Origin of the sequence: Sphingomonas sp., assembly GCF_035998645.1 — a bacterium.
Classification (GTDB): domain Bacteria; phylum Pseudomonadota; class Alphaproteobacteria; order Sphingomonadales; family Sphingomonadaceae; genus Sphingomonas.
The window spans coordinates 680418-736607 of record NZ_DASYHL010000005.1 but is presented as its reverse complement, the minus strand read 5'-3'; the positions used below and the strand labels follow the sequence as shown (position 1 = coordinate 736607).

General features: G+C 65.5%; 53 protein-coding genes, 3 tRNA genes and 2 pseudogenes (2 of these 58 running past the window's edge). 28 read left to right on the top strand and 30 right to left on the bottom strand.

The annotated features are described in order from the left end of the window. Together mutL and VGN66_RS17215 are read left to right on the top strand one after the other, a co-directional pair. A protein-coding gene (gene mutL, locus VGN66_RS17220; protein WP_327520005.1) for a DNA mismatch repair endonuclease MutL crosses the window boundary here: on the top strand, window positions 1-1784 show its 3' portion. The gene continues 19 nt to the left of window position 1, outside the view; only the last 1784 of its 1803 coding nucleotides appear in the window; its start codon lies beyond the left edge, outside the window; the stop codon is at window positions 1782-1784. Window positions 1785-1854: 70 nt separating this feature from the next. After that, window positions 1855-2187 carry a hypothetical protein gene (locus VGN66_RS17215; RefSeq protein WP_327520004.1) on the top strand — a complete coding sequence of 111 codons (333 nt, stop codon included), beginning with the start codon at window positions 1855-1857 and terminating at the stop codon, window positions 2185-2187. Window positions 2188-2607: 420 nt separating this feature from the next. On the opposite strand, the gene rplI is transcribed toward VGN66_RS17215, so the two are convergent. From rplI to VGN66_RS17195, 4 genes are all read right to left on the bottom strand, one after another. Then, window positions 2608-3198, bottom strand: coding sequence for a 50S ribosomal protein L9 (gene rplI, locus VGN66_RS17210; protein ID WP_327520003.1), 591 nt, complete (start codon window positions 3196-3198; stop codon window positions 2608-2610). A gap of 11 nt (window positions 3199-3209) precedes the next feature. After that, window positions 3210-3434, bottom strand: coding sequence for a 30S ribosomal protein S18 (gene rpsR, locus VGN66_RS17205; RefSeq protein ID WP_066575653.1), 225 nt, complete (start codon window positions 3432-3434; stop codon window positions 3210-3212). A gap of 3 nt (window positions 3435-3437) precedes the next feature. Further along, window positions 3438-3815 (bottom strand): 30S ribosomal protein S6, encoded by a 378-nt coding sequence (rpsF, locus tag VGN66_RS17200; protein WP_224921113.1) that lies wholly within the window; start codon window positions 3813-3815, stop codon window positions 3438-3440. 181 nt (window positions 3816-3996) lie between these two features. After that, window positions 3997-4380, bottom strand: coding sequence for an RcnB family protein (locus VGN66_RS17195; RefSeq protein ID WP_327520002.1), 384 nt, complete (start codon window positions 4378-4380; stop codon window positions 3997-3999). A gap of 187 nt (window positions 4381-4567) precedes the next feature. Between VGN66_RS17195 and fabD the strand changes: the two genes are divergently transcribed. The 5 genes from fabD to mltG all read left to right on the top strand — a co-directional run bounded on the left by fabD (window position 4568) and on the right by mltG (window position 9025). Beyond that, the gene (gene fabD / locus VGN66_RS17190) at window positions 4568-5503 is read left to right on the top strand and encodes an ACP S-malonyltransferase (RefSeq protein WP_327520001.1); all 936 of its coding nucleotides are present in this window, start codon (window positions 4568-4570) and stop codon (window positions 5501-5503) included. Window positions 5504-5514: 11 nt separating this feature from the next. Next, complete coding sequence (fabG, locus tag VGN66_RS17185) at window positions 5515-6252, top strand: 3-oxoacyl-[acyl-carrier-protein] reductase (RefSeq protein WP_327520000.1); 738 nt, start codon at window positions 5515-5517, stop codon at window positions 6250-6252. A 104-nt stretch (window positions 6253-6356) separates the two neighbouring features. Then, entirely contained in the window at window positions 6357-6593 is a 237-nt protein-coding gene (locus VGN66_RS17180) for an acyl carrier protein (RefSeq protein WP_066575645.1), read from the top strand. A 144-nt stretch (window positions 6594-6737) separates the two neighbouring features. Then, window positions 6738-7997: a beta-ketoacyl-ACP synthase II gene (gene fabF, locus VGN66_RS17175; protein ID WP_327519999.1), complete on the top strand. Its 1260-nt coding sequence runs from the start codon at window positions 6738-6740 to the stop codon at window positions 7995-7997. Window positions 7998-8056: 59 nt separating this feature from the next. Next, window positions 8057-9025: an endolytic transglycosylase MltG gene (gene mltG, locus VGN66_RS17170; RefSeq protein ID WP_327519998.1), complete on the top strand. Its 969-nt coding sequence runs from the start codon at window positions 8057-8059 to the stop codon at window positions 9023-9025. A 125-nt stretch (window positions 9026-9150) separates the two neighbouring features. Here the strand turns inward: mltG and VGN66_RS17165 are convergent, their stop codons facing one another. From VGN66_RS17165 to VGN66_RS17120, 10 genes are all read right to left on the bottom strand, one after another. Next, window positions 9151-10431, bottom strand: a complete 1281-nt coding sequence (locus tag VGN66_RS17165) for an MFS transporter (protein ID WP_327519997.1) — start codon at window positions 10429-10431, stop codon at window positions 9151-9153. A gap of 176 nt (window positions 10432-10607) precedes the next feature. Continuing rightward, window positions 10608-11216: a bifunctional 4-hydroxy-2-oxoglutarate aldolase/2-dehydro-3-deoxy-phosphogluconate aldolase gene (eda, locus tag VGN66_RS17160; RefSeq protein WP_327519996.1), complete on the bottom strand. Its 609-nt coding sequence runs from the start codon at window positions 11214-11216 to the stop codon at window positions 10608-10610. Next, complete coding sequence (gene glk, locus VGN66_RS17155) at window positions 11213-12184, bottom strand: glucokinase (RefSeq protein WP_327519995.1); 972 nt, start codon at window positions 12182-12184, stop codon at window positions 11213-11215. Before glk ends, eda begins: the two co-directional genes overlap by 4 nt. Window positions 12185-12206: 22 nt before the next feature. Then, window positions 12207-14030, bottom strand: coding sequence for a phosphogluconate dehydratase (edd, locus tag VGN66_RS17150; RefSeq protein ID WP_327519994.1), 1824 nt, complete (start codon window positions 14028-14030; stop codon window positions 12207-12209). Between the two features lie 5 nt (window positions 14031-14035). Next, window positions 14036-14743 carry a 6-phosphogluconolactonase gene (gene pgl / locus VGN66_RS17145; RefSeq protein ID WP_327519993.1) on the bottom strand — a complete coding sequence of 236 codons (708 nt, stop codon included), beginning with the start codon at window positions 14741-14743 and terminating at the stop codon, window positions 14036-14038. A 183-nt stretch (window positions 14744-14926) separates the two neighbouring features. Further along, a complete protein-coding gene (zwf, locus tag VGN66_RS17140; protein WP_327519992.1) occupies window positions 14927-16384 on the bottom strand; it encodes a glucose-6-phosphate dehydrogenase in 1458 nt (485 codons plus the stop codon). Window positions 16385-16499: 115 nt separating this feature from the next. After that, complete coding sequence (gene argC, locus VGN66_RS17135; protein WP_327519991.1) at window positions 16500-17432, bottom strand: N-acetyl-gamma-glutamyl-phosphate reductase; 933 nt, start codon at window positions 17430-17432, stop codon at window positions 16500-16502. Beyond that, on the bottom strand, window positions 17429-17809 hold the full coding sequence (locus tag VGN66_RS17130; protein ID WP_327519990.1) for an SH3 domain-containing protein: 381 nt from the start codon (window positions 17807-17809) through the stop codon (window positions 17429-17431). Before VGN66_RS17130 ends, argC begins: the two co-directional genes overlap by 4 nt. Then, a complete protein-coding gene (locus VGN66_RS17125; protein WP_414713227.1) occupies window positions 17739-18092 on the bottom strand; it encodes a MarR family transcriptional regulator in 354 nt (117 codons plus the stop codon). The genes VGN66_RS17130 and VGN66_RS17125 overlap by 71 nt, the downstream gene beginning before the upstream one ends. A gap of 20 nt (window positions 18093-18112) precedes the next feature. Next, complete coding sequence (locus VGN66_RS17120) at window positions 18113-18331, bottom strand: hypothetical protein (protein ID WP_327519988.1); 219 nt, start codon at window positions 18329-18331, stop codon at window positions 18113-18115. On the opposite strand from VGN66_RS17120, the gene secG reads away from it, so the two are divergent. Continuing rightward, entirely contained in the window at window positions 18305-18643 is a 339-nt protein-coding gene (gene secG, locus VGN66_RS17115) for a preprotein translocase subunit SecG (RefSeq protein WP_327520295.1), read from the top strand. The two genes, VGN66_RS17120 and secG, sit on opposite strands and share 27 nt — an antisense overlap. Before the next feature lie 84 nt (window positions 18644-18727). Further along, window positions 18728-20365 (top strand): CTP synthase, encoded by a 1638-nt coding sequence (locus tag VGN66_RS17110; protein ID WP_327519987.1) that lies wholly within the window; start codon window positions 18728-18730, stop codon window positions 20363-20365. Between the two features lie 103 nt (window positions 20366-20468). Here VGN66_RS17110 and VGN66_RS17105 read toward each other — a convergent pair whose 3' ends face one another. After that, a complete protein-coding gene (locus tag VGN66_RS17105; protein WP_224920859.1) occupies window positions 20469-20936 on the bottom strand; it encodes an Hsp20 family protein in 468 nt (155 codons plus the stop codon). 248 nt (window positions 20937-21184) lie between these two features. Here VGN66_RS17105 and VGN66_RS17100 point away from each other — a divergent pair, with 248 nt between their 5' ends. From VGN66_RS17100 to VGN66_RS17080, 5 genes are all read left to right on the top strand, one after another. After that, window positions 21185-23674: a TonB-dependent receptor gene (locus tag VGN66_RS17100; protein ID WP_327519986.1), complete on the top strand. Its 2490-nt coding sequence runs from the start codon at window positions 21185-21187 to the stop codon at window positions 23672-23674. Between the two features lie 516 nt (window positions 23675-24190). Beyond that, on the top strand, window positions 24191-25441 hold the full coding sequence (locus tag VGN66_RS17095) for a lipoprotein-releasing ABC transporter permease subunit (protein ID WP_327519985.1): 1251 nt from the start codon (window positions 24191-24193) through the stop codon (window positions 25439-25441). After that, on the top strand, window positions 25434-26108 hold the full coding sequence (locus VGN66_RS17090) for an ABC transporter ATP-binding protein (RefSeq protein WP_327519984.1): 675 nt from the start codon (window positions 25434-25436) through the stop codon (window positions 26106-26108). Before VGN66_RS17095 ends, VGN66_RS17090 begins: the two co-directional genes overlap by 8 nt. Continuing rightward, window positions 26105-26707, top strand: coding sequence for a signal peptidase I (gene lepB / locus VGN66_RS17085; protein ID WP_327519983.1), 603 nt, complete (start codon window positions 26105-26107; stop codon window positions 26705-26707). The genes VGN66_RS17090 and lepB overlap by 4 nt, the downstream gene beginning before the upstream one ends. A gap of 9 nt (window positions 26708-26716) precedes the next feature. Beyond that, window positions 26717-27196: a glutathione peroxidase gene (locus VGN66_RS17080; RefSeq protein WP_327519982.1), complete on the top strand. Its 480-nt coding sequence runs from the start codon at window positions 26717-26719 to the stop codon at window positions 27194-27196. A 47-nt stretch (window positions 27197-27243) separates the two neighbouring features. Here the strand turns inward: VGN66_RS17080 and VGN66_RS17075 are convergent, their stop codons facing one another. The 4 genes and pseudogenes from VGN66_RS17075 to VGN66_RS17060 all read right to left on the bottom strand — a co-directional run bounded on the left by VGN66_RS17075 (window position 27244) and on the right by VGN66_RS17060 (window position 29464). Further along, window positions 27244-27795: a hypothetical protein gene (locus VGN66_RS17075; protein ID WP_327519981.1), complete on the bottom strand. Its 552-nt coding sequence runs from the start codon at window positions 27793-27795 to the stop codon at window positions 27244-27246. Window positions 27796-27804: 9 nt separating this feature from the next. After that, window positions 27805-27876, bottom strand: a pseudogene (locus VGN66_RS17070) (hypothetical protein); the annotation flags it as partial. Between the two features lie 12 nt (window positions 27877-27888). After that, on the bottom strand, window positions 27889-28080 hold the full coding sequence (locus tag VGN66_RS17065) for a hypothetical protein (RefSeq protein ID WP_327519980.1): 192 nt from the start codon (window positions 28078-28080) through the stop codon (window positions 27889-27891). 49 nt (window positions 28081-28129) lie between these two features. After that, window positions 28130-29464, bottom strand: coding sequence for a dicarboxylate/amino acid:cation symporter (locus tag VGN66_RS17060; protein WP_327520294.1), 1335 nt, complete (start codon window positions 29462-29464; stop codon window positions 28130-28132). A 275-nt stretch (window positions 29465-29739) separates the two neighbouring features. Between VGN66_RS17060 and VGN66_RS17055 the strand changes: the two genes are divergently transcribed. Together VGN66_RS17055 and VGN66_RS17050 are read left to right on the top strand one after the other, a co-directional pair. Then, complete coding sequence (locus VGN66_RS17055; RefSeq protein ID WP_327519979.1) at window positions 29740-30477, top strand: sensor histidine kinase; 738 nt, start codon at window positions 29740-29742, stop codon at window positions 30475-30477. Continuing rightward, window positions 30474-31811, top strand: a complete 1338-nt coding sequence (locus tag VGN66_RS17050; RefSeq protein ID WP_327519978.1) for a sigma-54 dependent transcriptional regulator — start codon at window positions 30474-30476, stop codon at window positions 31809-31811. The genes VGN66_RS17055 and VGN66_RS17050 overlap by 4 nt, the downstream gene beginning before the upstream one ends. Before the next feature lie 50 nt (window positions 31812-31861). On the opposite strand, the gene VGN66_RS17045 is transcribed toward VGN66_RS17050, so the two are convergent. From VGN66_RS17045 to rpsA, 3 genes are all read right to left on the bottom strand, one after another. Then, window positions 31862-31949, bottom strand: a tRNA-Leu gene (locus VGN66_RS17045). A gap of 64 nt (window positions 31950-32013) precedes the next feature. Next, entirely contained in the window at window positions 32014-32292 is a 279-nt protein-coding gene (locus tag VGN66_RS17040) for an integration host factor subunit beta (RefSeq protein ID WP_327519977.1), read from the bottom strand. Between the two features lie 184 nt (window positions 32293-32476). Continuing rightward, window positions 32477-34189 carry a 30S ribosomal protein S1 gene (rpsA, locus tag VGN66_RS17035; RefSeq protein ID WP_327519976.1) on the bottom strand — a complete coding sequence of 571 codons (1713 nt, stop codon included), beginning with the start codon at window positions 34187-34189 and terminating at the stop codon, window positions 32477-32479. Window positions 34190-34529: 340 nt separating this feature from the next. Here rpsA and VGN66_RS17030 point away from each other — a divergent pair, with 340 nt between their 5' ends. After that, window positions 34530-34952 (top strand): STAS/SEC14 domain-containing protein, encoded by a 423-nt coding sequence (locus tag VGN66_RS17030; RefSeq protein WP_327519975.1) that lies wholly within the window; start codon window positions 34530-34532, stop codon window positions 34950-34952. A gap of 183 nt (window positions 34953-35135) precedes the next feature. Here the strand turns inward: VGN66_RS17030 and ald are convergent, their stop codons facing one another. Beyond that, on the bottom strand, window positions 35136-36242 hold the full coding sequence (ald, locus tag VGN66_RS17025) for an alanine dehydrogenase (RefSeq protein WP_327519974.1): 1107 nt from the start codon (window positions 36240-36242) through the stop codon (window positions 35136-35138). 139 nt (window positions 36243-36381) lie between these two features. Here ald and VGN66_RS17020 point away from each other — a divergent pair, with 139 nt between their 5' ends. Beyond that, the gene (locus VGN66_RS17020; protein ID WP_327519973.1) at window positions 36382-36852 is read left to right on the top strand and encodes an Lrp/AsnC family transcriptional regulator; all 471 of its coding nucleotides are present in this window, start codon (window positions 36382-36384) and stop codon (window positions 36850-36852) included. Between the two features lie 30 nt (window positions 36853-36882). Here VGN66_RS17020 and VGN66_RS17015 read toward each other — a convergent pair whose 3' ends face one another. Continuing rightward, complete coding sequence (locus VGN66_RS17015) at window positions 36883-37101, bottom strand: hypothetical protein (protein WP_327519972.1); 219 nt, start codon at window positions 37099-37101, stop codon at window positions 36883-36885. 218 nt (window positions 37102-37319) lie between these two features. Between VGN66_RS17015 and VGN66_RS17010 the strand changes: the two genes are divergently transcribed. The 4 genes from VGN66_RS17010 (at window position 37320) to VGN66_RS16995 (ending at window position 40368) form a co-directional block, all read left to right on the top strand. After that, window positions 37320-39200, top strand: a complete 1881-nt coding sequence (locus tag VGN66_RS17010; RefSeq protein WP_327520293.1) for a potassium transporter Kup — start codon at window positions 37320-37322, stop codon at window positions 39198-39200. After that, window positions 39197-39724: a 2'-5' RNA ligase family protein gene (locus VGN66_RS17005; RefSeq protein WP_327519971.1), complete on the top strand. Its 528-nt coding sequence runs from the start codon at window positions 39197-39199 to the stop codon at window positions 39722-39724. Before VGN66_RS17010 ends, VGN66_RS17005 begins: the two co-directional genes overlap by 4 nt. Window positions 39725-39792: 68 nt before the next feature. Then, window positions 39793-39869 (top strand) — tRNA-Met (locus VGN66_RS17000). 265 nt (window positions 39870-40134) lie between these two features. Beyond that, window positions 40135-40368 carry a hypothetical protein gene (locus VGN66_RS16995; RefSeq protein ID WP_327519970.1) on the top strand — a complete coding sequence of 78 codons (234 nt, stop codon included), beginning with the start codon at window positions 40135-40137 and terminating at the stop codon, window positions 40366-40368. 33 nt (window positions 40369-40401) lie between these two features. Here VGN66_RS16995 and VGN66_RS18740 read toward each other — a convergent pair. From VGN66_RS18740 to VGN66_RS16975, 4 genes and pseudogenes are all read right to left on the bottom strand, one after another. Further along, window positions 40402-41457, bottom strand: a pseudogene (locus tag VGN66_RS18740) (recombinase family protein); the annotation flags it as partial. Window positions 41458-41550: 93 nt separating this feature from the next. After that, the gene (locus tag VGN66_RS16985) at window positions 41551-42246 is read right to left on the bottom strand and encodes a DNA methyltransferase (protein WP_327519968.1); all 696 of its coding nucleotides are present in this window, start codon (window positions 42244-42246) and stop codon (window positions 41551-41553) included. Then, complete coding sequence (locus VGN66_RS16980; RefSeq protein WP_327519967.1) at window positions 42243-43853, bottom strand: TonB-dependent receptor domain-containing protein; 1611 nt, start codon at window positions 43851-43853, stop codon at window positions 42243-42245. The genes VGN66_RS16985 and VGN66_RS16980 overlap by 4 nt, the downstream gene beginning before the upstream one ends. Beyond that, the gene (locus tag VGN66_RS16975) at window positions 43850-44491 is read right to left on the bottom strand and encodes a TonB-dependent receptor plug domain-containing protein (RefSeq protein ID WP_327519966.1); all 642 of its coding nucleotides are present in this window, start codon (window positions 44489-44491) and stop codon (window positions 43850-43852) included. Before VGN66_RS16975 ends, VGN66_RS16980 begins: the two co-directional genes overlap by 4 nt. A gap of 407 nt (window positions 44492-44898) precedes the next feature. Here VGN66_RS16975 and VGN66_RS16970 point away from each other — a divergent pair, with 407 nt between their 5' ends. Further along, entirely contained in the window at window positions 44899-47640 is a 2742-nt protein-coding gene (locus VGN66_RS16970; RefSeq protein ID WP_327519965.1) for a PAS domain-containing methyl-accepting chemotaxis protein, read from the top strand. Window positions 47641-47666: 26 nt separating this feature from the next. Continuing rightward, window positions 47667-49115 (top strand): chemotaxis protein CheW, encoded by a 1449-nt coding sequence (locus tag VGN66_RS16965; RefSeq protein ID WP_327519964.1) that lies wholly within the window; start codon window positions 47667-47669, stop codon window positions 49113-49115. A 6-nt stretch (window positions 49116-49121) separates the two neighbouring features. Here the strand turns inward: VGN66_RS16965 and VGN66_RS16960 are convergent, their stop codons facing one another. Then, window positions 49122-49595 (bottom strand): Lrp/AsnC family transcriptional regulator, encoded by a 474-nt coding sequence (locus VGN66_RS16960; RefSeq protein WP_224920283.1) that lies wholly within the window; start codon window positions 49593-49595, stop codon window positions 49122-49124. Between the two features lie 94 nt (window positions 49596-49689). Between VGN66_RS16960 and putA the strand changes: the two genes are divergently transcribed. Further along, on the top strand, window positions 49690-53289 hold the full coding sequence (putA, locus tag VGN66_RS16955) for a trifunctional transcriptional regulator/proline dehydrogenase/L-glutamate gamma-semialdehyde dehydrogenase (RefSeq protein ID WP_327519963.1): 3600 nt from the start codon (window positions 49690-49692) through the stop codon (window positions 53287-53289). A gap of 104 nt (window positions 53290-53393) precedes the next feature. After that, window positions 53394-54611, top strand: a complete 1218-nt coding sequence (locus VGN66_RS16950) for an NAD(P)/FAD-dependent oxidoreductase (RefSeq protein WP_327519962.1) — start codon at window positions 53394-53396, stop codon at window positions 54609-54611. Window positions 54612-54619: 8 nt separating this feature from the next. Here the strand turns inward: VGN66_RS16950 and VGN66_RS16945 are convergent. Further along, window positions 54620-54693 (bottom strand) — tRNA-Cys (locus tag VGN66_RS16945). 164 nt (window positions 54694-54857) lie between these two features. On the opposite strand from VGN66_RS16945, the gene VGN66_RS16940 reads away from it, so the two are divergent. After that, entirely contained in the window at window positions 54858-55520 is a 663-nt protein-coding gene (locus VGN66_RS16940) for a protein-L-isoaspartate O-methyltransferase (RefSeq protein ID WP_327519961.1), read from the top strand. 14 nt (window positions 55521-55534) lie between these two features. Beyond that, window positions 55535-56190, top strand: partial view of a TolC family outer membrane protein gene (locus VGN66_RS16935; protein WP_327520292.1) — the 5' portion only. Its footprint extends 847 nt past the window's final position; the window shows 656 of its 1503 coding nt (coding positions 1-656); its start codon is at window positions 55535-55537; its stop codon lies off the right edge, out of view.

Sequence of the window (56190 nt, the reverse complement as noted above, 5' to 3'; positions counted from 1 at the left end):
CGGAGCATCTTGTCAACCGGATTGCAGCGGGTGAGGTGGTGGAACGCCCTGCCAGCGCGCTCAAGGAACTCGTGGAAAACGCTGTCGATTCGGGTGCGACCCGGATCACCGTCCGGCTGGGCGGCGGCGGGATCGAACTGATCGAGGTTACGGACGACGGATGCGGGATGACTCCCGCCGAAATGGCGCTCGCGCTGGAGCGGCACGCGACGTCGAAACTGCCCGATGACGCGATCGATGCCGTCACCACCTTGGGGTTTCGCGGCGAGGCGTTGCCGTCGATTGCCAGCGTGTCGCGTTTCACCGTCGAGAGCCGCCCGCGCGGCGCGGATGGCTGGTCTCGGACGGTGGACAATGGCGCATTGGCGGCGGAAGGGCCGGCTGCACTGCCGCCGGGCACGCGGGTGCGGGTCGAAGGGCTGTTCGAGAAGGTACCGGCGCGGCGCAAATTCCTGCGCTCGACCCGGTCGGAATATGCCGCATGCCTCGACGTGGTGAAGCGGCTGGCGATGGCGCGGCCCGAAATCGGCTTTTCGGTCGAACATGACGGGCGGCGGGTGCTGAGCGTGCAGGAGGGGATGGACCGGATCGCGCGCGTCGCCGCGCTGACCAACCGCGACCTTGCCGCCAACAGCGTCGGCATCGATTTCGAGCGCGAGGGGATCGTGCTCGGCGGCGTCGCAGGGCTGCCCACGTTCAACCGTGGCGTGGCGGATCATCAATATCTGTTCGTCAACGGCCGCCCGGTGAAGGACCGGTTGCTGACCGGCGCGGTGCGCGGCGCCTATGCCGAGATGCTGGCGCGCGACCGGCACCCGGTGGTGGCGCTGTTCCTCGATGTGCCGCCCGATCAGGTCGATGTGAACGTCCACCCTGCGAAGACCGAGGTGCGGTTCCGCGATCCGCAACTGGCGCGCGGGCTGATCGTCAGCGGGCTGCGGCGGGCGCTGGACGGGGCCGGGCATCGCAGTGTGCGGCGGCCCGATGCGGCGGTGATGGGGTTGTGGACTTCTGACGTAGACCGTCACCCCCGCGAAAGCGGGGGCCCATCTCCCGCACCCGCATCACTGCTTGACGCGCAAAGGAGCTGGGCCCCCGCTTTCGCGGGGGTGACGGGTAGTGTTCACGACCGCCGCCCCTCGTTCATCGCGCCACCCCTGGCGCGCGCCGAACCCGCCGCCGAGCCGGTTCCGGCGGCGATCAGCTACCCGCTCGGCGTCGCGCGGGGGCAGGTGGCGCGCACCTATATCGTCGCGGAGGCGGAGGACGGGCTGGTGCTGGTCGACCAGCATGCCGCGCACGAACGGCTCGTCCTCGAACGCATGCGCCGCGCGGTGAGCAGTGGCGGCGTCGCGAGCCAGGCATTGCTGCTGCCGGAGGTGGTCGAACTGGATGAACCGGCATGCGACCGGCTGGAGGCGCGGGCGGGCGAGCTGGCCGAGTTCGGGCTAGAGCTCGAACGCTTTGGCCCGCGCGCAATGCTGGTCCGCGCGACCCCGGCACTGCTGGGCAAGGGCGATGTGATCGGACTGGTCACGGACATTGCCGACGAGCTGGCCGCGTTCGATTCTGCGCTGAGCCTCAAGGAAAAGCTCGACCATGTCGCCGCGACGATGGCGTGCCACGGATCGGTGCGCGCGGGCCGCGTCCTCTCGGTCGCCGAGATGAACGCGCTGCTCCGCGAGATGGAGGTGACGCCGCATTCGGGCCAATGCAACCACGGCCGCCCGACCTGGGTGAAGCTGGCGCATGGCGACATCGAAAAGCTGTTCGGGCGGAAGTAGGCATTACTCCGCGAGGCATGACGTCGTAACGTCTAGAGCGTCTTACCTACTTCGCATTCGAGCATGAACGATGGCAGACCTGTATCATTTGTTTGAGCGAGTGCGTCGCTTTTGGCCGGAGAAGATTAGTCTCGACGTTGCCGTGACGGTTAACGGGGCGAGGCCGGGCATGGCATTTACTCTGATGAGCGACCTCCTCGCGGCTGTCGAGTCTCGGCTTGGCGATGAGAAAGATCGCATCGAACTAGAAATCTGGGCATTTCATATGTCGCTTTGGAAGTGCGCTAAGCTGAATATGCGGCGTGGGAGCTTCTCGGTTTCGCCTTCAGAAGTTTCGTATTTGATGTTTGCACAGCGAGTTGAACTGGAGTTGAAGAGCCGGAGTGAGCAGCCACCGTTGTGAAACTGGCTGATGGGTATGTTGAGATGCTGTTTGGCCGGAAGTGAGAGTGGGCGTCTGATCGCAACCGATGCAACCTTCCCCGCCACTACGCATTGTCAACCCTGAACGACGCTTCAGGTGAAGATACGATGGGTAAGTTGATGTCGGTGGCCTTGGCCGCCATCCCGCTGGTTGCGGTGCTGGGCGCGATGGTCGTCGCGCCGTAATCCAAAGGTTTCGCTCCCAAGCGAAAAAAAGAGGCCGCCCGGACTTCCCGTCCGGGCGGCCTTCTCTTTTGCTTTGTCCCCCTCCCGCTTGCGGGAGGGGCCAGGGGAGGGCCTGTCCTTCGGGAGTGCGGCCTGATTTGACAGGCCCTCCCCCGACCCCTCCCGCAAGCGGGAGGGGAGAGGCTGGAACCCCTCCCGTGTGGGAGAGGCTGGATCAGCCCTCGGCCTGCTCCTCGGTCGCCTCGACGGCGATTTCGCCCGGTTCGGCGTTCGGGTCATAGGCTTCAACGAATCCGGCTTCGTCCTTTTCGAACATCGCCTCCATCACGTTGACGCCCTGTGCCTGCATCTCGGCCTCTTCAGGCGAGCGGGCGACGTTGACCTTGACGGTCACGCCAACCTCAGCGTGCAGCGAGACCTTCACTTCGTACAGGCCGATCGCCTTGATCGGCTTGTCGAGCACGACCTGCGCCTTGGTGACCTTGTGGCCATCGGCGTTGAGCGAATCGATGATGTCGCGAACCGCGACCGAGCCGTACAGCTGGCCGGTGTTCGACGCCTGACGGATCAGGGTGACCGAAACGCCCTCAAGCGTCTTCGATTCCTTCTCGGCCTCGGTGCGCTTGGCGGCGTTCTCGGCGACGATGCGCTCGCGGTTCGCCTCGAACACCTTGCGGTTGGCTTCGTTGGCGCGCAGCGCCTTCTTGTTCGGGAGCAGGAAGTTGCGGGCGAACCCGTCCTTCACCGTCACCACGTCGCCGATATGGCCGAGCTTCTCGACCCGCTCGAGCAGAATGATTTGCATGGGTCCGCTCCTTACTTAACGATGAAGGGCAGCAGGCCCAGATGGCGTGCACGCTTGATGGCGATTGCCAGCTCGCGCTGCTTCTTCGCGCTCACCGAAGTGATGCGCGAGGGGACGATCTTGCCACGCTCGGAAACGAAGCCCTGCAGCAGCCGGACGTCCTTATAGTCGATCCGGGGCGCGTCCTTCGCGGAGAAGGGGCAGCTCTTGCGGCGGCGGAAAAAGGGTCGTGCCATGTCTTATTCTCCCCGGCCTTCGTCGCCATCACGGTCGCGACGACCGCGGCGCTCGCGGTCACCCTTGCGCATCATCACGGTCGGACCTTCTTCATGGCCATCCACGCGGACGGTCATGTAGCGGATCACGTCTTCGTTGATCTGCGTCTGGCGCTCGAGCTCGGCGACGACACCTGCGGGGGCGTCGATTTCGAGCATCACGTAGTGCGCCTTGCGGTTCTTCGCGATCTTGTAGGCGAGCGAACGAAGACCCCAGGTTTCGGTCTTGACGACCTTGCCCTGATTATCCTCGACGATCTTGGTGGCGTTTTCCGCCAGTGCGTCCACTTGCGCCTGTGCCAGATCCTGGCGCGCAAGGAACACATGCTCGTACAGAGCCATGCGTTTCTTCTCACTGTTGGCCGATCGCTGACGCCGCCCCATGCGGTCGCCCCTCCGGCTGTCGTTCCAAAATACGAAAAGCGGCTAGCCGAAGCCGCCGCTCAACGATGCGCCCTTACGCGCGCTCTCCATGAAATGCAAGCGGCGGGGTGATCGCTCACCCCGCCGCCCGGAGGATCCGTTAGCGGATCATGTTGCCGAAGATGGCGCCGATGATGCCGCTGGCGATGCTGACCAGCACAATATCATTGCCCGACTGGACGTAGCGGTAGCCGCGCGGCGGGGCGTTCAGGTTGCCGCGATACTGGCGGTTATACTGGCGATAGTCGATCTGGCGGTAATTCTGGGCCTGGCGGTGGTCGAACCGCTGACCGCGCTGCCACTTGCGATAGCGCTGCGGGGTTGCCTTCTTCACCGCCTTGTGACGGACCACGACATTGCCGTTCGGCTTGTGCTTCACGACCGTGCGGGTCTGCTGCGCGGGGGCGGCAGCGGCGGGCGCGGCGGCGAGGATCGGGCCGACCGCAACCGATGCGGCGACGATGGCGAGAACAAACTTCTTCATCTTGTGTCTCCTGCGTTCGAGCCCGGTATCGGGCGACAAGTGCAATTTGGGGGCCGCGTGTCGCAGGGGTTTCGCGGCGGATGGGGTAAATGGTCGCCTTGTGTCGCAACCCGTTCAGCTTCGTTCATCTTGCGGGATCGGCCCCATCGGCATAGGGCGCGTGGCCTGATTTCTAGGAGCCAGAACAATGCGAGCCTTCATCTTTCCCGGGCAGGGGAGCCAATCCGTCGGCATGGGCCTGGCGCTGGCGCAGGCGAGCGCGGTGGCGCGCGAGGTGTTTCAGGAAGTGGACGAAGCGCTCGGCCAGAAGCTGTTCGCGCTGATGACGCAGGGGCCGGAGACCGACCTGCTGCTGACCGAAAATGCCCAGCCGGCGATCATGGCGCATGCCATTGCGGTGCTGCGCGTGCTGGAAAAGGAAGGCGGCATCCGCCTCGCCGACAAGGCGGATTTCGTCGCGGGGCATTCGCTCGGCGAGTATACCGCCCTGTGCGCTGCGGGCGCGCTGGACCTGTCGACGACCGCGAAGCTGTTGAAGCTGCGCGGGCAGGCGATGCAGGCGGCGGTGCCGGTGGGGCAGGGGGCGATGGCGGCGCTGCTCGGTGCCGATCTGGTCAAGGCGCAGGCGATTGCCGATGCTGCGGCGGAGGGCGAGGTCTGCACTGTCGCCAACGACAATGACCCGTCGCAGGTGGTGATCTCCGGCGCCAAGGGCGCGATCGACCGCGCCGTGGCGATTGCCAAGGATCATGGTGCCAAGCGCGCGGTGCTGCTGCCCGTTTCCGCGCCATTCCATTGCCCGATGATGCAGCCCGCCGCCGACGCGATGGCCAAGGCGCTTGCCGATGTCGCGATCCGCGCGCCGCTGGTGCCGGTCTACGCCAATGTCACCGCCGCGCCGGTGAGCGATCCCGATGCGATCCGCGCGCTGCTGGTGGAGCAGGTGACGGGCATGGTGCGGTGGCGCGAGTCGGTGTCGGCGATGTTCGACGCCGGGGTGCACGACTATGTCGAGCTCGGCGGCAAGGTGCTGGGCGCGATGGTCAAACGGATCGCACCCGACGCAACCGTCACCAGCGTTGTGACGATGGATGATATCGAAGCGCTCGAGAAAGCGCTCTGAGGAGAATGAACATGTTCGACCTTACAGGCATGACCGCGCTGGTGACTGGCGCATCGGGTGGGATCGGGTCTGCGATCGCCAAGGCGCTGGCGGCGCAGGGTGCGCGGCTGGCGGTTTCGGGGTCCAATGCCGAGAAGCTGGAAGCGTTTCGCGCCGAGCTGGGCGGCGACCATGTCGCGCTGGCGTGCAACCTCTCCGATGCGGCCGCGGTCGATGCGCTGGTGCCACAGGCGGTGGAAGCGCTCGGCAAGCTCGACATCCTCGTCAACAATGCCGGCGTGACACGCGACAACCTCGCCATGCGGATGAAGGACGAGGAATGGGATCAGGTGATCCGCGTCAATCTGGAGGCGGCGTTCCGCCTGATGCGCGCTGCGGCCAAGCCGATGATGAAGGCGCGGTTCGGCCGCATGATCTCGATCACCTCGGTCGTCGGTGCGACCGGCAATCCCGGGCAGGCCAATTATGCTGCGTCCAAGGCTGGTTTGGTCGGCATGTCCAAGGCGATGGCGCAGGAACTGGCCAGCCGCAACATCACCGTCAACTGCGTCGCGCCCGGTTTCATCCGCTCGGCGATGACCGATGTGCTGCCCGAAGCGCAGAAGACTGCGCTGTTGACCCGGATTCCGGCCGGCGATCTGGGCAGCGGCGAGGATATTGGCGCAGCGGTCGTCTATCTGGCCTCGAAGGAGGCGGGGTACGTCACGGGCCAGACCTTGCATGTCAACGGTGGCATGGCGATGTTGTGATCGACCGCAGCGCCGTTCGCGACCCTCTTGCGCGGGGGCGGGTGGCGTTCTAGGTGCGTTCAGGATTTTGAACTTTTAACGACCCAATCAAGAAGGAACAGGGCATGAGCGAGACCGCCGATCGCGTGAAGAAGATCGTCGTCGAGCACCTCGGCGTCGAAGCCGAAAAGGTGACCGAAGATGCAAGCTTCATCGACGACCTGGGCGCGGACAGCCTCGACATCGTCGAGCTGGTGATGGCGTTCGAAGAGGAATTCGGTGTCGAAATCCCCGACGACGCGGCCGAGAAGATCACGACCGTCAAGGACGCGATCACCTATATCGACGAAAATCAGGGCTAAGCGACGCTATCGCATGGCCGCCCGCACGGGCAGGATTTGACGAACGGCTTCCGGTCCCGGAAAGGGGTGGGGAGCCGTTTCGTTTTTGAAGCAAGTTTGTTGTCGCATCGTCGGTAGCGCGATGCTCGATTACGGAGACTGATTATGCGGCGCGTCGTCGTGACTGGCCTTGGCCTCGTGACCCCATTGGGGGCGGATGTCGAAACCGCGTGGAAGAACATCCTCGCCGCCAAATCGGGCGCGGGGATGATCACCCGGTTCGACGCAACCGACTATCACACCAACTACGCTTGCGAAGTGAAGCCCGCGGATCACGAATATGGCTTTGATCCGGGCAAGCGGGTGGATCACAAGATCCAGCGCCAGGTCGATCCGTTCATTATCTATGGCATCGACGCCGCCGGACAGGCGATCGAGGATGCCGGCCTGCTCGATATGACCGAGGAGGAGCGCTATCGCGCCGGCTGTTCGATCGGGTCGGGCATTGGCGGCCTTCCGGGGATCGAAAGCGAATCGCTGGTGCTGGCCGAAAAGGGGCCGAAGCGGGTGTCGCCGCACTTCGTTCATGGCCGCCTGATCAACCTGATCTCGGGTCAGGTGTCGATCAAGTACGGGCTGATGGGGCCGAACCATGCGGTCGTCACCGCCTGTTCGACTGGCGCGCATTCGATCGGTGACGCCGCGCGGATGATCGCGATGGATGACGCTGATGTGATGCTCGCGGGCGGTGCGGAAAGCACGATCTGCCCGATCGGCATTGCCGGCTTTGGTCAGGCACGTGCGCTGTCGACGGGCTTCCGCGACGAGCCGTGGCGGGCGAGCCGTCCCTGGGATCAGGGTCGCGACGGCTTCGTGATGGGCGAGGGCGCTGGCATCGTCGTGCTCGAAGAATATGAGCGGGCCAAGGCGCGCGGCGCGAAGATTTACGCCGAAGTGCTGGGCTATGGCCTGTCGGGCGACGCCTATCACGTCACCGCGCCGCATCCTGAAGGATCGGGTGCGTTCCGGTCGATGCAGATGGCGATGAAGAAGTCGGGCCTCTCGCTGTCGGACATCGACTATATCAACGCGCACGGCACCTCGACCCCGCTGGGTGACGAGCTCGAGCTGGGCGCGGTGCGTCGCCTGTTCGGCGATGCGATCGGCGACCTGTCGATGAGTTCGACCAAGTCGGCGATCGGCCATCTGCTGGGCGGCGCGGGCGCGGTGGAAAGCATCTTCTGCATCCTCGCGATGCGCGATGGCATCGTGCCGCCGACGCTGAACCTGGACGACCCCAGCGAGAATTGCGCGGGCGTCGATCTGGTGCCGCACAAGGCCAAGGAGCGGAAGGTGCGCGCGGTGCTGAACAACTCGTTCGGCTTTGGTGGCACCAATGCTTCGCTGGTGATGAAGGCGGTCTGACACTTCTTCGTTCCCCTCCCGCAAGCGGGAGGGGAGATTTTCCGGGACGGAGATTCGCGTTGCGCAAGTTCGGCTGTTTCGGCGTTCTCCTGATCCTCGCGCTGGTCGGCGCGGCATTCTGGGCGGCGCAGCTGTGGGGCGGGGCCGGCCCGGGGACGCGCAACGTGTCGTTGATGGTGGCGCAAGGATCGACCCTGACCACCGCCGCGCGCGAGCTGCAGAAACAGGGCGCGATCCGCGATGCGGACCTGTTCTTGTGGATGGCGCGGGTGTTCGGCGACGACACGCCGATCCAGGCTGGCGAATACCGCGTGCCCGCGAAGATCAGCCAGTCCGACCTGCTCAAGATGCTGCAGGGCGGGCGTACGCTCCAGCGGTTCGTGATGATTCCGGAGGGGATGCCCTCGATCCTCGTCCATGAACGGCTGATGGCAGCCGAGCAGCTGGAGGGCGAGGTCGATGTGCCGGTCGAGGGCACAGTGTTGCCCGACAGCTATGCCTATAATCGCGGCGACACGCGGCAGCAGGTGCTGGATCGCATGCAGAGCGCGATGGACAAATATCTCGCCGAGGCATGGGAGCGTCGCAAGCCGAACATCGCGGTCAGCACGCCGCAGGAAGCGCTGATCCTCGCATCGATCGTCGAGAAGGAGACGGGCAAGTCCGAAGAGCGGCGGATGGTCGCGGGGGTGTACTCGAACCGGCTCAAGCGCGGGATGCCGCTACAGGCTGATCCGACCGTCATCTACCCGGTGACCAAGGGCAAGCCGCTGGGCCGGCGCATCCTGCGCTCCGAACTGCAGGACAAGAACGGCTACAACACCTATGCCAGCGCCGGGCTGCCGATCGGGCCGATCGCCAACCCGGGCCGCGCGAGCATTGATGCGGTGCTCGACCCTGAAACGACCAACGCGCTGTATTTCGTCGCGGACGGAACCGGCGGGCACATCTTCGCCGACACGCTGGAACAGCACAACGCGAACGTCCAGAAATGGTATGCGCTTCGCCGGGCGCGAGGGGAGATGTAAACAGCCCTCGCTTCGAGCGCTGCTCCTTACCGCCGTTTGCCCTGAGCTTGTCGAAGGGCGACCTACTGTATTCGCCGAGCGCAGGAATCGTGCTTCGACAAGCTCAGCACAAACGGAGGTTGGCCCTACTCCTTGGTGCGACCAACCCCCAACCGCGGCAACACGATCAGGAAGGCCAGCCCTCCTACCGCCAATACCCCCGCCAGCATCGCCATCGGCGCGAGCGTGCTGCCGGTATAGTCGCGGACCATCGGCACTGCGTTCTGCGCGGCGAACCCGCCGAGATTGCCGACCGAGTTGATCACCGCGAGTCCGGCGGCGGCGTGGGCACCGCGCAGCAGGCCCTGGGGGATGCTCCAGAATACCGGCTGGGCGGAGAAGATCGCGGCGGCGGCGATGCAGAGGCACGCGAATTTGACCGCTGCACCGGGCAGGACGACGCTGGCGAGGAAGAAGGCGGCTGCGACCAGCATCGGGCCGGCCACGTGCCAGCGGCTGGTGCCATGCCGCGCGGCGTGGCGGGGGACTGCCCACAGCGCGACGGCGACAAGGATCCACGGGATGACGTTGATGATGCCGTTCTGAATGTTCGACGCGCCGAAGCTTTTGACGATGGTCGGGAGCCAGTAGCTAAGGCCATAGGCACCGAGCGGCATTGCGAAATAGAGCAGCGCGAGCAACAGCACCCGCGGATCGGTGAGCGCGCGCCAGGCCGAGCCTGCGTCCCCGGCGGGGGCTTCGGCGGCGAGGGTGTCGGCGAGCCATTTCTTCTCGCCTGTGCTCAGCCATTTCGCTTCGCCGGGCGTGCTCGGCAGCTTCCACAGCACCACCGGCGCGAGCAGCACCGGGGGCAGACCGGTGGCGACGAACACCCATTGCCACCCGGCGAGTCCCGCCACCCCGTCCAGCTCCAGCAATGCACCGCCGATCAGCGACCCCACTGCATTGGCGAAGGCACTGGCGATCATGAACAGCCCGACCATCCGCGCGCGATGTGCCTGCGGATACCAGAGGGTGAGGAGGTAGAGGACGCCGGGGAAGAAGCCCGCCTCGGCGACGCCGAGCAGGAAGCGCAGGACGTAGAACATCGTCGGGCTCTGGGTATAGCCGAGCGCGATGGTGATCAGGCCCCAGGTGAGCATGATCCGGGTGAACCACACGCGCGCGCCAACGCGGGCGAGGACCATGTTCGCCGGTGCCTCGAACAGGAAATAGCCGAGGAAGAACAGGCTGGCGCCGAGGCCGTATGCCGCTTCGGACATACCGAGCGCGTCGACCATCTCCAGCTTGGCATAGGAGACGTTCTGCCGGTCGATATAGGCGAGGAGGTACATGGTGCAGAGCAACGGCATCAGCCGCCGGCTGATCTTCGCAAGCGTCGCCTGCGGCGAAACCGCATCGTTCATGCTATCCCCCTCCTGATGCTGGCCGACGTTTGCCGCCGTGCCAGCTATGTCTAGTTTGTGTTCAGCTTCGCTGAACCGGCACCGGCCCGCTCCCCCACCCGGCCGCCCAACGACAGTATATTCGATGGGTGGCCGGGTGGGGGAGCGGGCCGGTGCCGTCTAACTGAAAAGGCTCTTTATCCCCGCAGGCCGTTCGCCTCCCGCGCCAGCGCTTCGACCTCGGCCATGCTCGCGCCCTTGGGCGTGATCCAGCTGCCGCCGACGCACAGGACCGGGTCGAAGCCGAGCCAGTCGGGAGCCGTCGTGGCGCTGATGCCGCCGGTGGGGCAGAACTTCGCTTCGTAGAAGGGCGCGGCGAGTGCCTTGAGCGCCTTCAGTCCGCCGCTGGTTTCCGCCGGGAAGAACTTGAAGTGGCGCAGGCCAAGGTCATAGCCGCGCATGATGTCGCCGGCATTGGCGATACCGGGCAGGAAGGGGACGCCGCTCTCGACGATCACCTGGCCGAGGCGATCGGTGAGGCCCGGCGAGACGATGAATTCGGCACCGGCGTCCATCACGCGCGCGAACTGGTCGGTGTTGACGACGGTACCGGCGCCGACGATCGCGCCCTCGACCTTCTTCATCTCGCGGATCGCGTCGAGTGCGGCGGGGGTGCGCATCGTGACTTCGAGCACCTTGAGGCCACCGGCGACCAGCGCCTCGGCGAGCGGGCGGGCGGTCGCCGCGTCGTCGATGACGAGGACGGGGATCACCGCGCTGGTCCGCATGATGGTTTCGATGCTCATTGCGTATGCTCCTGCGCATAGGCCGCCGCCGCGCCGTAAAGGCCGGGCTGGGGGTGGGTGATCAGCTTGACGGGGATTGAGGACATCAACCCCTGGAAGCGCCCCTTTGCGACGAAACGCTGTGCAAATCCAGAGCCGAGCAGGTGATCCTTGAGGCGGAAGCCGAGGCCGCCCGCGATCACGACTCCGCTGGGGCCGTGCGCAAGCGCGAGGTCGCCCGCGACCGCGCCGAGGCTGAGGCAGAAGCGGTCGAGCGCGGCGACGGCGAGGCTGTCCTTACCCTCGAGCGCCAGCGTCCAGATTTCCTTGTCGGACAGGCTGTGCACGGCCTTGCCCTCGATCTGCGCCAGCGTTTCGTAGATCGGCACGATGCCGGGGCCGGACACGATCCGCTCCGCCGAGACACGGGTGTAGGTCGAGCGCAGGCGGCGGACATAGGCGTCCTCGATGCTGTCGAGCGGGGCGAAATCCATATGCCCGCCTTCGGTCGCGATGACGTGATAGCCGCCGCTGGGGGGACGGAAGACCTGCGCGACGCCAAGGCCGGTGCCTGGCCCACACACGGTGATCGAACCGCGCTCCGGCAACGCTGTCACCGGGCCGCACAAGTGGACGAAATCGCTGTCGGGAAGCTGGGCGACGGCATGGCCGATCGCACCGAAATCGTTGATCAGGCTGTAGCTGTCGACATCGAGGCGTTCGTGGATCAGCGGCGGGCGGATGATCCACGGATTGTTGGTCAGCTTGATCAGCTGGTCGTTGATCGGCGAAGCGATGCCGATGGCGGCGGCACGCGGCATCGGACGGCCGAATTCGCGCGCCGAAGCCTGCCAGGCGAGCTGGAAGCTGGCGTGATCGGCGGTCTTTTGCGTGACCGGATCGCCCAGCGAGACGACGCGGCCATTCTCAACCTCGGCAATGGCGAAGCGGGCATGGGTCCCGCCGATATCGACCGCTACGACTTCCAAACGTCTTCTCCCTGTTCTTTTCTTAGAGGCCGGCTGCGGCGAGCATCGCCGATCCGCCGGCTTCGGCCTTGCTGGCGCCCTGACGCATCATCGCGAACAACTCGCGCCCGCTGCCCAGGTCGGGCGGGGGCGCGGCGGCGAGGTCGCGCGCGTCCCACTCAGCTACGTCAACGAGCGCCTGCAGAATGCCTTGTTCGGCACAGACGCGGACAACGTCGCCGTCGCGCAGCTTGCCGATCGGGCCGCCACCCAATGCCTCGGGCGACAGATGGATCGCGGCCGGCACCTTGCCGCTAGCGCCCGACATGCGCCCATCGGTGACCAGCGCGACGCGGAAACCGCGGTTCTGGAGGACGCCGAGCGGCGGGGTGAGCTTGTGCAACTCGGGCATACCGTTGGCACGTGGGCCCTGAAAGCGGACGACGACCACGACGTTGCGGTCGAGTTCGCCGGCCTTGAACGCGTCCTGCACCGCCTGTTGCGTCTCAAACACGCGGCACGGCGCCTCGATCGTCCAGCGATCGCGGTCGACGGCGCTGACCTTGATGCAGGCGCGGCCGAGATTGCCGGAGAGGATGCGAAAGCCGCCTTCTTCCGAAAAGGGGGCGTCGATGGTGCGGACGATGGTCTCATCGCCACTGACCGCTTCGTGATCGGCCCAGGCGAGCGCTTCACCGTCGAGCACCGGCTTCTTGCCATAGGCGTCGAGGCCGTCACCGAAGGTGGTCAGCGTGTCACCGTGGAGCAGCCCGCCCTTGAGCAGTTCGCGGATCACGAAGGTTGGGCCGCCGGCATCCTCGAACCCGTTCACGTCGGCCGAGCCATTGGGATAGACGCGGGCGAGGAGGGGGACGCTGCGCGAGAGGCGGTCGAAATCCTCCCAGTCGATCAGAATGCCCGCCGCGCGCGCGATAGCGGGCAGGTGGATCAGGTGGTTGGTCGACCCGCCGGTGGCGAGCAGGACGATCGCCGCGTTGACGATCGCGCGTTCGTCCACGACCTCTCCGATCGGGCGGTAATCGTCGCCGTCCCAGCCGATCTGGGGCAGGCGTTGCACCGCCGCCTTGGTCAGTTCCTGCCGCAGCTTCGTGCCCGGATTGATGAACGACGCGCCGGGCACGTGGAGGCCCATCGCCTCCATCATCATCTGGTTCGAGTTGGCGGTGCCGTAGAAGGTGCAGGTGCCCTTGCCATGATAGGCGGCGATTTCGGATTCGAGCAGTTCCTCGCGGCTCGCCTTGCCCTCGGCATAAAGCTCACGGACCCGCGCCTTTTCCTTGTTGGCGATGCCGGTGCGCATCGGGCCGGCGGGGATCATGATCATCGGGAGGTGGCCAAAGCGCAGCGCGCCCATCAGCAGACCCGGAACGATCTTGTCGCAGATGCCGAGCAGCGCGGCGCCCTCAAACGTATTGTGGCTGAGCGCGACTGCGGTCGACAGCGCGATCGTGTCGCGGCTGAAGAGCGACAGCTCCATACCCGAATAGCCCTGCGTCACGCCGTCGCACATGGCGGGGACGCCGCCCGCGACCTGCGCCGTGGCGCCGGCCTCCAGCGCCCAGATCTTCATCTGTTCGGGATAGCGGTAATAGGGCGCGTGCGCCGACAGCATGTCGTTATACGCCGTGACGATGCCGATGTTCATCCGGTTGCCCGGCTTCATAGCTTCACGCTGCTCGTCCGTCCCGGCATAGGCATGGGCGAGGTTGGCGCAGCCCAGGCCACGGCGGCTCACGCCGCCCTCGCGCTGCTGCGTCATCAGGTCGCGATAGGCGGCGCGGCGGTCCTTCGACCGGGTGATGACGCGGTCGGTGACGGCGGCGATTTCGGAATGCAGGGTCGGCATCGGGATCACTCCAGCCAGTGTACGTCGACCGGCAGTTCGGTCTCGGCCAGCACGCGACCGATCGGATAATTGCCCGACGCGCCCTGCTTGATTGCGGTCTCGAGCACCTTGCGCTTTTCAGCGCCGGTGATCGCGATCATCAGCGACTTGGCGTTGGCGATGGCGGCTGACGACAGCGTCACGCGCGCGACGGGAGCCTCGGGCGGCAGCGGGTCGGGCATGACGCCGAGCGCGCGGCGTTCCTGCGGCCCGTTCAGCGCTTCGTCAAAATCGGGGCCGGGGAAGATCGAGGCGGTGTGGCCGTCGGTGCCCATGCCGAGCAGGACGAGGTCGAGCGGGAAGTGATGATCGGCGAGGCGCGCATCGGCGGCGCGGCCGGCAGCCTTATAGTCATCGGCCTTTTCGCTCACCAGCGGCACGACGCGCGCGCCCTTGGGGATGAACACCTTGCCAAGGCCGGTGACGTTGGACAGCGGGTCGCCGAGCGGGACCAGTCGGTCGTCGGTCGGGACGATCGTCACGCGCTTCCAGTCGAGCTTTGTCGCAGCGAGCTTTTCATAGACCGGGGCGGGGGTCTTGCCGCCCGCCAGCGCGATCACCGCGCCGCCGCGCGCGTCGATCGCGCTTTCGATGATGAAGGCGATGTCGCCGGCAAGGGCGTCTGCCCATTCGCCCGCTTCCTCATACTCCCACCATTCGATTTCTTCGGCCATTTCAACTACTCCAGTAGAATTCAATTCCTCCCCGGAACGGGGAGGGGGACCGCCGAAGGCGGTGGAGGGGCCGCCCCGCAGAGGGCGGTGTCGCTTGCCTCACTACCGCCGTCTGCGCGGCGGCCCCTCCGTCATCGCTTCGCGATGCCACCTCCCCGTACCGGGGAGGAATTTTGGAGGAAACTACTCGTTCCACGTCACCCCGTCGCGTTCGGTCAGCGCGATGGCGGCGGAGGGACCCCAGGTGCCTGAAGCATAGGGCTTTGGCTTGACGTCGGCCATGTCCCATCCGGCGCGGATCGCGTCGATCCAGGCCCATTGCGCCTCGACCTCGTCGCGGCGCACGAACAAGGTGGGGTCGCCCTCGATCAGGTCAAGCAACAGCCGTTCATAGGCGATACGACGGCGGGTGCCGGCGAATTCGGTATCGAGGCTGAGGTTCAGCGGCACTTCGCGCAGGCGAACGCCGTCGCGGTCGAGACCCGGTTCCTTCGCCATCACCAGCAGGCGGACATATTCCTCCGGCTGGATGCGGATGATCAGCGTGTTCGATTGCAGCACGCCGCCGCGCTCGGCGAAGATCGAATGCGGGACCGGCTTGAACTGGACGACGATCTCGCTGCGCCGCTCGGTCATCCGCTTGCCGGTGCGCAGGTAGAAGGGGACACCCTGCCAACGCCAGTTATCGACATGTGCCTTGATCGCGACGAACGTCTCAGTCTTTGACGGCTTTTCCAGCTCCTCGGCATAGCCGCCGACGATCTTTCCGGTCGATGCGCCGCCGGTGTACTGGCCGGTGACGGTCAGGTGCGCAGCGTCCTGCCCGACGATCGGGCGGAGCGAGCGCAGTACCTTGACCTTTTCATCGCGGATCGCGGTGCCGTTGAAGCGGGCGGGGGGCTCCATCGCGATCAGCGCGAGCAGCTGAAGGATATGGTTCTGGACCATGTCGCGCAGCGCGCCGACATCGTCATAATAGCCCGCGCGCCCTTCCAGCCCGACGGTCTCGCTGACCGTGATCTGGACATGGTCGATGCCCGCGGCGTTCCACACCGGCTCGAACAGCGAATTGCCAAAGCGCAGCGCGAGGATGTTCTGGACGGTTTCCTTGCCCAGATAATGGTCGATGCGGAAGGTGCGGTCCTCGGGGAAGACCGATGCGACGGCGTCGTTGATCTCACGGCTCGAGGGCAGGTCGGTGCCGAGCGGCTTTTCGAGGCCGATGCGGACATTGTCGCCGGCGAGACCGGCGGAGGCGAGGCCCTTGATCGTCGGCTCGAAAAACTTGGGCGCGGTGGACAGGAAGATAGCGAGGCCGTCGGAAATGTCGCCGAGCTTGGTGGCCAGCGCGTCATAGCCTTCGAGTGTCGAGACATCGAGCGGCTGATACTGGACGCGGGCGAGGAATGCCGTGATCGCCTTCGCGTCCTTGCGGTCTTCGGGGAGATAGGTTTCCAGCGCCTTGGCGCAGAAGTCGCGATATTCGGCATCTGACAGCGTTGACCGCGCGGTGCCCGTGATCGTCAGCCCTTCGGGCAGAAGATGATCCGCGTGAAGGCCGTAAAGCGAAGGAATCAGCATGCGCTGGGCCAGGTCACCCGTGGCTCCGAACAGCAGCAGCTTGCCGAATGGCTGTCGCATCGATCCTCCCAATGTGTCGTCGCCGCCGCCCTAGCAGCGGATGCACGGCTTGCGAAGCCGCGCATACCTATTCGGTGCTAAAGTTAGGCCGGTTTCGACGCCGGCCTGATCGCAATCAGAGCACCAGACCGGCGGTCGAGTTGAAGCCGGCCATGATGTTGAGGTTCTGGACCGCTGCGCCGCCAGCACCCTTGCCGAGATTATCGAGCGTCGCGATCAGCCGTGCCTGGCCGCGATCGGCGTTGCCGAATACGCGGATGGTCAGGCGATCAGTGCCCGCATCGTCCTCGAGCCGGACGAGCGTAGCGTCATTCTCCTCGATCACGCGGACGATCGGCGAGTCGCGATAGGCGTCGGCGAGCGTATGCAAGATCTGGGTGGGCGATGGCTTGCGGGGCAGGGCGGCAAGCGCCAGCGGCACTTCGACCAGCATGCCGCGATAGGCGTGCGCCACAGCCGGCATGAAGATCGGCGGATGCTCCATCCGGGCATGCTTCTGCATCTCGGGCAGATGCTTGTGGTCGAGGTCGAGGCCATAGGCGCGGAAGCCGGTCGGCTCCGACCCGTCCTCGAACTCCGCGATCATCGCTTTGCCACCGCCCGAGTAACCCGATGCGCCACCAGCGCTAAGCTGCCAGTCGGCGGGGATCAGGCCGGCGCGCACCAGCGGGCGTACGAGTGCAAGATATCCGGTCGGCCAGCAGCCGGGGTTGGACACGCGCGACGCATCGGCGATCGCCTGCGTCTGTGACGGCTCGAGTTCGGCGAACCCATAGGTCCAGCCATCGGCGACGCGGTGGGCAGTCGATGCGTCGATCACGCGGGTGCGCGGATTTTCGATCAGCGCGACCGCTTCACGCGCGGCATCGTCAGGAAGGCAGAGGATCACGAAATCGGCGCTGTTCAGCGCTTCTGAGCGCTTGCCCGCATCCTTGCGATCGGCATCGGCGAGCGCGATCAGTTCGATCTCGTTTCGACCCGACAGGCGTTCGCGAATCTCGAGCCCGGTCGTTCCCGCCGCACCGTCGATGAAGACCGAGATAGTCATGCCGGGAGTCCCAGATCGGTCGTCGGGACATAGCCGACCAGCTTATGGCCGGGCGCGCTGCCCCATGCGAGACCACCGGACAGCTCAAGCACTTCGAATACGTCGCCGGAACCGAGCGTGGCCAGCACTTCGGAGTCGGCATCGCGGGCGAGGCGAAGTGCCGTCGGGCGCGCGGCGATCTGAATCAGTGGCGCAGCGTAATGCGGCGCGAAGACGCGGTCGGCGAGACGGACATCGGCCAGATCGCGGCGCGCGGCCTCACGCCGCGGGTCGATCTGGACCGAGCGGCCCGTCAGCGCGAATCGGTTACGCGGAGGCGGGCTGTTTGCCGTTGCTGGCGACGCCGTCGCCGGTGACGAATTGTCCGAATTCTGCAAGAAACTCCGCCCCTTCAGGTGTGCGCGCGACGAAGATGTTCCGCTTGTCGGTTTCATCGCGCTGGCGGCGCAGATAGCTTAGTGCGCCCAGCCTGTTCAAGGCGCGTGTCACTACGGGCTTCGACACGTTGAGTGCGCGCGCCAGTCCGCGGACCGTGTGCGGGCCCGGATCGAGGTAGACAAGCAGCATCAACGCCATCTGGCGGTTGGTCAGATCGGGCTCACCGGACCGGACATAATCGATCAAGGTCGATTTCCACTGATCCAGCGAAGGGTCGCTCATGGCGTTCATCGCGCTACTCATCACTCTGTTACAGTGCCGGAAGAAACCGGACATTCGGGTTCATTAACGCCCCGATCCCCAACGGGTTTCAGGTCGATGACGAAATGTTCCGTTTCGGTGACAATCCCCGAAGTAGCGCGCGCGGGCGATACGCGGTTGATCCGCGCCGCGCTGTTCCCTATGTGGCCGCTTTCCCGAGAAAGACCGCCATGCTGTTCACCTTCCTCCTCGTCGTTCATGCCGTCATCGCATTTCTGCTGGTGACGATCATCCTGATGCAGAAGTCGGAAGGCGGCGGCCTGACCTCGGGCGGCAGCCCCTCGGGCCTGATGTCGGCGCGCGGCGCGGCCAATTTCCTCACCCGCGCGACTGCGGTGCTGGCAGGCGCATTCGTGGTGATGAGCATCACGCTGGCGGTTCTGGCGGCAACCCGCGGCGATACCGCGATCGACACCAGCCGTGCGGCGACCCCTGCCACGCAGAGTGCGCCGGCGACCCAGCCTGCTCCAGTGGCTCCCGCGGACAACAGCGCGGTCCCGCTCGCCAACTAAACGGCATTTTCGAAACTTTATTTGGCGGCGTCCGGAGTCGGGCGCTTGCCCCCACTCGTGCTTGAAGGATAAGCGGTGACTCCCATGACGCGGTATATTTTCATCACCGGCGGCGTGGTCTCCTCGCTTGGCAAGGGCCTGATGGCCGCGAGCCTCGCTGCGCTGCTTCAGGCGCGCGGCTACAAGGTCCGCATTCGCAAGTTCGATCCGTATCTCAACGTCGATCCGGGCACGATGTCGCCCTATCAGCATGGCGAAGTCTATGTGACCGACGACGGGGCCGAGACCGACCTGGATCTTGGCCATTATGAGCGGTTTACGGGTGTCGCGAGCCGCCAGTCGGACAACATCACCTCGGGCCGGATCTACAAGACGATCATCGAGCGTGAGCGACGCGGTGACTATCTGGGCGCGACCGTCCAGGTGATCCCGCACGTCACCGACGCGATCAAGGACTTCGCCCAGGCGGAGACCGAGGATCTGGATTTCGTGCTGTGCGAGATCGGCGGCACCGTGGGCGACATCGAGTCGCTGCCGTTCATCGAGGCGATCCGCCAGCTCAAGAACGAGCTGGGCCGGGGCCAGTCGATCAGCGTCCATGTCACGCTGGTGCCCTACATCAAGGCGGCAGGCGAACTGAAGACCAAGCCGACCCAGCATAGCGTGCGTGAACTGGCGTCGCTGGGCGTGCAGCCCGATGTGCTGGTGTGCCGGTGCGAACAGCCGCTACCTGCCGGCGAGCGCGCCAAGATCGCGCAATTCTGCAACGTCCCCGCCAGCGCCGTCATCCCTGCGCTCGACGCGGCGAGCATCTATGCCGTGCCGCTGCAATATCATGCCGAGGGGCTGGACAGCGAAGTGCTGCGCGCATTCGGCATCGAGCCGGGCGCTGCGCCGGACCTGTCGCGCTGGACGCAGATCACCGATCGCCTGTTCAACCCTGAGGGTGAAGTGACGGTCGGCGTGGTCGGCAAATATGTCGGCCTGCCGGACGCATACAAGTCGCTCAACGAAGCGCTGGTCCATGGTGGCATCGCCAACAAGGTGAAGGTCAACATCCGCTGGATCGACGCCGAACTGTTCGAGAAGGGCGACGATGCGGAGGTCGCGGCGAATCTTGAGCCATGCCACGCCATCCTCGTGCCCGGCGCGTTCGGATCGCGCGGTGCGGAGGGCAAGATCGCCAGCGTCCGCTTCGCGCGCGAGCGCAAGGTGCCCTATTTCGGCATCTGCTTCGGCATGCAGATGGCGTGCGTCGAAGGTGCGCGGAACCTAGCCGGGATTGAGGGGGCTTCGTCGACCGAATTCGGCGCGACGCAGGAGCCGGTGGTGGGCATCATCACCGAATGGATGAGCGCCGACGGGATCGAAAAGCGCGAAGAGGGCGGCGACCTTGGTGGTACGATGCGCCTTGGCGCGTATCCCGCGAAGCTCGATGGCAATTCGGTGGTCGCGTCGATCTATGGCAGCGATGACATCAGCGAGCGCCATCGGCACCGCTATGAGGTCAACACCGGCTATCGCGAGCGGCTGGAGGCCGGTGGGCTGGTCTTCTCTGGCCTGTCGCCGGACGGGATGCTGCCCGAGATCGTCGAGCGGCCCGACCATCCGTGGTTCGTCGGCGTGCAGTTCCATCCGGAGCTGAAGTCCAAGCCGTTCGATCCGCACCCGCTGTTCGCCAGCTTCATCGAAGCGGCAGTGCGGCAGTCGCGACTGGTTTGAACCTAGTTTCCTCAGCGCATTAAAAAGGGCGTCCGAACCGCAGTTCGGACGCCCTCTTTGTTGGCGGTGCGCAAGGGGTCAGCGCGCCGCCGGGGGGTGGGTGTCAGGCGACGTCGCGATGCTCGATCGGGGTCGCTTCGCCGGTGCCGCCGCCGATGGCGATCTTCTTCGGCTTCATCGCCTCGGGAACCTCCCGCACCAGCTCGATCACGAGCAGGCCATCGGTGAGGTCCGCGCTCTCGACGCGCACGAAATCGGCCAGCTCGAAGCGGCGCTCGAACCCGCGATTGGCGATGCCGAGATGCAGCATCTGCGCGGGGTTGTTGTCCTGGGTCTCGCCCTTCTTGCCCGTCACCTGCAACAAGTTCTGCTGGGCGACGATCTCGATCTCGTCTGCCTTAAAGCCGGCGACGGCGAGCGTGATCCGATAGCGATCGTCAGACACGCGCTCGAGGTTGAAGGGGGGGTAATTCTCGCTGCTGGACTGGCGCGCGGTGGCTTCGAGCATGTCGAAGAGCCGGTCGAAGCCGATCGTCGAGCGGCGGAAGGGGGTCAAATCAATCTGACGCATAGCGTAATCCTCCAATGAGCAATTTCAACGTCTTGCGGCATCCGGTTCACCCGCGATGCCAAGTCCGTCCGGCCCCTGAGGCACCGAACAATCGTGATTTGGGAACTGCGCGCGCGCTTTCAAGAGCGGCAGAGCGTGCCGTTCGAACGATATAAAGCCTACTGATGAGGTGGGAATAGAATTGCTTTGTCGCTAAACCCTACTCAATTGATGGAGTTTAATCGGGACATCATCAAAGGGGACCCCCTGTGAGCCTGACGAGCCTTTCCATCCTGTTGTTGAGCAGCGCCTCGGCATCTGCGCTGGCAGACGAACCAAAGCCCGCCGCCACTTCAGTCATCGAGGCAGCGGAAGAGACCGAAGCGCAGGATTCGAACACGATCGTCGTGACCGCGCGTCGCCGGGCGGAGAATGTGCAGGGGGTCCCGGTCGCCATTTCGGTGGTCGATTCCGATACACTGGAGGCGCGCGGCACCTACAATATCACCGGGCTGACCCAGCTTCAGCCAACGCTGCAATTCTACTCTCAGAACCCGCGCAACACCTTCATCAACATCCGCGGGATCGGCGCGCCATTCGGGCTGACCAATGACGGGTTCGAGCAGGGCGTCGGCGTCTATATCGACGATGTGTTCTACAACCGCATCGCGTCAGCCACGCTCGATTTCGTGGATGTCGAGCAGATCGTGACGCTCCGCGGACCGCAGGGGACCCTGTACGGCAAGAATACCACCGCTGGCGCCATCAACATCACCACCCGCGCGCCGAGCTTCGAGTTCGAGGGGCGCGGTGAGATTTCGGTGGGCAACCTCAATTTCAAGCAGGGCAAGGCGTCGATCTCCGGCCCGCTGTCGGACACTCTCGCCGCTCGGCTGAGCGTCACCACGACGCATCGCCGCGGCACGCTGTGGAACACCTATTCGAAAGGCTGGATTCAGTCGAAGGACAGCGTCGGGATCCGCGGGTCGGTGCTGTGGAAGCCGAGCGAGGATCTGAGCATCACCTTTGCCGGTGACTGGAACCTGCAGGATCCGATCTGCTGCGCCTTCACCTATGGCGGTTACGGCCCGACGCAGCGCGCCGCGAACCGGCAATATCCCGCGCTGATCGCCGCATTCCCCGGCTATGCGTCGCCCAGCACCAACCCCTATGACCGGGTGACCGATGTCGATGCGCAGCTGTCGGCACGCAACGAGATTGGTGGCGCATCGATCCGGGCGGTGTGGGACGTGAGCGAGGGCAATAGCCTGACCTCGATCACCGCGTGGCGCTTTTGGGATTGGACGCCGGCGAACGACCGCGATTACACCGGCCTGCAGGTCTACACCAAGGTCAACAACCCGACCGAGCAGAGCCAGTATTCGCAGGAATTCCGGTTCAATCACGAAGGGAACGGGTTCGATTTGGTGCTCGGCGCATTCGCGTTCCACCAGAAGATCCGCACCAGCGGCATTCAGGAGTCCGGCCGCGATGCCAGCCGCTGGTTGCTCAACCCGACCAGCGCGCTGTCGAACAACCCGGCGGTGCTGAACAACCTGGTCGCGATCAACGACATCCGGCTCGATAACACCAGCCTCGCGCTCTACGGCAAGCTGAACCTCAAGGTTGGCGAGCGCTTCACCGTCTCGCCCGGCATCCGCATCAATTATGACAAGAAGGATGGGCTGTATAACTCGGTGGTGACCGGGACCGCGTCGGACGGCACGCGGCGCGAAGTGTCACCCGTCCCGGGTTCGCCTTACTATTCCGACCCCTGGATCACGGCACAGCGCGGCATTCAGGCATCGCAGTTTTTCGAGCCTGAATTCAGCGCGTGGAACCTCTCCTATGACCTCAACCTGCGCTATGAGCTGACCGACGATATCAACGCCTATGCGACCTATGCGCGCTCGTTCAAGACCGGCGGCATCAACCTGAACGGCGTCCGCGCCGACGCGAATGGCGTCCCCAACGCGGCCGACTTCACGATCAAGCCGGAAAAGGTCGATCATTTCGAAGTGGGGCTCAAAACCCAGTTCTGGGATCGCAAGGCGACGTTCAACGTCACCGGCTTCTGGACCAAGATCAAGGACTTCCAAGCCAGCGTGAGCAATGGTCAGCTCGTCACCGTGCGCGGCTATCTGGCGAATGCGGACAAGGTGAGCAGCAAGGGTGTCGAGGCCGATTTCTCGATCCGTCCGAGCGAACGCTTCAACGCCTATGTCAGTGGCGCGTACACCGACGCCAAATTCGACGAATTCTGCGACGCGCCGCCGCCGCCGGAACTCGCCGGCGGCGCGACGACCGGGATCGTCCAGACGGGGAAGTGCACTTTCACCGGAACCGTCGGCGCGCCGGGCACGCCGGGGGCGGTCAGCCCGCCAATCTATGACGCATCTGGATCCGTGCTGCCGGGCGTGTCGAAGTGGGCGTTTTCCTGGGGTGCCGAGGGCAATGTCCCGAGCAGGTTGTTCGGGCAGGATGGGCAATTCTACCTCGGTTATGATGCCAGCTCGCGCTCGCGCTGGTCGTCCAACCCTTCGCCCTCGATCTATACCTGGGTCGACGGATATGCGCTGCACAACTTCCGTGGCGGCTTTCGCACCGAGCGGTTCGACGCGTTCCTGTGGGCGCGCAACGCCTTCGACAAGGATTATATCGACCTCTACCTCGCGGGCACCGGCGGCAACACCGGCCTGATCGCGGCGCAGGTTGGGGATCCGCAGACGTTCGGTGGAACCGTCAAGTTCAACTTCTGATCGCCACTCCGGCGCGGTGCGAGTCCCATGCACGCGGGATCGCACGACCGGACAGGGGAGGGGGCCGGGATGGCTCCCAAGGCTTCCTCCCCGAACTTGCGCGCCGACCGAAGACGCATTGATCTCGTCGCCCTAGACTTGATCCGGGGCAGGGCTGCCTTTCCTTGGTGCGGTTAAGAAGCCCAGCCCCGGCTCAAGGCCGGGGCGACGGTGGAAGATCAGATCAACTGGTCCTGAAATGCCAAAGGCCCGGGCCGTTTCCGACCCGGGCCCCTGCGTGACGATGCCTCGTCAGCCCCCTTAAGTGGCCACTTCTGCCCGCGCGCCCTTTTCAAGGCGGGGCTGAAGAGCCTCCCCGAACCACGGCCGTTGCCATTGCTTCGTGGCGCTTTGCTAGGATGGCATGTGGCGGTTGTCACGGGGCGATGGGCGCGTCGTGACTCTTTGCGACAACCCTGTGTTGATTTGGCAACAGCGTGATTGCTTGTGCCTCCGGCACCCCCTAACACCCGACCCATGTTCCTTTCCCGATATGAACGCATGATCGCGCGCCGGTACCTGCTGCCGGGCCGGGGCGAGGCCTTTATCGCGCTGGTCGCGTCGATCAGTCTGGTTGCGGTGATGCTGGGCGTTGCCGCTCTGGTCATCGTGATGAGCGTGATGAATGGGTTCCGCGCCGAGTTGTTCGACAAGATCACCGGCCTGAATGGCCATGCCGTAATTCAGGGCTATGGTGGTCAGCTGCGCGACTGGCGTGAGGTGGTGGCCGAGGCGCGGAAGACGCCGGGGGTGACGACTGCGACTCCGCTCATCGAACAGCCGTTGATGGCGAGCTTTCAGGGGCGGGTCGAAGGCGTGCTGGTCCGCGGCATGACCGTTGCCGATCTGCGCGCCAACCCGACGCTCAACCGCAATGTGGTGATGGGCCGGATGGCCGAGCTGACCGCGGATTGCGAATGCATCGCGATCGGGTCGCGGCTGGCGAGCACGCTCGGCGCGTCGCTGGGCAGCAGCGTGCAGCTGATCAGCCCGCAGGGACCATCGACGCCGTTCGGCACCGTGCCGCGAATCGTGTCCTATCGCGTCGCCGCGATCTTTGAGGTCGGGGTCTATGATTACGACAAGGCGTTCGTGGTGATGCCGATGGAAACTGCCCAGACGCTGTTGCTGATGGGCGATGCGGTCAGCATGGTCGAGATCGACACCGAAGATCCCGACCGGGTCGGCGAGATCCTCGCCCCGCTGGCGCAGAAGGTGGTGCAGAGCGCGCAGCTGAGCGACTGGCGCACGCTCAACGCGACTTTGTTCGAGGCGCTGGCGGTCGACCGGCTGGTGACGTTCACGGTGTTGTCGATCCTGATCCTGGTCGCGGTGTTCAACATCCTGTCGTCGCTGATCATGCTGGTGCGCGCCAAGACCCGCGACATCGCGATCCTGCGGACGATGGGGGCGACGCGCAGCGGTCTGATCAAGATTTTCGTGACGGTCGGAACGGCGATTGGCGGGCTGGGAATCGTCGCGGGCCTGATCCTCGGCTTTATCCTGCTCTATTTCCGCCAGGGAGTGCTCAGCTTCCTCGGCTTTATCACCGGACAGGAGATCTGGGACCCGTCGATGCGTTACTTGACCGAATTGCCCGCCAAGACCGACCCGGTGGAGGTCGCCAGCATCGCGCTGATGGCGCTGGGGTTCAGCTTCCTCGCGACGCTGTATCCCGCGTTCAAGGCGGCGAGCACCGATCCGGTTCAGGTGTTGCGCTATGAGTGAAGCTGTCCTTGAAACCCGCGGCCTGCGCCGCGTCTTTGTCCAGGGCGATGCGACGATCGAGGTGTTGCGCGGCATCGACCTGACCGTCGCGCCGGGAGAGATCGTCGCGCTGTTGGGGCCATCCGGCTCGGGCAAATCGACGCTGCTGCAGGCGGTAGGGCTGCTCGAAGGCGGGTTCGAAGGATCGATCCGGATCGCCGGGATCGAGGTCGCCAAGCTGGAGAGCCATGAGCGGACGGTGACGCGGCGCGACAAGCTCGGCTTCGTCTATCAGTTCCACCATCTGCTGCCCGATTTCAACGCGGTCGAGAATGTCGAGCTTCCGCAACTCATCCAGAACGCGACCCATGCCGAAGCGCGGGCGCGGTCGGAGGCGCTGCTGACGGCGCTGGGCCTTGGCGCGCGACTCACGCATCGGCCAAGCCAGTTGTCGGGCGGCGAGCAACAGCGCGTCGCGGTCGCCCGCGCGCTCGCCAATCGGCCGATGCTGGTGCTGGCGGATGAGCCGACCGGCAATCTGGACGAGAAGACCGCCGATGTGGTGTTCGCTGAACTGTTGCGGCTGGTGCGCGGCGAGGGCGCGGCGGCGCTGATCGCGACGCATAACGAGCGGCTGGCGGCAAAGATGGACCGCGTGGTGCGGTTGCACGAGGGGTTGCTGGAGTGAAGCTCGGCACTGGGCTGCTGTTGGCACTCGGCGCGGGGGCGCTCGCCCTGGCGGGCTATGGCGCGGTGACCCTGATCCAATATGGCGGGCTGCCCTTTCAAAGGCTGCGGGTCGTGTCGGAAAGCATGGCGCCGACGCTGCGACCAGAAACCACGATCATGGCGTACAAGACTCCGGCTGAGGCGCTTCGCCGTGGTGACGTTGCGGTGTTCGCGGTCGAGGACAATAAATGGGTGATGCGCGTGATCGGACTTCCGGGCGACCGCATTGCGATGCGTGACGGGCGGGTCGTGCTGAACGGGACGGCCCTCCCGCAATCGGATGCCGGTTTCATGGCGATCGAGGGTGCGCATGCCCGAATCTTGACCGAGCAGCTTTCGGATTCGCGCACCTCGTATCCCGTGCTGGATTCCGGCCTGACGGCTGGTGACGAAATGGCGGAAGTCACCGTCCCGCCCGGGCGCCTTTTCGTGTTGGGCGACAACCGCGACAATGCCGCGGACAGCAGATTTCCGGCTGGGCCGAGGGGCGGAAGCGGGATGGTTGCGTTTGCCGACATCTATGGGATCGTGCGGCCAGACAGTTTGAACAGAAATTAGGAGGCGAATGTGACCGCGCTCACTGAAATCCCCGTAACTGCAGCCAGTGGCGAGGAGATCGACCTGTCATCCTATGCCGGCGACGTTCTGCTGGTCGTCAATGTTGCGTCGAAATGCGGGTTTACGCCGCAATATACCGGACTTGAGGAGTTGCACCGCCGCTATGGCACGCGGGGCTTCGAAGTGCTGGGATTTCCGTGCAACCAGTTCGGCGCGCAGGAGCCGGGGGATGCGGCGGAGATCGCGAATTTTTGTTCGCTGACCTATGACGTGACCTTTCCGGTGTTTGGCAAGGTCGATGTCAATGGGGCCGATGCCGCACCGCTGTATCGCTGGCTCAAGAAACAGGCACCGGGGCTGTTCGGGACCGAGGGGATCAAGTGGAACTTCACCAAGTTCCTGATCGACCGCGAGGGGAACGTCGTCGAGCGCTACGCCCCGCAGACCAAGCCTGAGGATATTGCGGCGGATATCGAGAAGCTCCTTTAGCGATCATTCCGTCGTTTCTCTCGCCACCTCCGTGAAAGGGGGAAGGCCTATTCGGCAGTGTCAGCCGCCTTCTTCGCGGGCAGCAAGCCATTGGCTGTTGCCCAGCTCGCCAACAGGCGTGGCCATGCCGCGACTGGGTCGCCGGGCTTGCCGGCCCTCGACGCCGAATGCGACGCCGCCGCCGGGCAGGTCGAACAGGCTGGAATTGGACAGTTCGAAATCGCCGAGCAGCAGGGTCGTCTTGGACTTGCGGACGAGGTTGAAGCTGATCGCGTCGATCGTCGCCGCGCTGGCGGGCGAACAGTCGCCGAGCGCGGGGGAAGCGATAGGTGGACAGGCGCCCGTCCGCGGGCATAGGCCGGGTCGTTTGCGAACAGCGACAGGAGGTTGTCGGTCGCGGTATAGGGCTGGTCCTCCGCCAGCTGCGCGGCGCGGCGGACATAGTTGACGAACAGCGAGAAATTGTCGCGACCGCCGGCGAAATTGTGCCCGATCAGGCCGGTGCTCTCGAACTCCTTGCGGTGCGTCCCTTCGGCATAGCCATAGCGCGGGTCGAGCCGCGCGCCGTCAAAGTCGCCGAGCGTGACGGTGTTGACCACGCCCGCGACCGCGTCCGCGCCGTAGATGGCGGCTGCACCGTCGCGCAGGATCTCCAGCCGCTCGATCCCGGCGACGGGCAGCGCGTTGGAATTTTAGCCGAGCACGGGGACGTTGCCGTCGCCCAGGTTGCGCAGGTTGATCGAATTGACGTCGCCGCGCGCCGCGTTGCTGGTCTGCGGATTGTTCGCTTCGTTGAAGGTGACATCACCCGCCTGCGGGATCGACCGGATCAGGTCGTCGCCCGACAGCGCGCGGGTTGCGTCAATCTGGGCGCGATCGATCACCGAGACGGGAAGGGGGCTTCGACGTCCGCCCTTTCCCCAATGTCTTCGATCAGTCCGGATCGGTTTCCGTGGCTGGCCGCGCCGGCCCCGCAGGCGCGGCGCCCGACAGCGCGCGGTCGAGCGCGTCCTTGTCGAGCGCATTGTCCCAGCGCGCGACGACCACCGTCGCGACCGCGTTGCCGATGAAATTGGTGAGGCTGCGGCACTCGCTCATGAAGCGGTCGATGCCCAGGATCAGCGCCATGCCCGCGACCGGGACCGACGGCACGATCGACAACGTCGCGGCGAGCGTGATGAAACCCGCGCCGGTAACCCCAGCCGCGCCCTTGGACGAAATCATCGCGATCAGCAGCAGCGCGATCTGGTCGCCGAGCGTCAGGTCGACATTGCACGCCTGCGCGATGAACAGCGCCGCCAGCGTCATGTAGATATTGGTGCCGTCGAGGTTGAACGAATAGCCGGTGGGCACGACCAGCCCGACCACGGACTTTTCGCAGCCCGCCCGCTCCATCTTGTCCATCAGGCTGGGCAGCGCGCTTTCGGACGAGGACGTGCCGAGCACCAGCAGCAATTCGGCCTTGAGGTAGCGGATCAGCTTGAAGATCGAGAAGCCGGCCAGCCGCGCGACGATGCCGAGGACGACGACCACGAAGATCAGCGAGGTGAGGTAGAAGGTGGCGACCAGCCCCGCCAGATTGGCGAGCGATTCGATGCCATATTTCCCGATCGTAAAGGCCATCGCGCCGAACGCGCCGACCGGTGCCGCGCGCATCAATATGCCGACCAGCTTGAACACCACGAGGCCGACGCGCTCGAGCATGTCGCGTACCGGCGCGGCGGGCTCTCCGACCATCGACAGCGCGATGCCGAACAGAACCGCGACGAGCAGGACTGGCAGCAGCTGATCGCCGGTCAGCGCCGACACCAATGTGGTCGGGATGATCGCCATCAGGAATTCGACAATGCCGCTGTCATGCGCCTTGGCGACATAACCTTCGACCGCGCCGGTATTGAGCGTTGCGGGGTCGACATTCATCCCGGCGCCGGGCTGGATGGTATTGGCGACGATCAGGCCGACGATCAGGGCGAGGGTCGAGAAGAACAGGAAATAGGCAAACGCTTTGCCCGCGACGCGCCCGACCGAGCGCAGCTCAGTCATGCCGGCGATACCGGTGACGAGCGTCAGGAAGATCACCGGGGCGATGATCATCTTCACCAGTTTGATAAAGGCGTCACCAAGCGGCTTGAGCGCCTCGCCCACGCCCGGCCAGAAGAAGCCGACAGCAATGCCCGCGGCGATCGCGATCAGCACCTGGACGTACAGCTGGGTGTACCAGCGTCCGGGCTTTGCGGGCTCCGCCGCGTATTCGAGTGCAACCGCCATCAACCATCCCCTCATGCGCGCCTTCATTGGCGCGTCTGGCTATAGTTGCTGTGAGTATGCGTGCGACAGTGGGGTTGATGAAGTCGCGCAACAATTCGTGTCATGTCAGTTATTTGGTAATCGCTAGCCAAATGGCTGGCCGGAAATGTGTGCGTATTTCCGCGCACGAATTTTGCAGAATGTGTGATATCCCGCGCGAATGGAGATGGGGACGAGTCGGTTATCGCGCCGCCTAGCGCTGGTCGCGGCGATCGCGCTGAGCGCGGGGGCAGGCGGTGGCTGCCACCGATGCGGCAGCGGCGGAACTGGCGCGTGCAAATGCCGGGCTGCTCACCAGCGAGCTGCAGAAATTCCGCCTGCTCCCACTCGTGCTGACCGAATATCCCGATGTGCCGACGCTGCTCGAAGCCCCGTCAGCGGCGGTTGCAGCGCGGGTGAATGCTCGCCAGTTGATCGACCGTGGCGACACGGCACGCGCGACGGACAATCTCGGCCGGATCAGCGCGCTGACCGAGCGGATCGGCGCGATCACCGGCGAGCTGCGCAGTTTCGCGCGCAAGCGGACGCCCGATATCGGCGCGGTTGAAATCGGGTCGGCGATCGAATCCGTCATGCTGTTGATCGGCGACCGGGTGCGCGCGGCCGGGGTCACGCTGGAGCGCGCGGGCGACCCGCAGATCCGCGTCGTCGCGGATCGCGTGCGGCTGGAGCAGGTGCTGATCAACCTCGTCCAGAATGCACTCGACGCGCTGGCCGGACAGGCCGATCCGCGCATCGTCATCGCGGTCGAGGGGCAGGGCGAGCGCGCCTGTATCCGGGTCAGCGATACTGGTCCGGGTGTGCCCTCCCAGCTGCGCGACCAGCTCTTCACCCCCTTTGTCACCGGGCGGGAGGAGGGGCTGGGCCTTGGCCTTGCCATCTCACGCGATATCGCCCGCGATTTTGGCGGTGAACTGACCCTGGCCGAAAGCGGGGAGGGCGCGCGGTTTGAGCTGACGCTGCTGCGCGCATGATCGCCGAGGCCGATCAGACCGTGTTCTTCGTGGACGACGACGCGCAGCTGCGCGACGCGAATGTCCAGACGCTTGATCTCGCGGGGCTGCCGGTTCGCGCCTTTGCCGATGCAGCGTCGCTGCTTGCCGCGATCGGGCCGAACTTCGATGGCGTGGTGGTCAGCGACATTCGCATGCTGGGGATGGACGGGCTGCAGCTGTTCGCGCGGCTGCGCGCACTGGATGCGGAGCTGCCGGTCATCCTGATTACCGGCCATGCCGATGTGCCGATGGCGGTCGGTGCGCTGCGTGATGGCGCGTTCGACTTTCTGTCCAAGCCGTTCGCCGCCGACCATCTCGTCGCCGCAGTCCGCCGCGCGCTCGCGCATCGCCGGCTGATCCTCGACAATCGCGCGCTGCGTGCGGCGGCGGACAGCCCGCCCGACAGCCCGTTGATCGGCGACAGCCCGGCGATGGTGCGGCTGCGGGAGAGCGTCGCGCACGTCGCACGCGCTGAAGTGGACGTCCTCATCGACGGGGAGACGGGGACGGGCAAGGAGCTGGTTGCGGCGATGCTGCACCGCGCGTCGCCCCGCGCCGCCCGCGCCTTCGTCGCGGTCAACTGCGCCGCCTTGCCCGACGCGCATGCCGAGATCGAACTGTTCGGTCATGCCGCCGATGCGGTGCCGCATGGCCGCTTTGCGCGCACCGGGCGGATTGAGGCGTCGAGCCGGGGGACGCTGTTCCTGGACGACATTGACGGCATGCCGGTGGATGTTCAGCCCCGCCTGCTGCGCGTGCTGGAGGAGCGGGAGGTTCTGCCCGTTGGTGCCGAGCGTCCGGTACCGCTGGACTTGCGCGTCATCACTTCGGCCAAGCGTGACCTGCTGGCGCTGGCGCAGCAGGGGGCGTTCCGCAGCGACCTGTATTTCCGGCTCAACGTCGTGCGTCTGTCGATCCCGCCGCTGCGCGAGCGGCGCGCCGATATCGGCCAGTTGTTCGCGGCTTTCGTGGCCGAGGCGGTGGCGCAGACCGGGCAGGGGGGATTCCGCATGACCGACGCGATCCGCCGCCATCTGCTCGACCATGACTGGCCGGGCAATGTCCGCGAGCTGCGTAATTTTGCCTTCAGCGCAGTGCTGAACCTGCTCGACGGTGCGATCCCCGCTGCTGCGCAGCAGAGCTTGCCGGAGCGCGTTTCCGCCTATGAGGCAATGTTGCTGCGCGAGGCGCTGGAGACGACCCGCGGCAATGTCGCCCGCGCGATCGAACTGCTCGGCATCCCACGCAAGACCTTTTACGACAAGATGAAGCGCGCGGGGCTGGCGGCGGTGGAGTTTCGCCGACGTCGCTAGCGGCTTGTTCCGGTTGATGATCGCGCGTCGTGCGACTGTGGGGAGGTTGCTGGTACGGGCGGGGGGACTTGAACCCCCACGGGCCCTGCGGCCCAACGGATTTTAAGTCCGGTGCGTCTACCATTCCGCCACGCCCGCAAGCGCGGTCGGCTCTATCCGCCGCGTGCCGGTGTGCCAAGCAATTAGGTGCGCGGCGCTGGCGTTAAACGTTCAGGCGCTGGCGCATTTCCTTGCCCGGCTTGAAATAGGGGACGCGCTTGGCGTCGACATCGACGGACTCGCCGGTACGCGGGTTGCGGCCGGTGCGCGCCTCACGCGCGCGGGTGGAGAAGGCGCCGAAGCCGCGTAGTTCGACGCGGCCATCCTCGGCCAGGCGCGATGTGATCTCGTCAAAGAAGATGTCCACAATCCGCTCGATCTCTCGCGCGGACAGGTCGGGATTGTCCGTCGCCAGCATCTGTACGAGTTCAGACCGGATCATGTGCGTCCCCATGTTCGAGCAGCGGCGTAGCGCCAGGCGGCTCCATTAACCGGGGTTTTACGCGGGGTTAGCGGGCTGCGGCAACGGAATCTTGCTCTACGCGGCCGAAATTTGAAACAAATGGCCGAAGCCGTTGAAATGATTGGAAACGGGCGGGCGCTGAATGCGCCCGCCCGCTGTCCAATTACTTCTTCTCTTCGCGCGCCTTGAGCGCTTCGCCGAGAATGTCGCCCAGCGACGCGCCCGAATCGGACGAGCCATACTGCGCAACCGCCTGCTTCTCTTCGGCGATCTGCATCGCCTTGACCGAGAAGGTCGGCTTCTTCGAACGGTCGAGGCCGGTGACCATCGCGTCGAACTTCTGGCCAACCTGGAACCGCTCCGGACGCTGCTCGTCGCGGTCGCGGCCAAGGTCGGTGCGCTTGATGAAGCCGGTCACGCCATCGTCGCCCACCTGGACTTCGAGGCCCGCGTCGCGGACTTCGAGAACGGTGACCGTGACGACTTCGTTCTTGTTGACGCGCGAACCCGCACCGCCAGCTGCCGGGGTCGGCACGCCGCCACGCTCAAGCTGCTTCATGCCGAGGCTGATGCGCTCCTTGTCGGCTTCGATCGCCAGCACGACGGCCTTGACCATCTCGCCCTTGCGGTGAAGCGCCAGCGCGTCCTCGCCCGAAATGCCCCAGGCGATGTCGGACATGTGGACCATGCCGTCGACGTCGTTGTCCAGACCGATGAACAGGCCGAATTCGGTGGCGTTCTTGACTTCGCCCTCGACTTCGGTGCCGACCGGATGGGCAGCCGCGAAGGCTTCCCACGGATTCTGCTGAGCCTGCTTGAGGCCGAGCGAGATGCGGCGCTTTTCCTGATCGACCTCGAGCACCATCACATCGACTTCCTGCGAGGTCGACACGATCTTGCCCGGATGGACGTTCTTCTTGGTCCAGCTCATCTCCGACACGTGGACAAGACCTTCGATGCCGGCTTCCAGCTCGACGAAGGCGCCATATTCGGTGATGTTGGTGACGCGGCCGGTCAGCTTCGCGCCGACCGGATACTTCGAACCGGCACCATCCCACGGATCGCTCTCAAGCTGCTTCATGCCGAGCGAGATACGCTGCGTGTCGCGGTTGATGCGGATGATCTGAACCTTGACGGTGTCGCCGATGTTCAGGACTTCCGACGGGTGGTTGACGCGCTTGTAGCTGAGGTCGGTGACGTGCAGCAGGCCGTCGATGCCGCCCAGGTCCACGAACGCACCGTAGTCGGTGATGTTCTTCACGACGCCGTCGATCACCTGACCTTCGGCCAGGCTCAGGATCAGGCCCGAACGCTGCTCTGCACGGTTCTCTTCGAGAACGGCGCGGCGCGACACGACGATGTTGCCGCGCTTGCGGTCCATCTTCAGGATCTGGAACGGCTGCGGCAGGTCCATCAGCGGCTGCACGTCGCGAACCGGACGGATATCGACCTGCGAACCGGGCAGGAACGCCACGGCGCCCGACAGGTCGACGGTGAAGCCGCCCTTGACGCGGCCGAAGATGACGCCTTCGACGCGGTTGCCCTGCGAGAATTCGAGCTCCAGCGTGTCCCATGCGGCTTCGCGGCGGGCGCGGTCACGGCTGAGCATTGCTTCGCCGTTCGCATTCTCGACGCGGTCGACATAGACCTGAACTTCGTCGCCGACCTTCAGGTCAGCCTTCTGGCCCGGCGCTGCGAATTCGCGCAGCGGCACGCGGCCTTCGCTCTTGAGGCCAACGTCGATGACGGCGAGGTCGTTTTCGATGCCGGTGACGGTGCCGATGACGACGCGGCCTTCAAAGCTTTCTGCGCCGCCGAGCGTAAGATCGAGAAGCGCGGCGAAATCGTCGCGCGTGGGGTTTGCCGTTGAGGCCATAAAGGAGTCAGTCCTAACTATCGTTTTTCCGGCCGGCTGGTTGGATCCAGCGGTCTTTTAGGCCGAAACGCCGCGGCGGCCGAATGCCGGTCGCGGCATCCCGCAGACGGCCGCAGGGAAGGGGGCAGACGCTCTTTCTGGAAAAGCGAAAACAGCGCGTGAGCATCAATGCTCTGCGCTTCCCTCCACAAGCACCGCTCGCAGGACGGGCGCGCCATAGACGGGGATGTCCCCAAAGGCAAGAAAATCCATCGATCCAGCGCCCGCGCCGCCGCTTACGCTTTGTTTACCGCGCGCCTGCATCATGCCGACCCAGTACATCCTGTGGGGGAGAGGGCGTATGGTAACGGTAACAGTGCCGGCTGCGGGCGTGCAGGGGCGCGTCGTGGCGTCGATACCGGGGCAATATGAGATCGTCCGCGACGATCGGCTCGGTGTCATCCGGATCAGTTGTACGGGCCTGCGCCTGGGCGAAGAGGTCGATCGCTACCTCGCCATCCTCGAACCCATCATCGCTGACATGCGCGCCTGCCATGGTCGTGTCCGCGTCCTCGCCGACCTGCGCAACGCGCCGATCCGCACGCAGGAGGCGGCGGACCGGATGCGCGCGGGCAATCTGCGGCTCTACCGCGCCGGCGACCGGATTGCGCTGATCGTCGAATCCAGCCTGCTCAAGATGCAGCTGCGCCGCACGCTGGTCGAGTATCAGAATATCTTCGTGTCGCCCAATGCGGCCGAGATCTGGGTGACCGCGGAGGTTTGAGTCAATTAAATCCTCCCCTGAGCTTGCTCAGGGGAGGGGGACCGCCCGCGCAGCGGGTGGTGGAGGGGCTGCCCCGCAGAGGGCAGAATATTGTCGAGCCGTTTCGGCCGTCTGCGCGGCCGCCCCTCCGTCAGCGCCGCGCGCTGCCACCTCCCCTGCGGCGCAGGGGAGGAATAGAGAATGTCAGGCGCTCCAAGCCTGGAACGGCAGGTCGAGATCGTCGGCCACCGCCTTGAACGCGATCTTGCCCTGATAGACGTTGAGGCCGTTCGCCAGATGCGGATCGGCGGCCATCGCCTTTTCCGCGCCGAGATTGGCGAGCTTCATCACGAACGGCAGCGTCGCGTTGTTGAGCGCGAAGGTGCTGGTGCGTGCGACCGCGCCGGGCATGTTGGCGACGCAATAGTGGATCACGCCGTCGACCTCATAGACCGGGTTCTCATGCGTCGTGGCATGGCTGGTCTCGAAACAGCCTCCCTGATCGATCGCGATATCGACCAGCACGCTGCCGCGCTTCATCGTCTTGAGCATCTCGCGCGTCACCAGCTTCGGTGCCGCTGCGCCGGGGACCAGCACCGCGCCGATTACCAGATGCGCATTCGCCACCGCCGCCGCGATCGCCGCCTTGCTGGCATAGGCGGTCTTGATCGTGCTGCCGAAATGCATGTCGAGTTCGGCGAGGCGGGTGTTGTTGATGTCATAGATGGTGACGTCGGCGCGCAGCCCGGTCGCCATCTGAGCCGCGTTGATGCCCGATACGCCGCCGCCGAGGATCGCGACCCGCGCCGGCGCAACGCCGGGAACGCCGCCGAGCAGGACGCCGCGGCCGCCCTGTTCCTTTTCCAGATAGTGCGCGCCGACCTGCACCGACATGCGGCCGGCGACTTCACTCATCGGCTTGAGCAGCGGCAGGCTGCGGTCGCTCGCGGTTACGGTTTCATAGGCGATGCAGGTCGCGCCCGACTTCATCAGCCCCTCGGCCTGCGGCTTGTCGGCGGCGAGGTGGAGATAGGTGAACAGCGTGTGGCGCGGCTCGAGCAGGGCGATCTCGCTCGGCTGCGGCTCCTTGACCTTCACGATCATGTCGCTCTGCGCGAACACTTCCGCCGGGGTCGCGACGATCCGCGCGCCGGCGGCGATGTAGTCGGCGTCGCTGAAGTCGATGCCCATGCCGGCATTGGTCTGAACCACGACCTCATGCCCGGCAGCAGCCAGCTCCGCGACCAGCGGCGGGGTCAGGCCCACGCGATATTCGTGGTTCTTGATTTCCTTGGGGACACCGACGCGCATGCTGACTCTCCGGACTGATCTGATTTGACCGGATCGTAGCGCAGGATACGACCGTAAATCCCTGCAAAGTGATGCGCTGTTCAACTCGTCGGCGCACGTTTATGCTGCTCTGGGCGCATTAACGGGGATTTCGTGCAAAATGGATCGAATCGACGGAGCAATCCTGAAACTGCTCGCGCAGAACGCGCGCGCGCCCGTGAATCAGATTGCGGGAGAGGTCGGGCTATCGCCGTCAGCGTGCACCCGGCGCATCCAGGCGCTTGAGGCGTCGGGGCATATTCAGGGCTATGCCGCACGGCTGGGGCTGCGGCGGCTGGGGTATAGCGTGACCGCCTTTGTCGACATCACGCTGGGGACCGAGGTGGACGAGGACCTTGCCCGGTTCGAGGCGGCGGTCGGCCAGATCGACGGCATCGTCGAATGCGCGCTGGTATCCGGCGGCTATGACTATCGGCTCAAGGTGCTGTGCCGTGATCTCGACGATTATGAGCGCCTGCACCGCGAAAAAATGGGCCGTTTGCCCGGCGTCGTGAAGATCAGTTCCAGTTTCGTGCTGCGCCCGGTGCCGACGCGGAGCGAGGCGGATGCGCTGTTTGTCGGCGGACGGTAGCCACAAGAGCGGGCGGCAATGGCGCTTAGCCTAAAATGCGTTCAGCCATGTGGCGGGAATGTCAGCGGCAGCCAGGAAGGACAAAGCCGATAAAAGGCCCCAGTTGGTTGCAAAGATCCAGAAAAACACGGGCTGATCGCGGCGTTTCGGGTTGATCGAGGACCATCTGTGGCCCTCCCCAGTTCGGATCGCGTCGATAAAGACCCAGAGAAACACAAGCGCGGGAAGAAAGAACAGGGCCTGCGTCACAGGGCGGTTCTCGCCACCCGTCTCGCTTCTGCAAGTGGCGGTCAGGCTGGGCAAGGCCCGCAACCCGTTGCCGCGCCATGCTGCACGTGCTAACCGCCCGCGCTGTTTCAACGGACAGGCAACGGTCGCATGACCTCTCGCTCCCTCGCCACGGCACGCAAGTTTCTCCCGTGAGCGAGCCCAACGGAAGCCCCGCACCGGCGGCCGACTCGAACCCCATCGACCAGCATCAGACGCATGGCCGCGAGGCCGCGCTGTGGAAGCTCGCGGTCGGTGCGATCGGTATCGTGTTCGGCGACATCGGCACCAGCCCGCTCTACGCGTTCAAGGAAACCTTTGCGGGGCATCATCCCCTCGCGCTGGACCAGGAACACATCATGGGCGTCATCAGCCTGATGTTCTGGTCGATGATGGCGGTGGTGACGCTTAAGTATGTCAGCGTCATCATGCGCGCCGACAACAAGGGAGAGGGCGGCAGCCTCGCGCTGCTGGCGTTGATCAATCGATCGAGCGGGCAGAAGAAATGGACCGCCGGGATTGTCCTGCTCGGCGTATTCGCGACCGCGCTGTTCTATGGCGATTCGATGATCACCCCCGCGGTGTCGGTGTTATCAGCGGTTGAAGGAATCGCGGTCGCCGCGCCGACTTTCTCGGGCTGGATCCTGCCGATCGCGGTGGCGATCCTAGTCGCGCTGTTCTCGATCCAGCGGACCGGCACGGCGCGGGTCGGGGCGATGTTCGGCCCGATCATGCTTGGCTATTTCGCGACGATCGCGACGCTGGGTACGCTCAGCGTGATCAAGACGCCCGAAGTGCTGTGGGCGCTGCTGCCCAGCTATGCGGTGCATTTCTTCGTCATCGACGGCTTTGCCGCGTTCCTCGCGCTCGGATCGGTGGTTCTCGCCGTGACCGGCGCGGAGGCACTCTATGCCGATATGGGCCATTTCGGGCGGCGTCCGATCCGCGTGTCGTGGCTGTGGTTCGTGCTGCCGGCGCTGATGCTCAACTATATGGGGCAGGGCGCGCTGCTGATGCGCGACGCGAGCGCGTTGCAGAGCCCGTTCTACATGCTTGCGCCGGAATATCTGCGCCTGCCGCTGGTCGGCATTGCGACGATGGCTGCGATCATCGCGTCGCAGGCGGTGATCACTGGTGCCTTCTCCGTCACGCAGCAGGGTATCCAGCTCGGCTTTATCCCGCGCCTGCGGATCAGCCATACCAGCGCGGATACGGCGGGGCAGATCTACATCCCGCTGATCAACTGGGCGCTGATGATCGCGATCATTCTGCTCGTGCTGACCTTCCAGACCTCGTCCAACCTCACCGCCGCTTATGGTATCGCGGTGACCGGGGCGATGCTGATCGACAACTTCCTGATCGCGGTCGTGCTGTTCGGGCTGTGGAAGTGGAAGAAGCGCTATGCGGTGCCGCTGCTCGCGCTCTTCTTCGTCGTCGATCTTGCCTATTTCACGGCGAACATGACCAAGGTGCCCGATGGCGGCTGGTTCCCGCTGCTGGTTGGCGTGGTGATCTTCACGCTGCTGACCACCTGGGCCAAGGGCCGTCGCCTGATGGTCGAGCGGATGCGTGAGGCGGCGATGCCGATCAAGGTGTTCATCCAGTCCGCCGCCAGCTCGGCGACGCGGGTCAAGGGTACTGCGGTGTTCATGACCTCGACGCCCGAGGGCGTGCCCCACGCGCTGCTCCACAATCTCAAGCACAACAAGGTGCTGCACGAGCGGGTGGTGCTGCTGACCGTCAAGATCGCCGACCAGCCCTATGTCGACGACAAGGACCGCGTCACGCTGGACGATCTGGGGCAGGGGTTCCACCGCATGAAGATCCTCTACGGCTTCATGCAGGAGGCGGATGTGCCTGCCGCGCTGCAATCGTGCAGCACCTGCGGCGGCGCGTTCAACATGATGGACACCAGCTTCTTCCTGTCGCGCCAGACGTTGTTGCCGTCGGAATCGCCGGGGATGCGGATCTGGCGCGAGAAGCTGTTCGCGTGGATGCTGCGCAACGCCGAAAGCGCGATGGAGTTCTTCCGCCTGCCCACCAACCGTGTGGTCGAGCTGGGGAGCCAGGTCGAGATTTGAGTGAGGGTGGCCTGAAGGCGACTCCCGCCCCGATCATCGTCTCCGCGCTGTTCGGGCGGCAGGATCAGGCCGGGTTCGATGCGTTGCGGCGGGAGCATTTCCCGCCCGAGCGCAATGTCCTGCCCGCGCATCTGACGCTGTTCCATCACTTGCCGCCGTCGGCGCTGGATGAGCTCAAGCACCGCCTCAACGCCGCCACCCGTGGCGTGCGTGCGCCGACCGCGCGGGCGGTGGGGTTCATGTCGCTGGGCCGGGGCGTCGCGGTGAAGATCGAATCGCCCGGACTGACCGCGATCCGCCGCGATCTGAGCGAAGCCTTTGCCGGCCTGCTGACCCCGCAGGATGCGGGTGGCTGGCGCCCGCATGTGACGATCCAGAACAAGGTCGCGCCGTCGATGGCCAGGCTGTTGCTGGGCGCGCTGAGCAAGGATTTCCGCGCGCGTGAGGTCGAGATCGCGGGTCTCGCGGCTTACTATTACCGTGGCGGCCCCTGGGAGCAGATTTCGCGTCACATGTTCGCTTGACCGCGTCGGAATCGCTGCCTATGTGCGCCCCTCGCCCGCGCCGGACCGGCGGCGGGCCGCCTTGGTAGGGCGGAGTAGCTCAGTTGGTTAGAGCACGGGAATCATAATCCTGGGGTCGGGGGTTCAAGTCCCTCCTCCGCTACCACTTGGACAGTCCGGTTTTGTGGCGCGGGGATCGTTTCTCCGGCTGCGATGGCTAGGACGGTGTTCAGGCTTCCGGTCACTTCGATGCGGGCGCGGTCGGGGGAGGCCGGGTCATCGGTTACGTTGACGCTTTCAATCAGGCTTCGGATGATCGGGAGGAAGCGCTTCGCGCGGTCGCCGGTTACGATCGCGGCGCCGAGCATCTTCACGCGGCGACGGTATGAGTCTACGATATGGGGGTGGAGCACGATTGTGGGCAGCGCGGCGTGTTCGGCGAGCTGTGCCTGGGCGATGGCGAGCAGCTCTTTGCGCTGGGCGATCGCATCCTTGACCTCATCGAAGCCAGCGCCAGCGGCGAGGGCATCGACCAGGCGCTGGATTTCCGCCTTCAGCTCTTCGACGCGAGCTTCGGCCTGGCGCAGGCCGGCGGCCATCTGATGGCGATGCGATGCGCGGCGATCGTGATAGGCTTTGACGGCCGCGCTTACCGCGTCGGGTGACAGCAGCTTTTCCTGCAGTCCGCCAAAGACGCGCGCTTCGAGTGCGGCAGTGCCGATCCGGCGTGCATTTTCACAGGTGCCCGATTCGCGGTGGCGCGCGCACGCCCAGCGATCTTTGCTGACTACGGTATAGCTGGCGCCGCAGGATCCGCAGCGGACCAGCCCCGACAGCAGATGGCGGGGCCGCACCTGTTTCTGAAATGGGGTTGCCGCGCGCGCGTCCCGCTGAGCCTGCACGGCTGCCCAGGTGGCGCGATCGACAATGCGCAGATGCTCGACCGCTTCCTCGACCTGCTCCGCCGCATCAGTGACCCGGGAAACACGCTTTCGCGTGTCGGGGTTCTTCTTCATGCGGACGCGGCCGTAGACGATGCGACCATCATAGGCCGGGTTGCCGAGGATCCCGTTCTGGCGACCGCGCGCGCCGACGATCGTGCTGGCGCGCCATTCGGTGCCGCGCGGTGCCGGGATACCTTCGCGGTTGAGCGCATGGGCGATTGCCTTGGGGCCTTCGCCCGCGAGGTACGCGGCGAAGATGCGGCGGATCACTGCGGCTTCGACGATCCGGCGATGGCCGCGCTCGAGCGTGCCGTCGGGCAGCAGAATCGGGGCGGGTTCATAGCCGTAGCACAGACCACCGGGCACGAGCCCGCGCGATACCGCACCCTTCGCGCCGCGTCTGATCTTGTTGCCCAGCTCTTTGACGAAGAGTGCGTTCATCGTGCCGAGCAGCCCGACATGAAGCTCGCCGATTTCCCCCTCACTGACTGTCCGCAGCTCGACGCCGGCGAACTGCAGCCGTTTGAATATGGTCGCGGTGTCGGCCTGGTCGCGGGCGACGCGATCCAGCGCCTCGGCGATTACAATTTCGAAGGCCCCGGCATCAGCCCGCGCGAGCAGGGCGTTGAGGCCGGGGCGTTGGTTGGTGGTGCCGGAGATTGCGAGGTCGGAGTGAACCTCCGCCACATCGTAACCGTGCCGGTCAGCGAAGTCGCGACAGACGCGGGCCTGATCCTCGGCCGAGCGGGCGCTTTGCAGATCGGTTGAGAAGCGGGCGTAGATCGCGGCGCGTGGCCGGGGCGTTGTCATTGATTTGATCCTCGCGCGACTCATCGCGCGCAGCATCCTCGTCCGCGAGGTCTTCGGCAAGCATGGCCGCGAGATCGAGGATAGAGGCGGGGGTCATGCGGCGTCGGCGCGTCCGAGCTCGGCGACTGCAGCGGTGATGCGGGCGACGGCGGTTTCGAAGTGGGCGGGGTTGTGCTCGATCCCGGTGAAGCGCTTGCCAGCGCGGATCGCGGCGACGCCGGTGCTGCCCGTGCCCATGAAGGGATCACAGACGGTTTCCCCGCGCACGTTGGTGAGGATCTTGGTCATCAGGGCGTCGGGCTTGGTGATGGCGTGGCCGAAGCGCGCGGGGCCGCGCGGCGCGCCGATGCGGCTGACCCGCAACAGCTCGGCCATATTGCCCGCCGGGTGATAGCCGCGGTTCCACGCATGGACGTAGAATTCGATTTCGGGCCGGTAGTGCTTGTTCGCGACGGGCTGCGGATTCGGCTTTTGCCAAACGCACACGGCGGTGCGGTGAAAATGACCGTTTAGGCGGGGCAGCAGCGCCGGAAGCTGGTCGTTATGGGAGAAGACGATCGCCCCGCCGCACAGCATGGGATCGATAACGGCCATGTCGAAATCGGCGTGCAGCTGCTCCGCCACGATCTGATCAAAAACCTTGCGCTTCTTGCGGTAGCGTCCGCCGCCGGTCGCGCAGAATTTATAGGGCGGATCGGTCACGTCGGCGTCGTGGAAGCCGAGCGTGGGGCGCAGGGTGTAGGCGTCGCCCAGGTGGAGGGTGGCGGGGCCGATGGTGACGCGGGTCATCGCTTCCCCCGGCGGAATGTGATCGCCATGATGCCGCGATCGTCGCGGGTGAGGGCGACGGTTACCCCGTGCTTTGGGTCGAAGTCGGCGAGGTTGATCGGGCCGGTGTTGCCGGCGTCGCGGGCGGTGCGCAGCAAATCCTCGATCGCGCCTTTGATGCGAATGTCGAAATAGTCGATCGACAGGTTGAACCGGGGGATGAAGGGCGGCGACCAGGATGCACCGATCGTCGTCGTCTGGCCGATTTCGGGGTCGAGATTGGGGTTGCCGCCGCCATAGGTGACGATCTGATAGGTCGTCTTGGTCACGGGATCGGCGATGTTCGACTGGGTGGTCGACCGGGTGTTGAACAATTCGCTCAGGCTGCCCGAACGGATATCGCGCGAGCGCGAGACACGCAGCAGCAGGTGATCATAGACACGGTTGGTGAGGCCGAGCTTCCACGAATTTACGCTGCCGGTGCTGCTATAGTGGCTGTAGCGGCCGGCAGCGCTGAACTCGAGCTTGCTGAAATCCTGATCGAGCAGCGGTAGCGCGACCTCGGCGAAGCCCTCCTTGACGTTGAAGCCGCCATTGATCGCGGAAAAGTTGAACGTCGTGAACCCCTGCGCGGCAGAGATCGGATCAAGCCCGCTCGACCCGATCGATTCCCAGCGCGCCTCGGCGCCGACCGCGATCGACACTGGCCCTGCCCACAGCGAGAACGGGTCGCCGCGCAGGCTGACCGCCGCCGTGTCGAGCTTGGTCGTGTTGCGGACATGTGCAGCCGAAGAGAAGGCGTAAGCGACTGCTGCCGGATCGGCGTTGCCCTCGCCAAAGATGTTGAGCGGGCGGCACGCGGTGGTCGGATCGGTCAGCGCGATGCGACAGATCGGGACGCCGCCAGGGCCGGCCACGACATCGATCGCGCGGTTGAAGTTGGTGGTGACCTTCTGATTGAGATAGCCGCGATCGTCCGAAAGCTGGCCGTGGCCATAATAGGCGCTGTACCGCCACTTGCCGTCGCCGAACGCGCCGTCGATGCCGATCGCGGCGTCGATCGTTTCACGGACATAGCTGAAGGTGCGATAGCCATAGTCCTCGAACACGCGGCCCAGGCGGAAACTCGTCTGGCCAGCCGCGATCATGCGATCGCGTACCGCCTGGGGCAGAAACGGGTTGTCGCGCGACACGGTGATGTTGTCGCGGTTGCTTTCGGCGTAGAAGGGATATTCCGCCCACATCCGCGAATAGCTGCCATCGACCCATAATTTGGCATCGCCCAGCTCGAAACTGGCGCGCGCATACGCGTTGACGCGTTCGTAGGGGGCGGACAGCGCGGTCTCGTCGCGCAGGCTGGTGCCTTCGCCGCCGACCATCACCGCGCTCCCGCGCGGGCTGCCATAGACGAACGGGCGCAGCGTGCCGTTACGCTCGAAGGTCTGGCCGGCGAGGACGCCGGTGGTGATCAGGCCGCCGATGCTGGCGTTGGAATAGTTGACGTCGCGCGCGATGACGAAGGCGTGGGCCGAACCGGTGGGGTTGGTGTACAGCGTGGTGCTGCCAAGGTTGGGCCGGGAATCGCGGTCGAGCACGCCTTCATCGTTGAAATATTGCGCGCCGATCATGAAATGGCCCGCGCCATCGGCAAAGCGGGTGCCGAACGTCGCGTCGACGCCATAGCGGAACAGGTCCGCGCGCGACGAAATCCGCTCTGTGCGCCGACCGTCAGGCCGGTGAGCGATTCGTCCAGCAGGATGTTGACGACGCCGCCGACGGCGCCTGATCCCCATGCCGCCGACGCGCCGCCGGTGACGACCTCGACCCGGCTGATCAACCCTTGCGGGACGGTGTTGAGGTCGCCCGAACCGGTGAAGCGGCGACCATTAAGCAGGGTCAGCGTGCGCGTCGTGCCAAGGCCGCGAAGATCGGCGGGCGACGAGCCGGACGCGGTGCCGGAGAAGTTGGTGACGGGCGTGGTCGACGCCCGGAATTGTGGGAGGTCGTTGAGGACCTGCGCGATGCTCGGGCGGTTACCATGCAGCAGCGCATCGCCGCTCAGCACCGTCGTCGGGGTCGGCGCATCGAACCCGGCGCGGTCAATGCGCGATCCGGTGACGACGATCGTGTCATCGCTGGCCGCTGCCGCTTCGGGCTGCGGATCGGCTTCGCCGCTCGACTGGGCGCGTGCGGGCGCGGTGATGACCGACAATCCGCTCGCTGCCGTGGCGAGCAGGACAAGTTTCTTCAGATTCCCGGTGTTCATGGCGTGACCCCCTTCGCTTGTTGAAAAGCAAGACGGGCGCTGTTCGCATTTGCGAACGCCGGGGCCGAGTGTTTTGGCGGGAGGCTTGGTTGCGCATCATATCGGTCGGGCGGACAGCCATCGTCGATCAACAATGTCTCTTCGGTCTGGCGCGCGATGCTCGAGGGTGCGGCCGCGCGAGGACCTCAGGTCGATTGCCCAAAAGGCACCGCGCGCCTGACCGCCCGCTGCGGGCAGGGGTAAAGTACTGCGATCGTACAGCTTCTGGCGCGTGTGGACTTGACGGTAGCCATGCCGCACCCGGTCAATCATGCGCCGGTGCGGCCCAGATTTTCCCGCCGCCCAACGACCTCTCCGGCCTCTCGCTGCCTACAAGGGGAGGAAACGAGAGGGAAAAAGCCTTGAATATGCCGTTTCAGTTTCCCGAGGCTGGCGACGTCGGGACCTCGACCGAGACGCAACTGGTTCTGACCTTCGACGCGGCGGGGGTGCTCTGCGACGCGCAGGACGCCGGGATCGGCCTGATGATGGGGGACGATGGGGTCCGCTTCGATCAGCTGTTCGGTGCCGCTGGCGCGGCGGCGTGGGAGGCGGTCGCAAGCGGCGCGCGCGCAATGGCCTTTGTCTCATCCACGGTGACCGGCGCAGACGGCACGCCGCTGCGAATCGCCGGGATGCTGTCAGCCCTTCCTGAACCAGCGACCGGGTTCAGCGTCACCGGATCGATGATAACCGAGCATCCCGCCGAATCCTTGCTCCAGCATCGCTTCGCGGCGCTGAACCACGCGCTGGCGATCAGCCAGTACACGCCGGATGGCCAGCTTCGCGATGGCAATGATCGCTTCTTCGGGCTGGTTGCGCGGTCGCGCGACGCGCTGGTCGGCAAGCCGTTCGATGCATTCTGGAACGCAGAGGACCGCGACCCGGCATTCTGGCCGTCGATCGTGCAGGGGCAGCATCGCGAAGTCCTGCGCCGCCATTGCCGCGAAGACGGAAGTTCGGTGTGGCTGCGTGAGGTGTTCGTGCCCACGCTTGGCGACGATGGCGCGCCGATCTCGGTGCTCAGCTATGCGCTCGACGTGACCGCGAACGAGCGCGAGAAGCTCAATGATCGCGGCAAGGTCCATGCGATCGATCGCGGATTCGCGCTGATCGAGTTCGACCTGATGGGCAAGGTCATTTCGGCCAACGACAATTTCCTGACCCTCATGGGGTACACGCGCGACGAGGTGGTCGGGCAGAATCACAGCATGTTCTGTGACAAGGAGTTCGCCACCAGCCCCGCCTATCGCCAGTTCTGGAAGAAGCTGGGACGCGGTGAATTCGACCAAGGCGAATATCGTCGGTTGCGCAAGGGCGGCGGCGATGTGTGGATTCAGGCCAGCTACAACCCGATCCTCGGTCTGGATGGCGAGCCGGAACGCATCATCAAGGTCGCGATGGATGTGACCAGCCAGCGGCTCGACACGCTCGAATTCTCGGGTCGGTCCGCCGCGATCGACCGCGCGTCGGCAGTGATCGAGTTCGATATGTCCGGCAAGGTGCTTGACGCCAACGACAATTTCCTGCGCGTCATGGGATATACGCGCGAGGACATCGTCGGCCAGTCGCACCAGATGTTCTGTGAGCCGGCCTATGTCGCCTCGCCGGAATACTCCGATTTGTGGACCCGGCTGCGCGCCGGGGACTATGTCACCGACACGTTCAAGCGGCTTGGCCGCGGTGAGCGCGAGGTGTGGATCCGGGCGACCTACAACCCGATTCTCGACCTCGATGGCAGGCCGCGCAAGGTGGTCAAGTTCGCCGAGGACATCACCGAGCAGAAGCGCCGCGACGCCGAGTTCGAAGGGCGCGCGCGCGCGATCGATCGTGCCCAGGGCGTGATCGAGTTCGCGATGGACGGCACGATCCTCAATGCCAACGACAATTTCCTGAAGCTGACCGGCTATACGCTGGACGAGATCAAGGATCGCCACCACCGGATCTTCTGTGATCCGGAAACCGCACAGTCGGACGCCTATGGCGCATTCTGGGGCAAGCTTGGGCGCGGCGAATATGACGCGGGCCAGTACAAACGCCTCACCAAGGGCGGTACCGATATCTGGATTCAGGCGACTTATAACCCGATTTTTGGGCTCGACGGCAAGCCGATCAAGGTCGTGAAGTTCGCGCTCGACGTCACCCAGCAGAAGCTGGCCGCGATGGAGTTTCAGGCCAAGGTGGATGCGATGGATCGATCGCAGGCTGTGGTGGAGTTCGATCTGGACGGCAACATTCTGCGCGCCAACGAAAACTTCCTGCGCGTCACCGGATATTCGGGACGCGAGATCATCGGCCAGCATCATTCGACGCTCTGTTCGGCCGATCATATCCGCAGTGTGGACTATCGCGATTTCTGGCTCAGCCTCAATCGCGGCGAGGTGCAGGCCGGGCGGTTCCATCGCGTCGGCAAATATGATCGCGATATCTGGATCTTTGCGACCTATAATCCCGTGTTCGACGGTCGCGGATGCCCGGTACGCGTAATCAAATACGCGACCGACATTACCGAGCGAGTCGAACTGGAGCAGCGGATCAAGGGCTGTTCGTCGGCGATGAGCGCGGAGGTCGAGGCGCTCGCGACATCGATCCGATCGATTGCCGATGCGACCCAGACCGCAACCCGCCTCGCCGAGCGGACGCGCGGCGGTGCGCAGGTGGGCAGCGGATCGCTGACCAATGCGCTCGAGGCGATCCAGCTGATCCAGAAGTCGGCGTCGGGCATTTCGGAGATCGTCGCGACGATCGGCGAACTGGCCGGCCAGACCAATTTGCTGGCATTCAACGCCGAGATCGAGGCGGCGCGGGCTGGCGAAAACGGGATCGGCTTCTCGATCGTGGCTGGCGAAGTGCGCAAGCTCGCCGAGCGCAGCGCGGTCGCGGCGCGCGACATCAGTCGCCTGATCGACGAGAGCCAGCAGCGCATCGCCGCCGGGTCGGAATCGTCGCGCAACGCGAACGATGCCTTCTCCCAGATCGTCGAATCCGTGATCCAGACCGGGGAGTCGATCGACGGGATCGCCAGCCTGACGACGTCGCAAAGCGTAGCGTCGCAGCGGGTGGTCGATCTGATCCGCGAATTGTCCAACGCGACCAGCCGCGCGGCCTGACGATGGCGGCGCGATGGGGCCGGCCCGTGTCCGGGCGCCAGACCGGCAGCGGCCGCGCGCGGTCACGCCCTGCAGGGGTGGTCGCGGGGCCGCATGGCATCGTTGAGATCGGCGGTTTGCTTCACGCCATTCCGCTCGATTTCGTGCGCGAGGTCACGCCGCGACCGCTGGTGCTGCTGCCCTTCCCATCGCCGTGCGCAGATGTGATCGGCGCGATGCAGTTGCGCGGCGCAATCGTTCCGGTGCTCGACGCCGCACAGACGCTGGGGTTGGCGGAGGCGCGACCGGCCGGGCATGTGCTTGTTCTCCGAATGGGGAGCGGGATTGCCGGGATTACTGTCGAGCGGGTCCATGGCGTGTGGTCGATCGAGGCTTCGCAGATCACGCCGTTCGGCAGGTCCAGTACTGACGGCAGCGAACTGGAGACCATCGTCGCGGGCTTCACTTATGGTGATCGGCAGGGTGTGATCCTCGACCCTGCCGCACTGGCGCAACGCCAATCGATCCCTGTGGCCGCCGATCGCGGCGAGACACGGGCGACGGTGACGCGTGGCCACCCCGCGATCCTGTTCCGTGCGGGCGGAATGAAGCTGGGCATCGACGCCCGCGCCGTGGTCGCGACGGTCCCCGACAGCGCAGTCCAGCCCGGACCGCTCGCTGCCTCGCTATGGTACGGTTTCGTCCGCCATGTCGGCAAGCGCGTGCCGTTGCTCGATACGCTGGGCCTGTTGGGCGTTGGCGCCTATCCGCGCGATGCCCGGGCGGGATCGATCATCCTGAGGCTCGACACCGGCGGGGCGGTCGCGCTGCGCATCGACGCGGTTGAGGATATGGTCCGGCTCGACGATGCGGCGGTCGGCCCGATGGGGGCGATGACCGGGATGAACCGCGAGCTCTTTCGGGGGCTCTACAAGGGCGATGGCGAGAGCCTGATCCTCGACGCGGCGGCGCTGCAGGCTGACCCCCGACTGATCGAGGTCGGCAAGCTCGAAACGACGCACGATACCGCCGGGACGATCGGCGAGGGCGGCCCGCGCAAGCCGTATCTGAAGTTCGTGCTGTCGGACCGGGTGTTTGCCGCGCCGCTCGAACAGGTCGAGGAGATTATCCGTACTCCCGACCGGCTGGTGCGGACGGAGGATGCGGGTGACGGCATTCTTGGCCTGATCGCGCACCGTGGTGGCGCTGTTCCGCTGCTCGACATCCGCGACCGGCTAGGCCTGATCGGAGCGGGCGAGGGCGGCTTCGCGATCCTGACCATGCAGCACGGGGCCATGGCGGCGATCCTGGTCGATCGGCTCGATTCGGTCGAGCGCCTGCCGATGCAGTCGCTGAGCGCCAAGCCGCCGGGCGAAGAACTTGACCTGCTGCGGAACACCATCGTTACCGGTGGGGCCGCGTGTCCGGTACTGGACCTGCGCGCGATGGCGGCACACGGCGCGGCGCGCGTGAGTGCCGGCCCGATCGCCGCCTGACCGGGGCTATCCCCCGGCGTCCCGGATGGTCTCCATCGCGACAAAGGTGGATGTGCTCGCGACATGGGGGAGGCTGGAGATGCGCTCGCCCAGCACTTCGCGATAGCGGCGGATGTCGGCGGTGCGGACCTTGAGCAGATAGTCGAAGCTGCTGGCGATCATGTGGCATTCCTCGACCTCCGGGATTTTGAGGACGGCCTGGCGGAACGCCTCCAGCGCATCCTCGCGCGTGTCGGACAGCTTGACCTCGGTGAAGGCGATATGGTCGAGGCCGAGGCGGGCGGGGTCCACGATCGCGCGGAAGCCGCGGATGACGCCGCTGGCGAGCAGGCGTTTGACCCGTACCTGGCAGGGCGTTTTCGAGAGGCCGACGCGGGCGGCGAGATCGGTGATCGAGATGCGGCCATCGACGCGGAGGATTTCGACGATCTTGCGGTCAAACGGGTCGAGATCGCTGTGTTCGAGGGTGTGGGCGCGCATTTCGTCTGCCAATCCGTCAAAATGAAGGCAAAGCGCAAAGCATGGCGCGTCTCAAAAGTCCATCTGCCGCGCCGGTATTTGGTAGGATGGCGGGATGACCCAGCCATTCGCCGACTTCGCCCCGCCCGTTCGCCCTGCCACCCCACTGCGCGCCGCGATCACCGCCGCCTATCGCCGCCCGGAGCCCGAATGCCTTGCTTCGCTGATCGAAGCGGCGACGGTGCCGAGCGATGTGCGCGCGGCGGCGCGGGCGACCGCGACCGGGCTGATCACCGCGCTGCGCGCCAAGCATAAGGGCACCGGGGTCGAGGGGCTGGTGCAGGAATATGCGCTGTCGAGTCAGGAGGGCGTGGCGCTGATGTGCCTGGCCGAGGCGTTGCTGCGCATCCCCGATGCGGCGACGCGCAACGCGCTGATCCGCGACAAGATTTCGGACGGGGACTGGAAGTCGCACATTGGCGATGGCCGCTCGCTGTTCGTCAATGCCGCGACCTGGGGGCTGGTGGTTACCGGCAAGCTGACTGGTAGCGTCAATGATGCGGGGCTGGCCGCTGCACTGACCCGCCTGATCGCGCGCGCGGGCGAGCCGGTGATCCGGCGCGGCGTCGACATGGCGATGCGGATGATGGGCGAGCAGTTCGTGACCGGCGAGACGATCGCCGAGGCGCTGAAGCGCGCCCGCCCGCTGGAGGCGCGCGGGTTCCAGTACAGCTATGACATGCTGGGCGAAGCGGCGACGACGATGGCCGATGCCGACCGCTATTTTCGCGATTACGAGACTGCGGTGAACGCGATCGGCGCAGCGTCGGCGGGACGTGGCGTGGTCGGCGGGCCGGGCATCTCGATCAAGCTGTCGGCGCTGCACCCCCGCTATGCCCGTGCGCAGGCCGGGCGGGTGATGGCGGAGTTGCTGCCGCGGGTGAAGGCGCTGGCGGTGTTGGCGAAGTCGCATGACATCGGGTTCAATATCGATGCCGAAGAGGCCGACCGGCTGGAGCTGTCGCTCGACCTGCTCGAAAGCCTCGCGCTCGACCCCGATCTGGCCGGCTGGGACGGCCTTGGCTTCGTCGTGCAGGCTTATGGCAAGCGCTGCCCGTTTGTGATCGACTGGATCATCGACCTGGCCCAGCGTGCGGGGCGGCGGATCATGGTGCGGCTCGTCAAGGGCGCGTACTGGGATGCGGAGATCAAGCGCGCGCAGGTCGATGGTCTGGCCGATTTCCCGGTCTACACGCGCAAGGTGCATACCGATGTCGCGTATATCGCCTGTGCGCGGAAGCTGCTGGCAGCCAAGCACCACGTTTTCCCGCAATTCGCGACGCATAATGCGCAGTCGCTGGCGACGATCTATCAGCTCGCGGGGCCGGACTTTGCGATTGGCGATTACGAGTTCCAGTGCCTGCATGGCATGGGCGAGCCGCTGTATGACGAGGTGGTAGGTAGCGATAAGCTGAACCGGCCGTGCCGTATCTATGCGCCGGTGGGGACGCACGAGACGTTGCTGGCCTATCTCGTCCGCCGCCTGCTCGAGAACGGCGCGAATTCGAGCTTCGTCAACCGCATCGCCAATCCCGAAGTGTCGATCGCTGAGCTGGTGACCGACCCGGTCGAGGTGGTGACCGCGATGGATGTGCCGGGGAGCAAGCACCCGATCATCGCGCTGCCCCGTGATCTGTATGGCGCGCGGGTCAATTCGGCGGGGATCGACCTGTCGGACGAGACTGCGCTGGCCGCGCTCGGCGATGCGTTGCGGGAGAGCGCGGAGATTGGCTGGCTCGCCCAGCCTGCCAGCGGTGAGGGCAAGTCTCGCCCGGTGGCGAACCCGGCTGACGCGCTCGATATCGTCGGGACGGTGGTCGAAATGGATGAAGCCGCCGCTGCCCGCGCGGTCGAAACCGCTGTTGCCGCCGTCGCAAGTTGGGCCGCCGTGCCGGTCGCCGAGCGCGCCGCCTGCCTCGATCGTGCGGCGGACCTGATGGACTCGCGGATGCAGTTGCTGGTGGGGCTGATCATGCGTGAGGCGGGCAAGTCTGCGCCCAATGCGATTGCCGAGGTGCGTGAGGCCGTGGATTTCCTGCGCTATTATGCGCAGCAGGCGCGCGCGACGCTGGGTGCCGCGCACGTGCCGCTGGGGCCGGTGACGTGCATCAGCCCGTGGAACTTCCCGCTGGCGATCTTCATCGGTCAGGTTGCGGCGGCGCTGGTGACGGGCAACCCGGTGCTCGCGAAACCTGCGGAGGAAACCCCGCTGATTGCCGCGCAGGGTATTGCATTGCTCCATGCGGCGGGGGTTCCGGCTGATGTGGTGCAGCTGGTTCCCGGCGATGGTCAGATCGGCGCGGCGCTGGTTGGCGCGGCGGGCACGCAGGGGGTGATGTTCACCGGTTCGACCGAGGTCGCGCGGATCATCCAGCGGCAGCTTGCCAAACGCCTTGCCAACGACGGCACGCCGATCCCGTTCATCGCCGAAACCGGCGGGCAGAATGCGATGATCGTCGACAGCTCGGCGCTGGCCGAACAGGTCGTCGCCGACGTCATCGCGTCGGCGTTCGACAGCGCGGGTCAGCGCTGTTCGGCGCTGCGCGTGCTGTGCCTGCAGGAGGATGTGGCCGACCGCATCCTGACGATGCTGCGCGGCGCGCTGCATGAGCTGACGATTGGCCGCACCGACCGGCTGTCGACCGATATCGGCCCGGTGATCAGCGTTGAGGCGCAGATCAACATCAACAGCCATATCGAGAAGATGCGCCGGTTGGGTCGCCGCGTTGAACAGATCGAACTGGCGGGTGAGACGGGGCAGGGGACGTTCGTGCCCCCGACGATCATCGAAATCGATGCGCTCGCCGATCTGCAGCGCGAGGTGTTCGGCCCGGTGCTGCACGTGATGCGCTATCAGCGGCGCGACCTTGACCGCGTGATCGATGCGATCAACGCCACCGGCTATGGCCTTACGTTCGGCCTGCACACGCGACTGGACGAGACGGTCGAACACGTCACGCAGCGGGTCGAGGCGGGCAATCTCTACATCAACCGCAACATTATCGGCGCAGTCGTGGGCGTGCAGCCGTTCGGCGGGCGCGGTCTGTCGGGCACCGGGCCCAAGGCGGGCGGGCCGCTCTATCTCGGGCGGCTGGTCAAGGCGGCGACGGTGCCGGCGGACCTCGCCTCGGCAGCATCTGATCCGGCGCTGCGCGATTTTGCACTGTGGCTCGGTGAGGGCGGCGATTCCGCGCGCGATGCGGGCGAGGCGTCGCTGCTCGGAGCGCAGCTCGAACTGCCCGGCCCGGTGGGCGAAACCAACCTCTACACCATCCACCCGCGCGGGCGGGTGCTGCTGCTGGCACAGACGCGTGAGGGGCTGATCGCTCAGCTGTGCGCGGTGCTGGCGACGGGCAACCGTGCGGTGATTAGCAACGCGGCGCTGCGCGCGGAGCTGAACGGTGCGCCTGAGCGTGTCCTGCAGCTGATCGACTGGGTGGCGGACTGGCGCTCGGCGGGACCCTATAGCGGGGCGCTGATCGAGGGTGATGCGACGGCCCGGCTGGCCGCGTTGGCCGACATCGCCGACCTGCCCGGCCCGATCGTGCTGGCGCAAGCCGGGACGCCGCGATTGGACTGGCTGGTTGAGGAAGTCTCGACCTCGATCAACACCACCGCGGCGGGCGGCAATGCGAGCCTGATGGCGATGGCCTAACGCGGCGCAGTTGTCGTCAAGCGCGGCTTTTTCTCGCCACAGCCGCTTTGTGTTGGCCATCGCTGCGCTCGCTGCTAGCCGAGCCCAAAATACGGGAGCGACTTATGCAGTTCGATATCGTGATCGTGGGCGCAGGGCATGGCGGGGCACAGGCGGCGATCGCGCTGCGCCAGGCCAAGTTCGAGGGGACGATCGCGATCATCGGCGACGAGCCCGAGCTGCCCTATGAACGCCCGCCGCTGTCGAAGGAGTATTTTTCGGGGGAGAAGGCGTTCGAGCGCATCCTGATCCGCCCCGCCGCCTTCTGGGCCGAACGCAAGGTCGAGATGCTGCTGAACCGGCGCGTGGTTGCGGTCGATCCGGTCGCGCACAGCGTGACCACCGCCGATGGCGCGACGATCGGCTATGGTCAGCTGATCTGGGCTACCGGGGGCAGCCCGCGGCGGATCGGTTGCGCGGGCAATGACCTGATCGGCGTCCACACCGTCCGCACCCGCGCCGATGCCGACCGGATGCTCGCCGAGCTGGACGGCGTCGAACAGGCGGTGGTGATCGGCGGCGGCTATATCGGGCTGGAGGCGGCGGCGGTGCTCGCCAAGTTCGGGAAGAAGGTGGTGCTGCTCGAGGCGCTCGACCGCGTGCTGGCGCGCGTCGCGGGTGAACCGCTGTCGCGCTTCTACGAGGCAGAGCATCGCGCGCATGGCGTCGATGTGCGGCTGGGGGCGGCGGTCGACTGTATCGAGGGTGATGACCGGGTGAGCGGCGTGCGGATGCAGGACGGCACGGTGATCCCGGCGCAGATGGTGATCGTCGGCATTGGCATCGTGCCCGCCGTCGAGCCGCTGATCGCGGCGGGCGCGGAGGGCGGCAATGGCGTCGCGGTCGACCATCAGTGCCGCACGTCGCTGCCCGATGTGTTCGCGATCGGCGACTGTGCGCTGCATGCCAACCACTTCGCCGACGACATGCCGATCCGGCTCGAATCGGTGCAGAACGCCAATGATCAGGCGACGTTGGTCGCAAAGACGATCATGGGGCAGGAACTGGCCTATGACGCGGTCCCGTGGTTCTGGTCGAACCAATATGACCTCAAGCTCCAGACCGTCGGGCTGTCGACCGGTCACGACGCGGCGATCCTGCGTGGCGATCCGGCCAATCGCAGCTTTTCGGTCGTCTATCTGAAAGAGGGCCGGGTAATCGCGCTCGATTGCGTCAACGCGACCAAGGATTTCGTGCAGGGGCGCAAGCTGGTGGTCGAGCGGCTGTCGCCCGACCCGGCAGCGCTCGCCGATGCGAGCGTGCCGCTCAAAGAACTTGCCTGAAGAAAGGCTGGAGGCCCGAGCCGGAATCGAACCGGCGTGCAAGGATTTGCAGTCCTCTGCGTAACCACTCCGCCATCGGGCCTCGACAGCGAGGGCGCGATGTGCGCGGGGGCGGGCGTCATGTCAACCGCTGTTGCGAATTTTGCGCCTGACCTTGCTTGGCGTGGAGCGCGGCACGCGATACAAGCGCGCGAGCGAACAAGTGTATTGCATGACTATAACAGTTGTGCGAACAGGGCTGGAGCGATGATGACGACGACCACCGAACCCTTGGGCCATCAGGCCGCCCGCGCTGCGATGGTGGCGAGCCAGCTGCGTACCAGCGGCGTCAGCGATTCCCGTGTCGTCGCGGCGATGGCCGGGGTGGCACGCGAGGATTTCCTGCCCGAATCGCAGCGGACCTTCGCCTATCGTGACCGCTCGCTGCCGCTGGGCAATGGTCGGATGCAGAACCCGCCACTCGCCACCGGCCTGCTGCTGACCGAAGCGCGGATCGAGGCGGGGGAGAAGATCCTGATGATCGGCGCAGCGGGCGGTTATGCCGCCGCGATCGCGGCGCAGCTCGGCGCCAGCGTGACGATGGTCGAGCAGGATACCGAGCTTGCCGCGCTCGCCCGCACTGCCCTTCGCAATGGCGTGACGCTGGTCGAGGGGCCGCTGCCCGCCGGTGCTCCTGATGGTGCGCCGTATGACGTGTTGCTGATCGATGGTGCTGTCGAGGAAATCCCGGACGCGCTCGCGGCCCAGCTGCGTGATGGCGGCCGCGTCGTCACCGGCCTGATCGATCGTGGCGTCACCCGCATCGCATCCGGCGTGCGCACCGGATCGGGCGTCGGCCTCGCCAGCATCGTCGATAGTGAATGTGCCCCCTTGCCCGGCTTCGCAAAGCCGCGCGGGTTCCAGTTCTGAGGAAAGCGAACGTGATGCGATTGAGCCTGATCCTTGCCGGCGTGAGCGCTGTCGGCCTGACGCTTCCCGCGCTGGCGCAAACCACGCCGCCGGCGGGGCAGGCGCCAGTCGCCCGGCCGAACGAGACGCTGCGCGAGGCGATGGTCAAGGCGTATCGCACCAACCCCGACCTGACCGCCGAGCGCGCCAATCTGCGCGCGACGGATGAGAATGTGCCGATCGCCCGCTCGCGCGGCCTGCCGGGCGTGTCGTCGACCGGCGCCTATAGCGAAAGCCTGTCGAACACCGATTCGAGTGTGACGTCGGTCCCGCGTCAGGGCTCGCTCGGCCTTGATCTGAGCGTCCCGGTCTTCTCGGGCGGCTCGGTCCGCAATTCGGTGCGTGCCGCCGAAACCCGCGTGGAAGCAGGTCGCGCCGGGCTACGCAGCGTCGAATCCGCGCTCTTCACCGATGTCGTCGCCGTCTACATGGACGTGATCCGCGACGAGGCGACGGTGCGGCTCAACCAGCAGAATGTCCGCGCACTCGACGTCAATCTTCAGGCGACGCGCGACCGGTTTGAGGTCGGTGACCTGACCCGCACCGACGTCGCCCAATCCGAAGCACGGCTCGCGCTTGCCCAGAGCCAGCTGCAGGGTGCCGAAGCGCGACTGATCTCCAGCCGCGAGAA

Excerpts from the sequence above, each read along its gene's own strand:
- rpsA (WP_327519976.1), bottom strand. The coding sequence starts at position 34,189 with ATGGCCTCAACGGCAAACCCCACGCGCGACGATTTCGCCGCGCTTCTC.
- VGN66_RS17110 (WP_327519987.1), top strand. The coding sequence starts at position 18,728 with ATGACGCGGTATATTTTCATCACCGGCGGCGTGGTCTCCTCGCTTGGC.
- VGN66_RS17195 (WP_327520002.1), bottom strand. The coding sequence starts at position 4,380 with ATGAAGAAGTTTGTTCTCGCCATCGTCGCCGCATCGGTTGCGGTCGGC.
- argC (WP_327519991.1), bottom strand. The coding sequence starts at position 17,432 with ATGACTATCTCGGTCTTCATCGACGGTGCGGCGGGAACGACCGGGCTC.
- eda (WP_327519996.1), bottom strand. The coding sequence starts at position 11,216 with ATGAGCATCGAAACCATCATGCGGACCAGCGCGGTGATCCCCGTCCTC.
- VGN66_RS17020 (WP_327519973.1), top strand. The coding sequence starts at position 36,382 with ATGGATCGAATCGACGGAGCAATCCTGAAACTGCTCGCGCAGAACGCG.
- VGN66_RS17120 (WP_327519988.1), bottom strand. The coding sequence starts at position 18,331 with ATGAACGACGAGGAGGAAGGTGAACAGCATGGCGGTCTTTCTCGGGAA.
- VGN66_RS16950 (WP_327519962.1), top strand. The coding sequence starts at position 53,394 with ATGCAGTTCGATATCGTGATCGTGGGCGCAGGGCATGGCGGGGCACAG.
- pgl (WP_327519993.1), bottom strand. The coding sequence starts at position 14,743 with ATGGCCGAAGAAATCGAATGGTGGGAGTATGAGGAAGCGGGCGAATGG.
- VGN66_RS17040 (WP_327519977.1), bottom strand. The coding sequence starts at position 32,292 with ATGATCCGGTCTGAACTCGTACAGATGCTGGCGACGGACAATCCCGAC.
- fabF (WP_327519999.1), top strand. The coding sequence starts at position 6,738 with ATGCGGCGCGTCGTCGTGACTGGCCTTGGCCTCGTGACCCCATTGGGG.
- putA (WP_327519963.1), top strand. The coding sequence starts at position 49,690 with ATGACCCAGCCATTCGCCGACTTCGCCCCGCCCGTTCGCCCTGCCACC.
- zwf (WP_327519992.1), bottom strand. The coding sequence starts at position 16,384 with ATGCGACAGCCATTCGGCAAGCTGCTGCTGTTCGGAGCCACGGGTGAC.
- ald (WP_327519974.1), bottom strand. The coding sequence starts at position 36,242 with ATGCGCGTCGGTGTCCCCAAGGAAATCAAGAACCACGAATATCGCGTG.
- edd (WP_327519994.1), bottom strand. The coding sequence starts at position 14,030 with ATGCCGACCCTGCATTCCGAAATCGCCGCCGTCACCGACCGCGTCATC.
- fabG (WP_327520000.1), top strand. The coding sequence starts at position 5,515 with ATGTTCGACCTTACAGGCATGACCGCGCTGGTGACTGGCGCATCGGGT.
- VGN66_RS17090 (WP_327519984.1), top strand. The coding sequence starts at position 25,434 with ATGAGTGAAGCTGTCCTTGAAACCCGCGGCCTGCGCCGCGTCTTTGTC.
- VGN66_RS16980 (WP_327519967.1), bottom strand. The coding sequence starts at position 43,853 with ATGATCGGCGCGCAATATTTCAACGATGAAGGCGTGCTCGACCGCGAT.
- VGN66_RS17165 (WP_327519997.1), bottom strand. The coding sequence starts at position 10,431 with ATGAACGATGCGGTTTCGCCGCAGGCGACGCTTGCGAAGATCAGCCGG.
- VGN66_RS16940 (WP_327519961.1), top strand. The coding sequence starts at position 54,858 with ATGATGACGACGACCACCGAACCCTTGGGCCATCAGGCCGCCCGCGCT.
- VGN66_RS16970 (WP_327519965.1), top strand. The coding sequence starts at position 44,899 with ATGCCGTTTCAGTTTCCCGAGGCTGGCGACGTCGGGACCTCGACCGAG.
- VGN66_RS17125 (WP_414713227.1), bottom strand. The coding sequence starts at position 18,092 with ATGAGCGACCCTTCGCTGGATCAGTGGAAATCGACCTTGATCGATTAT.
- VGN66_RS17215 (WP_327520004.1), top strand. The coding sequence starts at position 1,855 with ATGGCAGACCTGTATCATTTGTTTGAGCGAGTGCGTCGCTTTTGGCCG.
- VGN66_RS16985 (WP_327519968.1), bottom strand. The coding sequence starts at position 42,246 with ATGACCCGCGTCACCATCGGCCCCGCCACCCTCCACCTGGGCGACGCC.
- fabD (WP_327520001.1), top strand. The coding sequence starts at position 4,568 with ATGCGAGCCTTCATCTTTCCCGGGCAGGGGAGCCAATCCGTCGGCATG.
- VGN66_RS17050 (WP_327519978.1), top strand. The coding sequence starts at position 30,474 with ATGATCGCCGAGGCCGATCAGACCGTGTTCTTCGTGGACGACGACGCG.
- VGN66_RS16960 (WP_224920283.1), bottom strand. The coding sequence starts at position 49,595 with ATGCGCGCCCACACCCTCGAACACAGCGATCTCGACCCGTTTGACCGC.
- VGN66_RS17105 (WP_224920859.1), bottom strand. The coding sequence starts at position 20,936 with ATGCGTCAGATTGATTTGACCCCCTTCCGCCGCTCGACGATCGGCTTC.
- VGN66_RS17030 (WP_327519975.1), top strand. The coding sequence starts at position 34,530 with ATGGTAACGGTAACAGTGCCGGCTGCGGGCGTGCAGGGGCGCGTCGTG.
- VGN66_RS16975 (WP_327519966.1), bottom strand. The coding sequence starts at position 44,491 with ATGAACACCGGGAATCTGAAGAAACTTGTCCTGCTCGCCACGGCAGCG.
- rplI (WP_327520003.1), bottom strand. The coding sequence starts at position 3,198 with ATGCAAATCATTCTGCTCGAGCGGGTCGAGAAGCTCGGCCATATCGGC.
- VGN66_RS17180 (WP_066575645.1), top strand. The coding sequence starts at position 6,357 with ATGAGCGAGACCGCCGATCGCGTGAAGAAGATCGTCGTCGAGCACCTC.
- VGN66_RS17095 (WP_327519985.1), top strand. The coding sequence starts at position 24,191 with ATGTTCCTTTCCCGATATGAACGCATGATCGCGCGCCGGTACCTGCTG.
- rpsF (WP_224921113.1), bottom strand. The coding sequence starts at position 3,815 with ATGGCTCTGTACGAGCATGTGTTCCTTGCGCGCCAGGATCTGGCACAG.
- VGN66_RS17060 (WP_327520294.1), bottom strand. The coding sequence starts at position 29,464 with ATGGCGGTTGCACTCGAATACGCGGCGGAGCCCGCAAAGCCCGGACGC.
- rpsR (WP_066575653.1), bottom strand. The coding sequence starts at position 3,434 with ATGGCACGACCCTTTTTCCGCCGCCGCAAGAGCTGCCCCTTCTCCGCG.